Below are 40,711 nucleotides of genomic sequence, written 5' to 3' on the forward strand. Positions count from 1 at the left end.
ACATCGCCGAGACGTGCAACAGGCCGTCCTGGTGCACCCCGACGTCGACGAACGCGCCGAACGCGGCCACGTTGGTGACCACGCCCTCCAGGATCATGCCGGGGGTCAGGTCGCCGATCTTCTCCACGCCCTCGACGAAGGTGGCGGTGCGGAACTCCGGCCGTGGGTCCCGGCCGGGCTTCTCCAACTCGGCCAGGATGTCGGTGACGGTGGGCAGGCCGAAGGTGTCGTCGACGAAGTCGGTGGCCCGCAGCCCGCGCAGGATCGCGCTCTGCCCGATCAGCGAACGCAGGTCTTGCCCGGTGCGGGCCAGGATCCGCCGCACCACCGGGTACGCCTCCGGGTGCACGCTGGAGGAGTCGAGCGGGTCGTCGCCGCCGGGGATGCGCAGGAAGCCGGCGCACTGCTCGAACGCCTTCGGGCCGAGCCGGGACACCTTCCTCAGCTCCGCCCGGGAGCGGAACGGGCCGTTGGCGTCGCGATGCAGCACGATGTTCTCCGCCAGCCCGGCCCCGATTCCGGAGACCCGGGTCAGCAGCGGCGCGGAGGCGGTGTTCACGTCGACGCCGACGGCGTTCACGCAGTCCTCGACCACGGCGTCGAGGGAACGGGAGAGCTTCACCTCGGACAGGTCGTGCTGGTACTGGCCGACGCCGATCGAACGGGGGTCGATCTTCACCAGCTCGGCGAGCGGGTCCTGCAACCGGCGGGCGATGGAGACCGCGCCGCGCAACGACACGTCCAGCCCGGGCAGCTCCTGCGAGGCGTACGCCGACGCCGAGTAGACCGACGCGCCGGCCTCGGAGACGACCACCTTGGTCAGCTTCAGCTCCGGATGCCGCTTGATCAGGTCACCGGCCAGCTTGTCGGTCTCCCGGCTGGCGGTGCCGTTGCCGATGGCGACCAGCTCCACGCCGTGCGCCCCGGCGAGCTTCGCGAGGGTGTCGATCGAGGCGTCCCACTGCCGGCGCGGCTCGTGCGGGTAGATCGTGTCGGTCGCGACGACCTTGCCGGTGGCGTCGACCACCGCCACCTTGACCCCGGTGCGCAGGCCAGGGTCGAGGCCCATGGTCGGCCGGGTGCCGGCGGGCGCGGCGAGCAGCAGGTCGCGCAGGTTGGTGGCGAAGACCCGCACGGCCTCCTCCTCGGCAGCCTGCCACAGCCGCATCCGCAGGTCGGCCCCGAGGTGGATGAGGATCCGGGTACGCCAGGCCCAACGCACCGTGTCGGCGAGCCACCGGTCGGCGGGCCGCCCGGCGTCGCTGACGCCGAACCGGCCGGCGATCGCCGCCTCGTACCGGGTCGGGCCGGTGACCGGAGCATCGGAGTCGCCCTCGGCCTCCGGGTCCATCGTCAGGTCGAGCACGCCCTCCTTCTCGCCCCGGAACATCGCCAGGATCCGGTGCGAGGGCAGCTTCGCGTACGGCTCGGCGAAGTCGAAGTAGTCGGCGAACTTCGCGCCGGCGGACTCCTGGCCCTCGCGTACCCGCGAGACCAGTCGGCCCCGCGACCACATCTGCTCGCGCAGCGTGCCGATCAGGTCGGCGTCCTCAGCGAAGCGCTCGATGAGGATCGCCCGCGCGCCGTCCAGCGCGGCGGCGGCGTCGGCCACCCCCTTGTCCGCGTCGACGAACCCGGCGGCCCGCTCCCGGGGGTCCTTGCCCGGGTCGGCCAGCAGCGCGTCGGCGAGAGGCTCCAGCCCGGCCTCGCGGGCGATCTGCGCCCGGGTCCGCCGCTTCGGCTTGAACGGCAGGTAGATGTCCTCCAGCCGGGACTTCGAGTCGGCCGCCATGATCTGCGCTTCCAGGGCCTCGTCGAGCTTGCCCTGGCCGCGGATGGACTCCAGCACCGCGGCGCGGCGCTCGTCCAACTCGCGCAGGTAGCGCAGCCGCTCCTCCAGGGTGCGAAGCTGGGCGTCGTCGAGCAGGCCGGTGGCCTCCTTGCGGTAGCGGGCGATGAACGGCACGGTGGCGCCGCCGTCGAGCAGCTCCACGGCCGCCCGGACCTGACGCTCGGCGACGCCGAGCTCGTCGGCGATCCGCTGGTGCACAGACTGGGTCACGATCTTCATCCGCCTTCGAATGTGGGTTCCGCCCTGCATTGTGCCGGCAGCCCCCGACGCCGCGCGCCACCCCCGCCGATCGCCCCGACGCCGCGCCCCGACCCGGGCGGGGCGCGACCCGATGTGCCGCGCCGCCGGCTGCGCTAGCGTGCGATCATGGAACATCCCGCTGACCCGCGGGCGCGGCGGCTCTTCGGCGGCAGCGCGCGGGCCCTCGGCGACCTCGCCGCCAGCCCGTTTCGGGCCGACCGGGACCGGATCGTGGCCTCGCCCTTCTTCACCCGCCTGGGCGGCGTCACCCAGGTGATCAGCCCGGGCGGCTCCGGCCTGCTGGTGCACAACCGGCTCACCCACAGCCTCAAGGTGGCCCAGGTGGCCCGCGCGATCGCCGAGCGGCTCACCGCCGACAAACGCTGGCGGGATCTGCTGGACGTCCTCGGTGGCTGCGACCCGGACGTGGTGGAGGCCGCCGCCCTCGCCCACGATCTCGGGCACCCGCCGTTCGGGCACCTGGGGGAGCGGGTGCTCGACCGGCTGGCCCGCCAGCGACTCGGCCTGGCCGACGGGTTCGAGGGCAACGCCCAGTCGTACCGGATCGTCACCAGCACCGAGATCCGCGGCGCGGCGACCACCGGCCTGGACCTGACGGCGGCGGTCCGGGCGGCCATGCTGAAGTACCCGTGGACCCGGCTGGACCACCCGGACCCGCACCCCCGGCACCTCGTCCCGCCGCCCCGGGGGGCCGCCGCGCCCCCCGAGGATCCGGACAGCGGGTCGGCCAAGTTCGGCGCGTACCGCACGGAGCTGGCCGACCTGCGGCAGGCCCGGGAACCGTTCGCCGGGCGGATCGCCGACTGGCAGCAGACCGTGGAGGCGTCGGTGATGGACACCGCCGACGACATCGCGTACGCCATCCACGACGTGGAGGACTTCTACCGGGTCGGGGTGCTCCAGCAGGGCACGGTGGCGGCCGAGCTGATGGCCTGGCAGCGGGAGAACGATCACCTGCGGGCGATCACCGGGCCGGCGCTGGACGGAGCGGCCCGGCGGCCCGGGGCGGCCATCGAGCGGCTGCGCCGCCAGCTGCACCGCAAGGACGGCTGGGTCGCCGACGACGAGGCGTTCGCCGCCGCCGTCGAGCACGTCCGGCAGGAGTTGGTCGAGGGGCTGCTCGCGCTGCCGTTCGACGGCTCAATCGAGGCGGAGCAGTACGTGGCCCGGTTCTCCGCCCGGTGGACCACCCGGTTCGTCGACGCGATCACCGTGGCCGAGACGCCGTCGATGCGCTCCGGGCACGTGCTGCTCGCCCCGGCCCAGTGGCACGAGGTGCAGGTGCTCAAGTTCGTGCACCACCGGTTCGTGCTGGCCCGCCCGGACCTGGCCCTGCACCAGCGGGGCCAGGCGCGGCTGCTCGGGACCCTCGTCGAAGCGCTGTGGGAGTGGCTGCTCGACCCGGAGGAGGAGTCCCGGCTGCCGCGCCGGCTGCACGACCTGGTCGAGCTGGCCGAGGCGGAGCTGCACCCGCGTACCCCGGACCGGATCGGCCGGGCCCGGGGGCGGGCGATCATCGACTTCGTCGCGCAGCTCACCGACGGCCAGGCGGTCGCGATGCTGGACGCGCTCTCCGGCCGTTCCGGCGCGCTCTGGACGGACGCCTTCGTGCTCTGAGCGCCGGCCGGCGACCGCCCGTCCGCCCGCCCGAGCGGCCGGCTCGGCGTGTCTGTCGGTCCGTGGCGGCCAGCTACCGGCGGCGAAGCGGACAATATGCATTTTTCGTGCGTTTCTCAGCACTCTGCCCTTCGTTGAACCGGGTGCCGCGCGGCTCGGCGGCCCGTGACCGTCCGCAGTGGCTGCTGCGCGGTGCCAGGAAGGCCGGCGCCGCTCCAAGAAATAGGAGAACTTGGATGACTTGCTCGACTGTTGGTCGCCGTGTGCTGATCACCGGAGGGACCGGCTCGTTCGGCCAGACGATGGTGCGACGGCTGTTGGACCGCGACGTCGCGGAGGTACGCGTCCTTAGCCGGGACGAGGCCAAGCAGGACGCCATGCGCCGGACCCTCGGGGACGACCGGGTCTCCTACCACCTCGGTGACGTCCGGGATCTCGACAGCGTCCTGCACGCCACCCGGGGTGTCGACTTCGTCTTCCACGCCGCGGCGCTCAAGCAGGTCCCGTCCTGCGAGTTCTTCCCGCTGGAGGCCTTCCGGACCAACGTGGTGGGCAGCGCGAACGTGATCGAGGCAGCGGATCGGCACGGGGTCGGCTCCGTGGTGATGCTGAGCACCGACAAGGCGGTTCACCCGGTCAGCGCGATGGGGATGAGCAAGGGGATGATGGAGAAGCTCGCGCAGTCCCACGCTCGGGGCAGCTCGGGCGACGGGACGGTCGTCTCCTGTGTCCGGTACGGCAACGTCATGTACTCGCGGGGCTCGGTGATTCCGATCTTCATCGAACAGATAAAGGCCGGGGTCGTGCCGACCGTCACCGACCCCGACATGACGCGCTTCATGATGTCGCTCGCCGACTCCGTGGAGCTTGTCGAGCACGCGTTCCAGCACGCCAGGGCCGGCGACATCTTCGTGCGCAAAGCCGGTGCCTGCACGGTGGGGGACCTCGTCGTCGCCCTGTGCCAGCTCTTCGACGTGCCCCCGAAGTACGACGTGATCGGCGTACGGCACGGTGAGAAGCAGTTCGAGACGATGGCCAGCCGTGAGGAACTGGCCCGCGCCGAGGATTTCGGCGACTTCTACCGATTGCCGGTCGACGCCAGGCGACTCAACTACGCGTCCTACGTCAGCGAGGGCAGGATCGGGATGCCACCAGTGCCCGAGCTCAGTTCCGCCACCGCCCGGCGGCTGGACGTGCCGGAGATCATGGAGCTGCTGCTCACCCTCCCGCAGGTTCGGGCCGAACTGGCCATGTGCGACCCGGCGCTGGCGCGGTGATCGGGGCGTCCTGACCGGCGCGGCCGTCTGGCGGGAGGGCGTTACCCGCCTGCCCGCCTGCCCCCGGGTCCGCTCACCGATGTCGAACCAGGAACTCCTCGACGACCTGGAAGACGCGATCGGCGTCGGCGCCGAGGAGGGTGGACCCGCTCGGCAGCGAGATGCCGCTGGCGAAGAGTCGATCCGCTGCTCCGGTCACCACCGCCCGCCGGCCGAGGTGCGCCGGCTGCCGGTGCATCGGCTTGAACATGGGGCGGGTCTCGATGTCGTGCGCCGCCAGGTGCTCGCCGAGGTCGGCAGCCCGCCAACCGGCCGTCGCCGGTTCCACCACGAGCGAGGTCAGCCAGCAGTTCGAGCCGGCATCCCCGTCGCCGAGGATGCGCGTACCCGGCACCGAGGCGAAGAGCTTGGCGTAGCGCTCCCGCAGCGCACGCCGCCGTTCGATCATCCCGTCGAGGCGACGCAACTGGGCCCGGCCGAGGGCCGCGAGCACGTTGCTCAGCCGGTAGTTGTAGCCGATGTCCCGATGCTCGTAGTGCGCGACCGGCTCCCGTGCCTGGGTCGAGAGCCGGCGGACCCGGCTGATCAGCACGGAGTCCTCGGAGACCAGCATGCCACCGCTCGACGTTGTCATGATCTTGTTGCCGTTGAACGAGAAGATGCCGACGCGGCCGAAGCTCCCCGCGTGCCGCCCCTCGTACGTGGAACCGAGGGCCTGGGCCGAATCCTCGACCACCGGCACGCCCGCCGCCGCGCAGACCGGCAGCAGTCGGGCGTAGTCGGCGCAGACGCCGTTGATGTCCACCGCCATCACGGCGGCGACCCGCCGACCCCGGCGCCGGAGGTCGTCGAGCAGGTCGGGCAGCAGGTCCACGTCCACGTTCCCGGTCGCCGGATCGCAGTCGACGAAGACCGGTTCCGCCCCGGTGTACGTCACCGCATTGGCCGTCGCCACGAACGTAAGGGTCGGCACCACGACGACGGTTCCGGGCCTGGCGCCGACCGCGACCAGGGCGAGATGCAGCGCGGCCGTCCCACTGCTGACCCCCACCGCGTAGCCGCAACCCACCCGGTCGGCCACCTCGCGCTCGAACGCGTCCAGGTCGGGGCCGGCCGGTGCCACCCAGCCCGACCGCATGGCCGCGACGACGAGCGCCTCCTCGGTTGGACCGACGTCGGGCGGGGAGAGATGGATCCGCCGGGCGGGGGAAGGTCTGCCTCCGCAGTACTGATCCACCATGAGGGCCTCCGGGCGACAGGTCGGGTGGCAGGAATGTTGCGATCCGTGTTGCTTACACCCAGTTAACCGAGATCGCGGGTGGACGTTACGGAATCGGCACGTCGGCGGCACGATTCCGGGGGTGGCGGTGCGTCACCATGTCCGCCACCGCCTCTGCCGCCGCCGTGCGATCGAAGGCCCGCAGCGCGTGCTCTCTCGCGCTTCTGCCCCTGGGGGCGAGTTCGCCGGTCGTGAAGGCGCGATGAGCGATCGAGAGCGCCTCCCGGAGAGCGGCCGCGTCGCCACGCGGCACGATCCAGGCGAAGCTGTCGTTCACCGCCTCGGGCAGCCCCCCCGCGTCGCTGACGATGCTGGGACGGCCCATGGCGGATGCCTCGCGGACCACTCCGTTGCTGCCCTCCGACAGCGACGGCGTCACGTTGACATCAGCGGCCAGGAAGTAGGGGCGCAGGTCGGGCAGCCGGCCCAACCACACGATGCTCCGATCGTCGGCGAACCTGTCCATCAGGTGCCTGCGGTGTGCCTCGCCGGCCTCGGTGAAGCCCACCCCCACCATGAGCAGCCGCGACCGTGGATGCGCCGCGTGGAAGTCGCGCCACGCCTCCAGAAGGACGTCGTGGCCCTTGATGTTCTGGCCGGAGAACGCGATCCGCTTGGGCGTGTAGATGTTCGCCACCATGATCGCGACGAAGACGTCGTCCTCGATGCCGAGCTCCGCGCGGACCGAGGCGCGAGCCGAGGCCGCGGGGCCGGGCGCTCGGACTCTGGCGGGATCGAAGTGGTTCAGGTCCACCCCGTACTGGGCCACCGGCCGCCGTTCGGCCGGGCAGCCGAGGGCCTGGTACATCGTCGAGATGTGCTGCGTGCAACAGATGATGAGGTCGTCCAGCCGCCACAGCAGGCGCTCCACGGGACGGACCACCGGCGATTCCAGGTAGAGCGGCCCGGCGACCATGTGCACCCGGCGCAGCGGAAGCCGAAACGCCGCAATCCGGGCAGCCAGGGCCGCCGCGTACAGGTGGTAGTTCAGGACATCCAACCGCAGCCCGCAAAGGAGCCGGCGAAGTCTCCACAGCCCTCGCACCGCCTTGAGGGTGGGACGGAACCGGAAGTCGAACGGGGAGTCCAGCGTCTCGACACCACGTTTTCTGAACTGCTCCCGCAACGCGCCCGGCCCCGGGGGAAGGATCGCGATCACCTCGTGGTTGCGCCGACGCAGCTCGTCGACCTGGGGAAGCGTCCAGAAACAGCCCTCGGTCGTGCGCAGCAGGATGGCGATGCGAAGGTTGCCCACGAACCGTGTCCTTGTCGTCTCCTTTGCGAACGGCGGTGCCCGAGGCACGGGCGACGCCCATTCGCGATGGGTGCCGATAACGGCGACTAGGTCTGGTCCAACGAGGAAAAGCGGCGCGGGTTACGAACCGGGCCGGGGCAGGGCGGCGACGAGCGGCGCTCGCCTCAGGCGATCGACTGCCACCATCCGTCGACCGGGGGCGGGGCGTCGACGACCACCCGCTCGCCGGGGCGGGGCACGGCCAGCCGGACGTCGCGGGCCTTCGCCTCCGCCCAGAGCCGGTCCACCGGCTCGGACCAGTCGTGCAGGGCCAGGTTGAACGTCGCCCAGTGCACCGGCAGGAGCAGCCCGCCGCGCACGTCGAGGTGGGCGGTGACGGCCTCCTCCGGGAACATGTGGATGCTCGGCCACGCCCGGTCGTACGCGCCGATCTGCATCAGCGTCACGTCGAACGGGCCGTGCTCGGCGCCGATCTCGGCGTACCCGTCGAAGTAGCCGGAGTCGCCGGTGTAGAAGACCTTCCGGTGGACCCCGGCCACCACCCACGAACTCCACAGCGTGCCGTCACGGCGCAGCCCCCGGCCGGAGAAGTGCTGGGCGGCGGTCGCGGTGATCGTCAGCCCGCCCACCCGGTGACTCTCCGACCAGTCCAGCTCGATGATCCGCTGCTCCGGGACGCCCCACCGGTCCAGGTGCGCCCCGACTCCCAGGGGTACCAGGAACGGCGCGGACTGCCCGGCGGTCAGCGCCCGCACCGTGGCCATGTCGAGGTGGTCGTAGTGGTCATGGGAGATCACGATCGCGTCCACGGCGGGCAACTCGTGCAGGCCGACCGGAGGCTCGTGCAGCCGGTGTGGCCCGACCAGCGCCGACGGTGAGCACCGGTCGCTCCACACCGGGTCGACCAGCACCCGGTGACCCTCGATCTCGATCAGCGCGGAGGCGTGGCCGTACCAGACGACGCCGAGCTCGCGCTCGGTGGCGGCGGTGGCCGGAGAGTCGGCCGGGCGCAGCAGCGGGACGGCGACGGACGGTCGGCGCTTCTGCTTACCGAAGATCAGCTCGCGGACGAGGCTGCGGTCGGGTGCGCCGGCCATAGTCCGGGTGCTCGCCCGGTTGTGGAAGATGCCGTCGCGGAACTGCGGGGAGCGGGCCGCCCGCTCGGCGCGGGCCCCCGTGATCCGCCCGCCCAGGGCGGCCGGCACGTCCCGGACCGCCCAGGCCAGGCCGGCCAGGGCGGCGAACCCGACCGCGCCGCGCAGCCGCCGCGCCAACGCCCGCCGGGCGACCTGTTCCGCTGGTACCGCCATCGTCGTCTGTCCCTCCACCGGTGTCCCGCAGTACACCGTAGTCCGCCCTCGCACCCGCGCGCGCGGTGGCGGCCCGGCGTGGGGCAGCCTCCGTTGCTGGGCCGCCGGACGACGGCCCGGTTGGTGGGGCGGGCGCCGATCAGCCCGGTGACGGCGGTCAGTCGGCCTGCCCGGGCACCGATCCGTACAGCGAGGTACCGATCCGTACAGCGAGGTGTAGCCGAACACGCCGTGCCCTTGCCCTCGGCGGTGACCTGGGTGGTCTCGCACTGGCCGTAGAGCTGCCGGTCGCACATCCAGCACGATCCGCAGGCGTCCGTCGGCAACCCCGTGACGGCCATTGAACCGGCGGCACCCCTGTCCCGGCCGGCCGGCCGGCAGGCTGGCCGGGCGGAAGGGCGGAAGGGCGGGCGGAGGGAAGGGCTCCCGCGTGCCCTATGGAGCTGCCCGCGCAGACGGGGCAGCCGTGCTTGCGCCCTGCTGTCGCTGCCGTCTACTTCCGCTCGCACTCCTTCCGCTCGCGCAGCCGGTCACCCGGCCCCTGGCCGGATCGCCGGGCGGTGACCGGGCACGACCGGGCCGGCGCGGCATGCCGGCTCGCGGCGTGGGCGTGCGGCGGTGGCGTGGTGCCCCGGCGTACGCCGGTACTGGATGTGCCGTGGGCCTGTGGTGCCGGGCGCGTGGCGGTGGGCGTGCGGCCGGGGCAGGCGGCTGTGCTCGGCGGGGGCGTGCGGCCGTGCTCGGCGCGCGGGGGGTGTGGGCGTGCGGCTGTGCTGCGGGCTGGGCACGAGGTGGGGCCGGCGTCTCGCGGCGGGCGGGCGGCGATGCTGGGCGCACAGCCGGGGCAGCTCCATAGGCCGTCCGAGGTGAGCACCGACTGCGGCAGCTTCGCAAGGCCCCGCCGACGTCAGCACCGACTGCGGCAGCCCCGCAAGGCCCCGCGGTCAGCACCGACTGCGGCGGGCCGACCAGCAGCGCGACGTCCGCCCGATTCCGCCGCCGGCCAGTGTCAGGAGCCGGGGGTGCCGCCGCGCTTGGCGGTGGCCCTCAGGTAGTCGCGGTTGAGCCGGCCGATGGTGTTCAGCGGGATGCCCTTCGGGCAGACCGCGGTGCACTCGCCGGCGTTGGTGCAGCCGCCGAAGCCGGCCTCGTCATGCGCGTCGACCATGCCGATCACCCGGGTGTACCGCTCCGGCTGGCCCTGCGGCAGCAGCGAGAGCTGGGTGATCTTCGCGGCGGTGAACAGCATGCCCGAGCCGTTCGGGCAGGCCGCCACGCAGGCGCCGCAGCCGATGCACGCGGCCGAGGAGAAGGCCGCGTCCGCGTCGGCCTTCGCGACCGGCACGGAGTGCGCCTCGGGCGCACTGCCGGTCGGCGCGGTGATGTACCCGCCCGCGGCGATGATCTTGTCAAAGGCGGTGCGGTCGACCACCAGGTCCTTGATGACGGGAAAGGCCCGGGCCCGCCACGGCTCGATGTCGATCGTGTCGCCGTCGGAGAACTGTCGCATGTGCAACTGGCAGGCGGTGGTGCCGCGCTGCGGGCCGTGCGCGTCACCGTTGATCATGAGGCCGCACATGCCGCAGATGCCCTCGCGGCAGTCGTGGTCGAACGCCACCGGCTCCTCACCGGCGAGGATGAGCCGCTCGTTGAGCACGTCGAGCATCTCCAGGAACGACATGTCGGGGGAGACGCCGTCGACCTGATAGGTCACCATCCGCCCCTTGTCCTCGGGGCCGGACTGGCGCCAGATGCGCAGGGTCAGGTTCACTTGTAGCTCCGCTGCGTCGGGTGCACGTACTCGAATTTCAGGTCTTCCTTGTGCAGTACGACCGGCTCGTCGCCACCGGTGTACTCCCAGGCCGCCACGTAGGCGAACCGGTCGTCGTCGCGCTGCGCCTCGCCGTCGGGGGTCTGGTGCTCGGCCCGGAAGTGGCCGCCGCAGGACTCCTCGCGGTGCAGGGCGTCGACGCACATCAGCTCGGCCAGCTCGAAGAAGTCGGCCACCCGGCCGGCCTTCTCCAGCGACTGGTTGAGCCCCTCGCCGTCGCCGGGGACGCGAACCCGCCGCCAGAACTCCTCGCGCAGCGCCCGGATCTCGTCGATGGCCTTGCGCAGCCCGGCCTCGCTGCGCTCCATGCCGCAGTGCTCCCACATGATCTGACCCAGCTCACGGTGGAACGAGTCGACCGTCCGGTCGCCGTTGACGGCGAGGAGCCGCCGGATCCGGTCCTCGACGTCGCGTCGAGCCTCGACCGCCGCCGGATGGCTGGCGTCGACCCGCTCGAACGGGCCGGCCGCCAGGTAGTTCGCGATCGTGTTGGGCAGCACGAAATAGCCGTCGGCGAGGCCCTGCATCAGCGCGGACGCGCCGAGCCGGTTCGCGCCGTGGTCGGAGAAGTTCGCCTCGCCGATCACGAACAGGCCGGGAATCGTCGACTGGAGGTCGTAGTCGACCCAGAGTCCGCCCATCGTGTAGTGCACGGCGGGGTAGATCCGCATCGGGACCTCGTACGGGTCCTCGCCGGTGATCCGCTCGTACATCTCGAAGAGGTTGCCGTACTTGGCCTCGATGGCCTGGCGCCCGAGCCGGCCGATGGCGTCGGCGAAGTCGAGGTAGACGCCGAGCCCGCCGGGGCCCACGCCGCGCCCGGAGTCGCAGACGTTCTTCGCCGCCCGCGAGGCGATGTCCCGGGGCACCAGGTTGCCGAAGGACGGGTAGATTCGTTCGAGGTAGTAGTCCCGCTCGTCCTCGGGAATGTCCTTCGGGCGGCGGTCGTCGCCCTTGGCCTTCGGCACCCACACCCGGCCGTCGTTGCGCAGTGACTCGCTCATCAGCGTCAACTTCGACTGGTGGTCGCCGGAGACGGGGATGCAGGTCGGGTGGATCTGCGTGTAGCAGGGGTTGGCGAAGTACGCGCCCTTGCGGTGCGCCCGCCAGGTGGCGGTGACGTTGCAGCCCTTGGCGTTGGTCGAGAGGTAGAAGACGTTGCCGTAGCCGCCGGAGGCGAGCACCACGGCGTCGGCGAACTCGCTGGTGATCTCGCCGGTGACCAGGTCCCGGACGACGATGCCCCGGGCCCGACCGTCGACGACGATCAGCTCCAGCATCTCGTGCCGGGCGTTCATCTCCACGTTGGCCAGGCCGATCTGCCGCTCCAGGGCCTGGTACGCCCCGAGCAGGAGCTGTTGGCCCGTCTGGCCCCGGGCGTAGAAGGTGCGTTGCACCTGCGCCCCGCCGAAGGAGCGGGTGTCGAGCAGGCCGCCGTACTCGCGGGCGAACGGCACGCCCTGGGCGACGCACTGGTCGATGATGTTGACCGAGACCTCCGCCAGCCGGTGCACGTTCGACTCGCGGGAGCGGAAGTCGCCGCCCTTGACGGTGTCGTAGAACAGCCGGTGCACCGAGTCGCCGTCGTTGCGGTAGTTCTTGGCGGCGTTGATGCCGCCCTGCGCGGCGATGGAGTGGGCCCGGCGCGGGCTGTCCTGGTAGCAGTACGACCTGACCCGGTAGCCCTGCTCGGCGAGCGTGGCGGCGGCCGAGCCGCCAGCCAGGCCGGTGCCGACCACGATCACGGTCAGCTTGCGGCGGTTGGCCGGGTTGACCAGCTTGGCCTCGAAACGGCGCCGCGCCCAGCGAGTCTCGATCGGGCCCTGCGGGGCGTGGGCGTCGGCGATCGGGTCGCCCTCGGTGAACAGATCCATGGTCAGGCCACCAATCCGGTGAGTACGGCGAACGGCACCACGAGGTAGCCGGCGCAGAGCACGATGGCGAAGACGAGCGCGGCGGCGCGTGCCCGGCGCTCGCCCGCGGGGGTCTGCTGGCCGAGGCTGCGCAACGCGCTGAACGCGCCGTGGCGCAGGTGCAGGCCGAGCGCCACGATCGCCAGGGTGTAGAAGAGCGTGACGTACCAGCGGGCCGGCGCGAAGTCGGCGACCACGTTGCCGTACGGGTTGCCCGGGTCGCCCTGGGGGTTCAGGTGACCGGTGGTCAGGTCCAGGATGTGGTAGATGACGAAGAGCAGGATGATCACGCCGCCCCAGCGCATCGTGCGGGCCGCGTAGCTGCCGTTGACCTTCTTGCGGTGCGCGTACCGCACTGGGCGGGCGGCGCGGGCGCGCAGCGCGAGCAGGGTGGCCGCGCCGATGTGGCCCAGCACGGCCGCCAGCAGCACCGTGCGCTGGATCCACAGGAACCAGGTCGAGGGCAGCAGCGGGGTGCCGATGTCGCGCAGCCAGTGCGCGTAGTGGTCGAACGCGGTCTCGCCCGTGAAGATCTTGAGGTTGCCGAGCATGTGCGCGACGAGGAACAGCACCAGCAGGATGCCCGTCACCGCCATGACGGCCTTCAGGCCGACGTTGGAGCGGATGGGCGACCGGGATCTCGTGAGTACCACCCGACCGACGCTAGGAGACCTTGGACTAGTCGTCCAATGCATCGACCTCGCAGCCTTGATAGCCATAGGCTATGTAGATGCAGCTACATCAGCTTCGGTACTTCGTCGCTGTCGCAGAACTACGACATTTCACCCAAGCTGCCGACGCGGTCGGCATCACCCAGCCGTCGTTGAGTAAGCAAATTCACGCGCTGGAGGCCGGCCTCGGGGCCCCGCTGTTCGAGCGGGTGCGTGGCCGAATCGCCCTCACCGCCGCCGGTGAGGTGCTGCTCCCGCTGGCCCGGCGGATCCTCGCCGACGTCGACACCGCCGCGCGGGAGGTGCAGGAGCTGGTCGGGCTGCGGCGCGGCCGGGTCCGCCTCGGCGCCACCCCGAGCCTGGCCACCTCGCTCGCCCCGCCCGTGCTGCGCCGGTTCCGCGACGCCCACCCCGCCGTCGACCTGCGGGTGGAGGAGGGCGGCTCGCAGGATCTCGTCCGTGACCTGCTGCGCGGCGACCTCGACCTCGCGCTGATCATCATGCCCGCCCAGGGCGCGGACCCGGGGCTGCGCGCCGAGGAGATCCTGCGGGAGAGCCTGGTGGTGGCCTCGCTGGCCGAGGTGCCGGGCACCTCGGCCACCGGCGAGCTGCGCGTCACCGACCTGCGCGGCCAGCCCCTGGTCATGTTCCGAAAGGGGTACGACCTGCGCGACGCCACCCTCCAGGCGTGTCGGGAGGCCGGCTTCGAGCCCACTCTGTCGGTCGACGGCGGTGAGATGGACGCCGTGCTCAGCTTCGTCGAGGAGGGCCTCGGGGTGGCGTTGGTGCCCGGCATGGTGGTGGCCCGCCGCCCCGGGGTCCGGGTCACCCGGCTGGCCCCGCCCGGGGTGCGCCGGACCATCGCCGTGGCCCAGCGCCGCGACGTGGAGCCCACCCACGCCGGCCGTGAGCTGCGCCGGATCCTGATGGAGTATGTCCGGGAGGCCACCGAGCAGAACGTCCTGCCGCCGGGGGTGGAACCCCGCTGAGCGGCCGGGGTGCTGGCCAAGGGCCGAGGGCTCAGCGTCCCTCGGCCTCGTCCATCGCCCGGTAGATCCGCTGCTCCGACACCGGGTACGGGGTGCCAAGGGCCTGGGCGAACACGTTGACCCGCAACTCCTCGATCATCCAGCGGATCTGCCGCACCGCCGCCGACCGCCGCCGGCTCGGCGGCAGCGCGGCGAGCAGGTCGGCGTACTCCTTCTGCACGGCGGCGATCCGGTCCTGCTGCTGGCGGTCCCGCTGCGGGTTGCCCGGCAGCCGGTCCAGCCGCCGCTCGATCGCGGTCAGGTAGCGCAGCAGGTCGGGCAGGCGGGCGTACCCGGTCTCGGTGACGAACCCCTTGTGCACCAGACCCGACAGTTGCGCCCGGATGTCGGCCAGGGCGGCCACCACGGCCAGGTTCTGGGTCTTGCCGAGGCGCTGCTCGACGGCGTACGCGGCGGCGAGCACCTGCCGCACCCGGCCCATCACCTCGACGACGGTGTCCACCAGGTCGGCGCGGACCCGCTCCCGTAGGGCGGCGAAGCCCTCGGCGTCCCAGGCCGGACCGCCCGTGTCGGCGATCAGCTTGTCGATCGCCGCCCCGGCCGCGTCGGCGATCAGCTCCTGCACGCCGCCGTGCGGGTTGCGGCTCAGCGCCAGCTTCGCCTCGTTGGACAGCCGCCCCTGGAGGAACTTCGCCGGCGACGGCACGGTCAGCCGCAGCAGCCGACGGGTGCCCGCCCAGTGCGCGGCGGCCTGCTCGGCCTCGGAGTCGAAGACCTTCACCCCGACCGTGGTCCCCTCGTCGACCAGCGCCGGGTACGCGGTCACCGCGTACCCGGCGCGGACCTGTTCGATGGTGCGCGGCAGGGTGCCGATGCTCCACTCGGTCAGCCCGGTGCGGGCCACGTCCGGGGCGGCGGCGGCCACCACCTGGCGTACCTCCTGGCGGAGCTGGCGTTGCAACGCCGGCAGGTCCTTGCCCTCGGCGACCGGCTTGTTCTCCTCGTCGAGCACCCGGAAGCTGACCCGCAGGTGGGCGGGGAGCTTCCCCGGCTCCCAGGCGTCCCGGGGCACGGTCACCCCGGTCATCCGGCGTAGCTGCCGGGTCAGCGCGTCCAGCAGCGGCTCCTGCCCGGGGGTGATCGCCGCGAGCGCGGCCCGGGCGTAGTCGGGGACCGGGACGAAGTTGCGCCGGATCGGCTTGGGCAGCGACCGGATCAGCGCGATCACCAGTTCCTCGCGCAGCCCGGGGACCTGCCAGTCGAAGCTCTCCGCCGGCACCTGGTTGAGCAGCGGCAGCGGGATGTCGACGGTCACCCCGTCGGTCGGGGTGCCCGGGTCGAAGGTGTACGTCAGCGGCAGGGTGACACCGTCGGCCCGCCACTCGTCGGGGTAGTCGGCCTCGTCGACCCCGCCCCGGCCGGCGTTGACCAGCAGCTCCCGGGTGAAGGTGAGCAGGTCGGGCCGCTCCCTGCGGGTCTGCTTCCACCAGGCGTCGAAGTGCCGGCCGGAGACCACGTCGGCCGGGATCCGCTCGTCGTAGAAGGCGAAGATCGTCTCGTCGTCGACCAGGATGTCCCGCCGCCGGGCCCGGTTCTCCAGCTCCTCGATCTCGGTGAGCAGCTTCTGGTTGTCCCGCCAGAACTGGTGGTGGGTGGACCAGTCGCCCTCGACGAGGGCGTGCCGGATGAACAGCTCACGCGACAGCGCCGGGTCGATCTGTCCGAAGTTGACCTTCCGGCCGGTGACCAGCGGAACGCCGTACAGGGTGACCTTCTCGTAGGCCAGCACCGCCGCCTGCTTCTTCTCCCAGTGCGGCTCGCTGTAGCTGCGCTTGACCAGGTGCTGCGCGAGCGGCTCGACCCACTCCGGCTCGACCCGGCCGGCGACCCGCCCCCACAGCCGGGAGGTCTCCACCAGCTCCGCGGCCATCACCCAGCGCGGCGGCTTGCGGAACAGTGCCGAGCCGGGGAACAGGGCGAACTTCGCCCCCCGCGCCCCGAGGTACTCGTGCTTCTGCGGGTCCTTGAGCCCGATGTGGGACAGCAGGCCCGGCAGCAGCGACTGGTGCACCCTCGGGGTGTCGATCTCCTCCGGCAGGTCCGCGCCGGCCCCGCGCCGGCCGTCACCCTTTTCCGCCGTACGCAGGACCTGGCGCACCTGACTGACGATGTCCTGCCACTCGCGTACCCGCAGGTAGTTGAGGTACTCGGCCCGGCACATCCGGCGGAACGCGCTGGACGACAGCTCCCGCTGCTGCTCGCGCAGGTACCGCCACAGGTTCAGGTACGCGACGAAGTCCGACTCTTTGTCGGCGAACCTCGCGTGCGCCTGGTCGGCCTGGGCCTGCTTCTCCGCCGGCCGCTCGCGCGGGTCCTGGATGGACAACGCGGCGGCGATCACGATCACTTCGGTGGCGCAGCCGTTGCGCTCGCCCTCCAGGACCATCCGGGCCAACCGGGGGTCGACCGGGAGTTGGGCCAGCCGCCGGCCCAGCGGGGTGAGCCGCTTCGCCGGGTCGGTCTCCGTCGGATCCAGCGCGCCCAGCTCGTGCAGCAGGTTCACCCCGTCGGCGATGTTGCGCCGGTCCGGCGGGTCGATGAACGGGAACGCCGCCACGTCACCCAGCCCGATCGAGGTCATCTGGAGGATGACCGAGGCGAGGTTGGTGCGCAGGATCTCCGGGTCGGTGAACTCCGGACGGGCGGCGAAGTCCTGCTCGTCGTAGAGGCGTACGCAGATGCCGTCCGAGGTGCGCCCGCAGCGGCCCTTGCGCTGGTTGGCCGACGCCTGCGACACCGGCTCGATGGGCAGCCGCTGCACCTTGAGCCGACTGGAGTAGCGGGAGATCCGGGCGGTGCCCGGGTCCACCACGTACTTGATGCCGGGAACGGTCAGCGAGGTCTCCGCGACGTTGGTGGCGAGCACCACCCGCCGCGCGGTGTGCGGGGCGAACACCCGGTGCTGTTCGGCGGCCGACAGCCGGGCGTACAGCGGCAGGATCTCGGTGCCCAGCAGCGACCGCCGGGACCCGACCAGCTTGCCCAGCGCGTCGGCGGTGTCCCGGATCTCCCGCTCGCCGGAGAGGAAGACCAGGATGTCGCCCGGCCCCTCGGCGGCCAGTTCCTCGACCGCGTCGCCGATCGCCTGGATCTGGTCGCGGACGTTCTCGTCGTCGCCGTTCTCGTCGTCGGCATCGGTGACCTCGACCAGCGGCCGGTACCGCACCTCGACCGGGTACGTCCGCCCGGACACCTCGACCACCGGCGCGGGCCGGCCCTCGGCGTCCGCGAAGTGCTTCGCGAACCGGTCCGTCTCGATGGTCGCCGAGGTGATGACCACCTTGAGGTCGGGGCGGCGGGGCAGGAGCTGCCGCAGGTAGCCGAGGATGAAATCGATGTTCAGGCTGCGCTCGTGCGCCTCGTCGATGATCAGCGTGTCGTACTGGCGCAGCATCCGGTCCGTCTGCAGCTCGGCGAGCAGGATGCCGTCGGTCATCAGCTTGACCAGGCTGCGGTCGCTCACCTGGTCGGTGAAGCGGACCTTGTAGCCGACCACGTCGCCCAGCTCGGTGCCCAGCTCCTCGGCGATGCGGTCGGCGACCGTGCGGGCGGCGAGCCGCCGGGGCTGGGTGTGCCCGATCAGCCCGTGCACGCCGCGCCCCAGCTCCAGACAGATCTTGGGTAGCTGGGTGGTCTTGCCGGAGCCGGTCTCGCCGGCCACGATCACCACCTGGTGGTCGCGGATCGTGGCGGCCAGGTCGTCTCTGCGCTCGCTGACCGGCAGCCCGGCCGGGTACGTGATCACGGGCACCGCCGCCCGGCGGTCGGCGAGCCGTTGCTCGGCCCGGGCGACGTCGGCGGTGATCTCGGCGAGCGCGGCGTCGCGCCGCTGCGGGTCGCGCAACCGCCGCACGCCGTCGAGCCGCCGCTGGAGCCGGCGCTGGTCGCGGAACATCAGGGCGGGCAGGCGGCGGTGCAACTCGCGGGCGATGTCGGGCACGGCGGCTGCGGCGGGAGCGGCTGGATTCTGCATGTCGTCGCCAAGGATAGGCAGCCGTGAGCCGGACCGCCCCCTGGTTACCGGGGGCTGGGCGATCCCCTGCTCCCGGGGCCGGACCGGGTCGGCCCTGCCGGTCGGGGTCTAGAGTTGACCGCCGACCGACGCCGACCACGGGGGCCTGGAATGAGCATGCGAGACACCGACCGGGCGCTGGTGCAGGCCGCCACGGCGGTGGCGAAGCTGCGCTGCCGCAGCGAGAACCATACCGTCGCCGCCGCCGCGCGCACCGCCGACGGCCGGGTTTTCACCGGCGTGAACGTCTACCACTTCACCGGGGGACCGTGCGCCGAGGTGGTGGCGATCGGGGCCGCCGCCACCCAGGGCGAGACGGAGCTGGAGACCATCGTGGCGGTGGGCGATCGGGGCCGGGGCGTCATCGCGCCCTGCGGCCGGTGCCGGCAGGTGCTGCGCGACTACTTCCCGTCCGTCCGGGTCATCGTCGGCCCGGCGGATGCGCTGCGCGCCGTGCCGGTTGCCGAGCTGCTGCCCGAGACGTACGTGTGGGCCGACCACCAGCTGGGCCCGCAGTTCTAGCCGTACGGGATCCGCGGCGTCGGCGCCGCCAACAAGATCATCGACGACCCTGGAGAAGTGCGTCCCCACGACCTGAGGTCCCGTCCCCATTCGCGACCGCGCCACCTCCCTTGTCGCACGGGAGGTGGCGCGGTCGGACTCCAGGCGGTCGGATCTAGGTCGGGGCGGTGGATGGGCCGGGAGGTCGGGAGGCGGCGGGTGGATCAGGCGGCGGTGGACCAGATCGCGCGGAACGCGGCGGCCTCGCCGGCCAGCCACTGCTCGACCTGCTCGGGCTTGACGCCGTCGGGCATCCGGTGGGTCACGCCCCGCCGCACGTCGACCAGGACCGGCGCGGCGTGCGGCAGGACCGCGTCCATGTGCCGGGCCATCAGGTGCAGGGTGGCCAGGGCCGCCTCCTCGCTGGGCGGGGCCTCGTCGAAGTGCAGGCGGACGGCCTCGGCGCGGCCGTCGGCGGCGTATCGGATGCCGAAGTGTGGATTGATCTTCACCGGCAGGTCACCGAGCATGGCCAGGGCGTCGCGGGTCTGGGCCAGATCGACGCCGGTCGGCTCACCGAGGGAACGCAGCCAGGTTGTCGCGCCCGGCACGAGCGCCCGGTAGAGCGGCTGCCAGCGCGGCTTGACCGCGTCGGCCACCTGCGCCAGGTGCGTGCCACCGGTGTGGAAGGCGACGTCGGCCTTGAGTGCCTTGACGAACTGACCGTGCGGGTTGAAGCCGTGCCGGCTGGCCCGCTGCTTACGCAGGCCACCGACGAAGCTGGCCTTGGTGGGCCCGGTGCGGTCGACGTACCGGGTGAAGCCGAGGAGGGTGGCGTAGGGCGGGAGGGTGCTGGAGGTGGGCGCGGTCACGGAAGTCCTCCCAGGTCAGGACTTGGTTTAGTACATACATTCTAATCGACGGGTCTGACATCGCCCAGGGGAAAGAAGGGTGGGGCGACGTCGCTACCGCGCGAATCCTGCGATGCTGGCTACACGCCCACGCGTCGAGGACCTCGTCGTCGCGCACGGGGATTACACCCCGTCCAACGTTCTGCTGCCTGCCTCCGGAGAGCCCGTGATTATCGACGTCCCGGCGGAAGAGCGGTTGTACTACTACCGCCTGCTGGACGAGCTTCTCTAACTCCGGACGGCCAATGTTCGGAAACCGCAGAGTCGAATCGGGCGATCCCGCCCGGTGCCGTTCGTACCAACTCTGCGGACCGCTGGTCAGCGGTGTGATCGTCCGCAACCTTAGACCGAACACGACAGGCGAGATGTCGGTCGAGGGACGTCGGGTGGACCGGGTCGTCGGGCTCGACGACCTCCGCCGAACTCGTCGGCGAGGTCGCGCGGTACGAGGACAGCTACCGGCTCTGTTGCGTCCGTGGCCCGGCGGGCATCATCGTCGCGCTGGCCGGCCGCTCGGCTGAAGGGCCTCAGGGGCCGGCCAGGACGAGGGACCGCCGAGTGCACGTGGCAGTCACCTCGGTGCCAGCCGCGCCCCGACCGGCCACTGCGGCGAGAATCGGCTAGAGCTGGCCGACGTCGGTGACCCGGACGACGGCGGCGCCGACCTCGTCGGAGGCGGCCAGGTCGACCTCGGCGCTGATGCGCCAGTCGTAGTCGCCGTCCGGGTCGTCGAGGATCTGCCGGACCGTCCACCGGTCCCGGCCCTGCTCGATCATCAGCAGCGCGGGGCCGCGGGCGTCCGGCCCGGTCCCGATCGAGTCGTACGCCTCGAAGTACGGCCCGAGCGCGTCGGCCCACGCGTCGGCGTCCCAGCCGTCGGCGGCGTCGAGTTCGCCGAGCAGGTCCCAGCGGCGCAGGGCGGCCAGCTCGACCCGGCGGAACAGCGCGTTGCGCACCAGCACCCGGAACGCCCGGGCGTTGCGGGTGACCGCCGGCGGCCTGTCGTCCAGGGCGGCGTGCGCCTCGGCGGCCTCGGCGACGTCGGACGGGTTGCGCAGCCGCTCCCACTCGTCGATGAGGCTGGAGTCGACCTGGCGGACCAGCTCGTGCAACCACTCGATGAGGTCGATCAGCTCCTCGGTCTTGGCGTCCTCGGGCACGGTCTGCCGCAGCGTCTTGTACGCGTCGGCGAGGTAGCGCAGCACGAGGCCCTCGGAGCGGGTCAGGGAGTAGAACTGCACGTACTCGGTGAAGGTCATCGCCCGCTCGTACATGTCCCGGACGACGGACTTGGGGGAGAGCTGGTGGTCGGCCACCCAGGGGTGCCCCCGCCGGTACATCTCGTACGCGCCCTCCAGCAGCTCCGCGAGGGGCTTGGGCCAGGTCACCTCGTCGAGCAGTTCGAGGCGGGCCTCGTACTCGATGCCCTCGGCCTTCATCGTGGCGACCGCCTCGCCGCGGGCCTTGAACTGCTGCGCGGACAGCACCTGGCGGGGGTCGTCGAGGATCGACTCGATCACCGAGAGCACGTCGAGGGCGTACGACGGGCTCTCGACGTCGAGCAGCTCGATGGCGGCCAGGGCGAGCGGCGACAGCGGCTGGTTGAGCGCGAAGTCGAGCTGGAGGTCGACGGTTAGCCGGGCCCGGCGGCCGGTCTCGTCCGGCTCGGGCAGCTCCTCGACCACCCCGCCGGCCCGCAGCGCCCGGTAGATGGCGATGGCCCGGCGGATGTGCCGGCGCTGGGCGGCGCGTTCCTCGTGGTTGTCGGTGAGCAGGTGCCGCATCGCGGCGAACGCGTCGCCGGGACGGCCGATGACGTTGAGCAGCATCGAGTGGCTGACCTGGAAGCTGGAGGTCAGTGGCTCCGGCTCGGCCTCGACGAGACGGTCGAAGGTGGGCCTGCCCCAGCCGATCGAGCCCTCCGGCGGCTTCTTGCGGACCACCTTGCGCCGCTTCTTCGGGTCGTCGCCAGCCTTGGCGAGGGCCTTCTCGTTCTCGATGACGTGCTCGGGGGCCTGCACGACGACCCGACCGAGGGTGTCGAAGCCGGCCCGGCCGGCCCGGCCGGCGATCTGGTGGAACTCGCGGTTCTTGAGCAGCCGGGTACGCACGCCGTCGTACTTGCTCAGGCCGGTGAACAGCACGGTGCGGATGGGCACGTTGATGCCGACGCCGAGCGTGTCCGTGCCGCAGATGACCTTGAGTAGGCCGGCCTGGGCGAGGGTCTCCACGAGCCGGCGGTACTTGGGCAGCATGCCGGCGTGGTGCACCCCGATGCCGTGCCGGACCAGCCTCGACAGCGTCTTGCCGAAGCCGGAGGTGAACCGGAACCGCCCGATCGCCTCGGCGATCAGGTCCTTCTCGGCCCGGGTGCAGACGTTGACGCTCATCAGCGCCTGGGCGCGTTCGAGGGCGGCGGCCTGGGTGAAGTGCACGACGTACACCGGGGCCTGCTTGGTCTCCAGCAGCTCCTCCAGCGTCTCGTGCAGCGGCGTCATCGCGTACGAGAAGAGGAGCGGGACCGGCCGCTCGGCCGAGCGCACGACGGCGGTCGGCCGGCCGGTGCGCCGGGTCAGGTCGTCGACGAAGCGGGTGGTGTCGCCCAGGGTGGCCGACATCAGGATGAACTGCGCCTGCGGCAGCTCGATGATCGGCACCTGCCAGGCCCAGCCCCGGTCCGGCTCGGCGTAGAAGTGGAACTCATCCATGACCACCTGGCCGACGTCGGCCCGCGTGCCCTCGCGCAGCGCGAGATTGGCCAGGATCTCGGCGGTGCAGCAGATGATCGGGGCGTCGGCGTTGACGCTGGCGTCGCCGGTGAGCATGCCGACGTTGTCGGCGCCGAAGACCTCGCAGAGGGCGAAGAACTTCTCCGACACCAGGGCCTTGATCGGGGCGGTGTAGAAGGTCGTCCGGTCGTCGGCCAGGGCGGCGAAGTGGGCGGCGATCGCCACCAGGCTCTTGCCCGAGCCGGTCGGCGTGTTCATGATCACGTTCGCGCCGGAGACGATCTCGATGACCGCCTCCTCCTGGTGGGGGTAGAGGTCGAGGCCGCGCTCCTTCGCCCAGCCGGCGAACGCGTCGAAGAGGGTGTCGGGGTCGGCGCTTGTCGGCAGCGCGGCGGTGAGCGTCATAGCCCGTCCATCGTGCCTGCCGCAGGCCCTCTCGCGCCAACCGGGTCGACGCCGGTGTGGTCGGCGGTGGTTGGCAGGGGCCCCTTGTACAGCAGAATGCGATAACAGGGGCCCCTCCTTGCGCCTCAGGCGCGGCGGTGGACCAGGTCGAACACCGGGCGGCCGGCCGTGAGGGCGCGGCGCTCGAACTTGGTGACCGGCCGGTGGGCCGGGCGCGATGCGTACCCGCCGTGCACGTCCACCAGCCCCGGGTCGGCGGTCAGCGTCTCGCGCATCGACTCGGCGTACTCGGCCCAGTCGGTGGCGCAGTGCAGCGTCCCGCCGGTCGCCAGCCGGGAACGCAGCAGCGCCACGTGCGCCGGCTGGATGATCCGCCGTTTGTGGTGCCGCGACTTCGGCCACGGGTCGGGAAAGAAGACGTGCACCGCGTCCAGCGACCCGTCCGGCAGCGCCCGGACCAGGTCCAGCGCGTCGCCCCGGGCGACCCGAACGTTGCCCAGCCCGAGGCGCTCCACCAGGCCCAACAGGTTGGCGATTCCGGGCGTGTGCACTTCGACCGCCAGATAGTCTCGGCGTGGGTCGTCGGCGGCCATCGTGGCCGTGGCGTCTCCCATCCCCGACCCGATCTCCAGCACGATCGGGGCGCGGCGACCGAACAGCGCCGCCAGATCCACGGGCGCGGCGGGGTCTTCGCTGACCGTCAGGCCGTACGCCGACCAGAGCCGGTCGAGGGCGTCGACCTGGCGGCCGGTCATCCGGCCCCGGCGGGGGTGGAAGGTGCGGATCCGCGACGCGTGCGGCGGCACGGTCACGACGGGGTTCGGGTCGGTGGAGGTCACAGCGCTCCGAGCCTACGCGACGATCGCGCCGAGCGAACACGACGATCGTGCCGGATCGGATGTGAGGTACGGCCGGGGATGAGAGGATTCATCCCGTATGGCAGGCCGGGCGGCCGCTGCCCGGCGACGCACTACCGCGCCGGGAGGGGTCATGGGGGCAGCCACGCGGATCGGCGTCGCGCTGGCGGTCGCCGTCGCCGCGCTCGCCGGGCCGCTCGCGGCGGGCGCGCGGGCCGCCGGGGCTCCCGCAGGCGTCCCCGCCCGCGAGCCGCTGCCCGGCCCGCCCGGTGGGCAGCAGCCCGGCTGGCTCGTCTTCGTCGAGGTCACCCCCAGCACCGTGCAGCCCGGCCACCTCGTCGGCATCCGGGCGAGTTGCCACGACAACTCCGTGCCGGCCATCGTGGTCTCCGACGCCTTCGGTCGGGTCGCCGTGCACCCGCAGCGAGGCCTGCTCATCGGCGCTCCGATGGTCCGCGAGCGCATCTGGCCGGGCAACTACCGGGTCAAGCTCGAATGCCGGGGCGGGGAGACCGCGACCACGATGCTCCAGGTGGTGAAGAAGCAACCCCCGCCCACCACCCGCCAGCCGAGGCACCCGCCGACCCATCACCCCAGCCGGGGGCCGAACACCGGCTTCGGCGGCACCGGCCGGGGCGCCACGGACGGGCTGCTGCTGCCCGGCGGTGTGGCGCTGACCGTGGCCGGGGTGACGATCGGCGTGGCCACGGCCCGTCGACCCCGGTCCCGTCGCAGCGGGAACCGCCGCTGAGGCCGGCCGTGGCGTCCCCGCACAGCGTGCGAGCCGTGGGGTCCGCGCACAGCGTGCGAGCCGTGGCGTCCCCGCGTACCGCCCGGTCTCGGTCTGCCCCGGCGGACGGTCGTCGCCGGTCCTGGTCGGTGCCGGCGGCGGTGGTTCTGGTGCTGCTCGGCGTCTTCACCATCGGCGCGGGCCTCGGCCGCGCGGCGGGGCCGCTGGAATGGGTGGCCCGCCCGGCGGGCCGGCCCGCCGCCGTCGACGACGCGCCCCGCCCGGCCGTCGGCCGCCCGGTCAGCCTCCGGGTGCCCGCGATCCGGGTGTCCGCGTCGGTCGGCCCGGTCGGGCAGGCCGCCGACGGGTCGATCGCCGTGCCGCCGCTGAGCGCCGCCGACGAGACCGGCTGGTACGACCGCAGCGTGATCCCCGGCGAGCCGGGCAGGGCCGTCATCGTCGGGCACGTGGACACCCGCGACGGCCCGGCCGTCTTCTACGACCTGGACAAGCTGCGGGCCGGCGACCGAATCGAGGTGACCCGCGCCGACGGCAGCGTGGCGGTCTTCGCGGTGGACTCGGTGGAACACTTCGGCAAGGACGACCTGCCTGCCGACCGGGTGTACGGCGACGACGGGCCACCGGGGCTGCGGCTGATCACCTGCGGCGGCGCGTGGGTCGGCGGCCGGACCGGCTACGCCGACAACGTCATCGCGTTCGCCTCCCTGCTCAGCCCCCATCCCTGACCCCGCCCACCCCAGGGGATCAAGAGGTTCACCTCCTCGTCGAGATCAACCCCGACGCGCCTCCCGTGACCACCGCGCGACACACACCTCGTCGTCGGCGGTCAGTTCGTCGTGACGCTGAACTCGTTGCCGTCGGGATCGGCCAGCACGACGGCACCGTCCGCAGCGGTTTCCAGCCGGGTGGCCCCGAGTGCGATCAGCCGGTCGACCTCCGCGTGCTGGTCGCCACCGGGCGGGGCGAGGTCGAAGCGCTGCCGGTTCCGTGCCTCCTTCGGGGCCACGGGCGGGCCTCCCCACGCGACCTTCGTGCCGCCGTGCGGTGACTGGACCGCGGTCTCCTCGTTCTGGTCCCACACCAGCGGCCAGCCGAGCGCCTCGCTCCAGAAGAGACCGACCTCGCGGGTGCCGTCGCAGGCGAGTTCCCCGAGCAGGCCACACCCGGCGAGGAAGCCGTTGCCCGGTTCGATCACGCAGAACTCGTTGCCCTCGGGGTCGGCCAGCACGACATGCCCCTCCTCGGGGCGCTGCCCGATGTCGAGGTGGTCCGCGCCGAGGCCCAGCGCTGTCGTCACCAGGCGCTGCTGGTCGTCGTGGTCGGCGCTGGTCAGGTGCAGGTGCACGCGGTTCGGCCCGACCTTCTCCGCCTGGCTCGGGACGAACCGGAGGCTGAGCTGGGTGTCGTCGCCGGGCAGGAGCGCGCCAGCGGCGTCCTCGACGACCTCCCGGCCGAGCATCCCGGCCCAGAACCGCGCAAGGTGAACCGCGTCGTGGGCGTCGAAGGTCACCGTGAGAAGTGGCGAGGGCATCACCGCACCGTAGCCACGGGTCGGCGGGCCAGCAACCTGTTTTGGCTCACCGGCAGTGTTGGCGGATCGGGCCGACGGCCGACAGTGGCCGTGCGTGGGCGTCCCGGCTCGCCTCCCGCCGACCCTCCGCGGAAAGGGGCGCGCGCCGGCGTGACCAGAGGGTCGCGGGTCAGGGATTGGCCCGAGGGCGTGGCCGCCCGGGCGGCTCAGGGCCGTTGGTCACCAGGGGCCGGCACCTGCTGGACCACCTCGAACTCCAGCAGGGTCGCGCCGGAGGCGACCTGGCGTCGCTGCTCGCCACCGGCGTGCGCGGCCCGGGACGGCCCGGCCGCCCACGCCTGGTACGCCTCCTCCGACTCCCACCGGGTGTAGACGAAGTAACGCTTCTCGCCGCCGACCGGGCGCAGCAGCTCGAACCCGAGGAACCCGGGAGAGCCCTCCACCGCGCCGGCCCGGGCGGCGAACCGCCGCTCCAGCTCCTCGCCCGCGCCTTCGGGAACGTCGATCGCGTTGATCTTCACGACTGCCATGGCCCCACCCTACTCAGAACGTCTCCACGGCCGGGGTCAGGTCGGCGTCCACCACGACCGGGGCGTGGTCGGAGGGGGCCTTGCCCTTGCGGGCCTCCCGATCCACGTACGCGGCGCGGACCGCGCGGGCGAAGGGCGCGGACGCGTACACCAGGTCGATCCGCATGCCCTTGTTCTGGTGGAACATCCCGGCCCGGTAGTCCCAGTACGTGTACGGGTGTGGCCCCTTCATCGGGGTGGGCACCACGTCGCTCAGCTCCAGGTCGCGCAAGGCCGCGAGGGCGTCCCGCTCGGCCGGCGTGACGTGGGTGGACGTGGCGAACAGGGCCGGGTCCCACACGTCGGCGTCGGTCGGGGCGACGTTGAAGTCGCCGCAGACGGCCAGCGGCAGCCCGCCGGTCAGCTCCTGCTCCAGCGCGTCGCGCAGGGCGGCGAACCAGGCCAGCTTGTACGCGTAGTGCGGGTCGCCCGGGGCGCGGCCGTTGGGCACGTACACCGACCAGACCCGCAGCCCGGCGCACGTGGCCGAGATGGCCCGGGCCTCCGGCTCCGGGAAGCCCGGTTCGCCGGGAAAGCCGACCGTCACGTCGGCCAGCCCGGCCCGGGACAGGATGGCCACCCCGTTCCACCGGCCGTCGCTGTGGCTGGCGACGGTGTAGCCAAGCTCGCCGACCTCGGCCACCGGGAACGCCCCGTCGGGGCACTTCGTCTCCTGGAGGCAGACGACGTCGGGGCCGGTGGTGGCCAGCCAGTCGAGCAGGCGGGGCAGGCGGGCCTTCACCGAGTTCACGTTCCACGTCGCCAGGCGCATGCCCCTAGCCTGCCGCATCCCCGCCCCGGCCGCCGGGTCAGCTCCCCGGGGTGTCGCCCGGCCGGCCCTGCTCGGCCAGGAACCGCTCCAGCTCCGCGCCCAGCTCGTCGGCGGTCGGCAGCGGGCCGGCCTCGGCGGCCAGCAGGTTCTCGCCCCGCCCCCGGGCGAACGCGTCGTACTGCTCCTCCAGCGCCGCCACCAGGGCGGCGGCGTCCTCGGTCTGGGCGACCTGCCGGTCGATCTCCACCCGCACCACCTCGGCGGCCGAGCGCAGGCCGTCGCGGGGTAGCAGCAGGCCGGTGCTGCGCGACACCGAGGCGAGCAGCACCTCGGCGGCGGCCGGGTACTCGGCCTGGGCCACGTAGTGCGGCACGTGGGCGGCGAAGCCGAGCGCGTCGCGGCCCTGTTCGCCGAGGCGGTACTCCAGCAGGTGCCCCACAGTGCCGGGGACCTGGACGCGTTGCAGCCACGGCTCGTACCCGGAGATCAGCTCGCGGCGGGTGGCGTGCGCGGTCACCCCGGTCGGACGGGTGTGCGGCACCGCCATCGGGATCGAGTTGAGGCCGACCGTGAGCCGGACGTCGAGCCGGGCGGCCAGCCCCGCGACGGCGGCCACGAACCGCTCCCACTGTAGGTCCGGCTCGGGGCCGGTGAGCAGCAGGAACGGGGTCTCGTCGTCGTCGTTCAGCAGGTGCACCCTCAGCGTCGGGGCGTCGTACTCCTCCCAGTGGTCCTCGACGAAGGTCATCGAGGGACGCCGGGACCGGTAGTCGTAGAGCTGGTCGACGTCGAAACTGGCGACCGGGCGTGCGTCGAGGGAGGTGAGTAGCTGCTCCCGGGCAAGCCGGGTGGCGTTTCCGGCATCGACGAAGCCGGTGAGAGCCTGGATCAGGACCGGCTGTCCGAGTTCGGGTAGATCGTCGGAGAGCTCGTAGAGCTCGTGTGGGTCGAGCACCGGTGCGGACCTCCCTGGGATGGCGCGTACGGGGCCGTGTCGCGCACGGCTCCCGGTTCGGGGAAACGTACCCGCCATCCTCGTGCATTCCTGCGCCGGACGTTCCGGCGTGAGATCCATGATCACAATCAGGCAACGGCCCCGTTTCGTCGGGTGGCCCCCTGTGCTGGGCCGGACGGTGGTGCGGGGTCGGCCGATCGGTGGAGGGAGGGCATCCGGGTGGGAGCGCCCGATGTTCCGGGCGGTCACCGCCCTGCCGGGTGCCGGCCAGCCCGTACCGGAGGTTCGCCGGACTCGCCCCGTCCCTGCCGACTCGGGGCTACCGGTGCCCGGGTGTCCGGACTGGGGGCCTGCCGGTGTGGCGAGGGCCACCCGATGAGCCTGGGTTATCCGGATATGACCTGCATAGCCTCGTCGGATGCGTGACGACGGCACCCTCGACGACAAGCCCGATCCCGACGCGGTGGCCGACCGTTCGGACGCTACCTTATCGTCCGAACGGTCACCCACCACCATCGCCAGCGGCGCGCGCCTCGGAGGCCGCCGCAACTCCCTCGCCGACCTGATCCGTACCCGCTCCGGGTGGCTGCGTGACCTCCCGACCCCGAACGGATCGGCGGCACGGCCGGCGGCGGCCGGCGGCCCCGGCGAGCGGGTCGGCCCGGCGGGCCGGGGTCGGCGGGCCGGGGCGGTGGTGGCCGTGGGTGTGGTCTGCTGCCTCGCCCTGGCCGCCCTCGCCCAGGCGCGGCAGGAGGCGGCGGACACCGGACGGGCCGGTGCCCTCGCCGCCGACGCGGGGCTGGACCGGCGCGCGGCGGCCGAGGTGGCCGCCCGGTCGCTGGAACGCGCGCCCGCCCCGACGGTCTCCCCCTCCGCGCCCCCCGGCTCGCCCTCCGCCACCGCCTCGCCCTCCGCCACCGCCTCGCCCTCGGTCACCGCCACGCCCTCCGCCGCGCGGAAGCGAACCGCGCCGAAGCGACCCGCCGGTCCCGCCCCCGTGGCCGGCCTGACGAAGGCCCAGATGGCGAACGCGAAGGTGATCGTGCGGACCGGCCGCGAGCTGGGCTTCCCCCGGCGAGGGCTGGTCATCGCGGTGGCCACCGCGATGCAGGAAAGTAACCTCTACAACCTCGCCAGCGGGGTGCTGCCCGAGTCGCAGGAGTACCCGCACCAGGGCGTCGGCTGGGATCACGACTCGGTCGGGCTGTTCCAGCAGCGGGCCAGCAGCGGCTGGGGCGAGGTGGGGCAACTGATGGATCCCGAGTTCGCCACCCGGCAGTTCCTTACCGCCCTGGCGGAGATCCCGGGCTGGGAAGAGCTGCCGCTGACGGTCGCGGCCCAGTCCGTGCAGATCTCCGCGTACCCGGACCTCTACGCGCAGCACGAGTGGCGGGCCGCGGAGGTGGTCGACGCGTTCCTGTCCGCCGGAATGTGACCCCCGGATCTCGCTCGCGGGCGTCCGCCGGGCCCCGCACCGGACACAATGGACGGTTGGCGTTTGTCGCGGCAGGGTACACATGATGAAGAACGACCGACAGGAGGACGACATGTCAGCACTGATGCAGCGGATCACCCGGTTCCTCCGGACGCCGCAGGGGCAGCAGCTCGTGGACCGGGGCCGCCGTGAGCTGGCCAAGCCGGAGACGCGGAGCAAGCTGAAGCAGTTCGCCTCCCGCCTGTCCGGCCGGCGCTGACCGCGCCGACGCCGCCGTACCCGCCCGTCACCGACCCCCGGGAGCTTCCGTGACCGATTCCGCCCCCGTCGACGGCCAGCCAGCCGCTTCCACGCCGGTCCCGCCAGCGGTGCCGAAGCCGCCGGCGGTGCCGGTCGCGCCGGAGGTGCCGGGGGCGCCGCTCCCGCCGGCCGCCGTCGAGGACGCCCCGGAGGGGCCGCCGGCCCGGCTCTGGGACCGCATGCGGGAGGACCCGCAGTACGCCCCGGAGCACCTGGCCCTGGAGGCGGTGCGCCGGCTCGGGCCCGAGGCGGCCCGGTGGGTGGCCCGCGCGCGGGCGGAGCGGCCCGACGCTCAGGTGGAGGAGCTGGCCGAGCAGGCGGTGCGCCGATTCGTCAACCGGGCCCGGCTCTCCGGGGCGGTCTCCGGCGCGGCCGGGCTCCCCGGCGCGGTGATCGACGTCGGGGTGCTGGCCTGGACCCAGGCGCGGATGGTCCTGCACGTCGCGGCGGCCCACGGGATCGACCCGACGCACCCGGACCGGGCCACCGACCTGTTGGTGTTGCAGAAGGTGCACAAGGTGGCCGAGACCGCCCGGCTGGCGCTGGGCGTGGCCGCCGGCCGGGAACGTGCCGGGGCTCTGTTCGGCTCCGGCGGGCAGGCCGCGCTGGGCAAGGTGATGATCCGGCTGGGCGTACGGCTGGCCCAGATGGCCGGGGTGCGGGCGGCGAAGCGAATCTTCGCCAAGGTGATTCCCGGCGCCGCGATCATCCTCGGCACCTGGGCGAACTCGTCGGCGACCAAGGACCTCGCCGAGCGGTCGCGCCAGCTCTACCGCAGCATGGGCCCGGCCGGGGGTGTCCCCCGGCCCCGCTGAGCCCGCGTCACCGCCGCGCCCTTGCCCAGACGGGGGCGCGGCCGTGAGCCCAGGTGGGGCGCTCCCGCCCGGGAAGGCGCGGCCGTGAGAAGAGATCGGCGACGCTCCCGCCCGGGAAGGGCGCGGACGGCGCTTTCGGGCGCGTCAGCGGACGGCGCTTCCGGGCGCGTCAGTCGAAGCCGGCGGCGCGCCAGGTCACGTCGGCCAGCCGGCCCTGACCGGCGACGTTGGGGTGGAACCAGTCCAGTGCATTGACCAGGTCGAGGGTGAACCGGACGCGGTGCACCGCCCCGCCGTCGTACCGGCACCGCGAGCCGTACGCCCGGCAGGCCGACTTCAACTGCGCGTTGTACGCGTCGATGCGGTCCCGGACCTTCGCTCGCCGCGCGACGTCGTCCGGCGCGGTCGACGTCGCGTCGGCCAGCAGCGCCGGGCACACCCCCTGCCGCCACGCCCGCACCGCCCGGGAGTCGGTGTGCCCGACCTCCCAGAGCCGGTGCAGGTCGGGGATGCTGACCACCAGCACCCGCGCCTTGGGGCGGCCCGTGCGCAGCACCCTTAGGCCCTCGTCCACCTGCTTGCGGAACGTCGCCGCCGGCGTCATGGCGTCGACGTCGTCGCGGCACGCGTCGTTCGCGCCGATCAGCACCGTCACGTAGTCGGCGCGGTCGCGGACCGCCGCCTCGGCCTGCCCGGCCAGCGCTGCGGCCCGCGCGCCCGGCTTGGCGTGGTTGTGGGCCGCGCCGCGCAGCTTCGGGTTCCGGTCGACCAGTCGCTGGTAGTGGCTGTCCACCCGTAGCCCGTCACCGGTGGACCACGAGTTGCGCTCGCACGAGCTGAGCATCAGGCAGGAGGCGAAGCCGGTGCTGATCGAGTCGCCGAGGGCGGCCATCACGGCCGGCGTGCCGGGAGCCGGCGACCCGCCGGACGGCCGGGGGCTGGCCTCGCCGCCGCTCTCGCAGGCGAGCGCGACCAGGGCCAGCAGACAGGCCACGGCGGCGACCCAGCGTCGAGGCATCTTTCCCCAGTCCTGCGGCGGAGTGCGACAGCCAGCTAACCCTACGTGCGGGGCCGGCGCGGGCGGTGGCCTGCTGTCGGCTTTCCGGCGCTCGACGGCCCAGACGTCCCCGGGTGTGGTATACGGCTCGACCGCGACCCGATGCCCGGTTAACCGGGCCGATTGGGGGTAGCCCGCAGGGATGACGAGATCACAGCCCCGCCGCGCCCGCGGCACCGTGGGCCACGCGTACAGCGCGCTGAACCTTCGCCTCGCGCTCGCCGGCTTCGGGCTCGTGACCATGGCGCTGTTCGCCGTGCTGGCGGTGTGGGCCGACGTGGTGTGGCTCGGCGTCGTCTGCGCGTTCTTCGCCGTCGTCGCCGCGGTCGACCTGGTCGTCATCCAGCGCCGCCGTGCCGCGCGCCGCCGGGAGTCCCCGGGCGCGCGGCACTCGCTGTTCGAGTGACAGGAGTACGAGATGTCCATCGCCACCACCAACCCCGCCACCGGACAGGTGCTCAAGTCGTACGACCCAATGTCGGACGCGCAGGTCGACGCCGCCATCGAGCGGGCCGACCTGGCGTTTCGGGACCTGCGCCGAACCACCGTCGCCCAGCGGGGCCGGTGGCTGACCGCCGCCGCCGACCTGCTCGACGCCGAACGCGACGAGACCGCCCGGGGAATGACCACCGAGATGGGCAAGACGTACGCCGCCGCGAAAGCCGAGGTCGTCAAGTGCGCCTCGGCGTGCCGGTTCTACGCCGCCCACGCCGAGCGGATGCTTGCCGACGAACCCGCCGACGCCCGGTCGGTCAAGGCCAGCCGGGCCTTCGTCCGGTACCAGCCGATCGGGACCGTGCTGGCGGTGATGCCGTGGAACTTCCCGCTCTGGCAGGTCATGCGGTTCGCCGCGCCGGCCCTGATGGCCGGCAACACCGTCCTGCTCAAGCACGCCTCGAACGTGCCGCAGACCGCCCTGTACCTGGAGGACCTGTTCCGCCGCGCCGGATTCGGTGCGGGTGTCTTCACGACCCTGCTCGTCGGCTCGGACGCCGTCGACCGCATCCTCAGCGACCCCCGGGTACGCGCCGCGACCCTGACCGGCAGCGAGGGCGCGGGCAGGTCCATCGCCCAGATCGCCGGCCGGGAGTTGAAGAAGACCGTGCTGGAGTTGGGCGGCAGCGACCCGTTCGTGGTGATGCCCTCGGCGGACCTGGACCGGGCCGCCGAGGTCGCCACCACCGCCCGCTGCCAGAACAACGGCCAGTCCTGCATCGCCGCCAAGCGGTTCGTCGTGCACACCGACGTCTTCGACGCGTTCGCCGAGCGCTTCGCGGCGAACATGGCCGCGCTGCGGGTAGGCGACCCCATGGACCAGGCCACCGACGTCGGCCCGCTGGCCAGCGAGAAGGGCCGGGACGAGATCGACGCCCAGGTCCGGGACGCGGTCGGCAGGGGTGCCACCGTGCTCTGCGGCGGCGAGAAGCCGGCCGGCGCGGGCTGGTTCTACCCGCCCACCGTGGTCACCGACCTGCGGCCGGAGATGCGGATGTGGTCCGAGGAGGTGTTCGGGCCGGTCGCGGGGCTTTACCGGGTGTCGTCGTACGCCGAGGCGATCGAGGTGGCCAACGGGACCGCCTTCGGCCTCGGCGCGAACGCCTGGACCACCGACCCCGAGGAGCAGGAGCGCTTCGCCACCCACCTCGAGGCCGGCAACGTCTTCGTCAACGGCATGACCACCTCGTTCCCCGAGTTGCCGTTCGGGGGTGTGAAGAACTCCGGGTACGGCCGCGAGTTGTCGGCGCTGGGCATGCGCGAGTTCTGCAACACCAAGACCGTCTGGGTGGGCCGGGGCGAGACGACGGCCGGCGCCGGGGCGCACGCAGAGTAGGCGGGCGCTGGGTCGGCGCTGGTTAACAAGGGTCCCCTGCTCTACCGAATGCGTTAACAGGGGGCCCTTCCTTGCGGGGCAGGCGTGGGTTGGTCGGACTCCGGCGTGGGTAGGAGGTGCGCCCATGACGGTGTTCGGCTTCCACGCGTCCCACGAGCAGATCCACCCGGCCAGGCTGCTGGAGGCGGTGACCCACGCCGAACGGGCCGGCTTCGACGCCGCCATGTCCTCGGACCACTTCTCCCCGTGGAGCGCCCGGCAGGGCCAGTCCGGTTTCGCCTGGTCCTGGCTCGGGGCGGCCCTCCAGGCCACCAACCTGCCCTTCGGCGTGGTCAACGCGCCCGGCCAGCGGTACCACCCGGCGATCATCGCCCAGGCCATCGGCACGCTCGGCGCGATGTACCCGGGCCGGTTCTGGGCCGCGCTGGGCACCGGCGAGGCCAGCAACGAGCACATCACCGGCGACGCGTGGCCCCGCAAGGACGTCCGCGCCGCCCGGCTGCGCGAGTGCGTCGACGTGATCCGGGCGCTGCTGGCCGGCGAGGAGGTCAGCCACGACGGCCTCGTCACGGTCGACCGGGCGAGGCTGTGGACCCGCCCCGAGCAGCCGCCGGCGCTGATCGGGGCGGCCGTCAGCGTGACAACCGCCCGCTGGTGCGCGCAGTGGGCCGACGGCCTGATCACCGTCAACGCCCCCACCGGCCACCTGCGCGACATGATCGACGCCTACCGCGACGCCGGGGGCCGGGGCCCGCTGCACCTACAGGTGCACGTGAGCTGGGCGCCCGAGCAGGCCGAGGCCGAGGCGATCGCGTACGACCAGTGGCGCAGCAACGTCTTCGCCCCGCCGGTCTGCTGGGACCTGGAGACGGTTGAGCACTTCGACGCCGTCTCCGCCGACGTGCCGATGCGGCGGGTCACCTCGACGGTCAACGTCTCGGCCGACCTGGGCCGGCACGTCGGTTGGCTGCAGGAGTACCTGGAGCTGGGCTTCGACCAGATCGCCCTGCACCACGTCGGGCAGGAGCAGCGGGCCTTCATCGACGCCTTCGGGGCGCAGGTGTTACCGAGACTGCGGGCCGCGTGATCGGCGCGCTCCGGGTGGGGTCCTAGGCTCGTATTCCATGGAGTCCCTGTTCGAGGTCGTCGTCTTCCTCGCCATCGCGACGCTCGGCGCGGCGCTGGCGCGCAGGCTCGGGCTGCTCGCGCCGATCCTGCTCGTGGTGGTCGGCCTCGCGCTCTCCTTCGTGCCGGGCTTCCCCCAGGTCCAGCTCGACCCGGACCTGGTGCTGGTGGGCATCCTGCCGCCGCTGCTGTACGTGGCGGCCGTGGAGACGTCGGTGCCGGCGTTCAAGCTCAACCTGCGGCCGATCCTGCTGCTCGCCGTCGGGCTGGTGATCTTCACCGCGTTCGCCGTGGGCCTCGTGGTGCACCTGCTGCTGCCGGCGGTGCCGTTCGCCGTCTGCCTGGCCCTCGGCGCGGTGGTCGCCCCGCCGGACGCGGTCGCGGCCACCGCCGTGGCCCGCCGGATCGGGCTGCCCCGCCGGGTGGTGACGATCCTGGAGGGCGAGAGCCTGGTCAACGACGCCACCGCGCTGGTCCTGCTGCGGGTGGCCACCATGGCGACGATCGGCACCTCGGTCGGGGTCGTCGACGTGGCCTGGGAGGTGCTGATCGCCACCGGCGGCGGCATCCTGGTCGGCGTGGCCGGGGTGGTGGCCTTCGGGTTCCTGCACAAGCGGATCACCGATCCGCTGCTGGACAACGCGGTGTCGCTGATCGTGCCGTTCGCGGTCGTCTTCGCCGCCGAGGAGATCCACGCCTCCGGGGTGGTGGCCGTGGTGGTGACCGGGCTCGGGATCGGGCACAAGATGCCGATGTTGATGTCGGCGGCCTCCCGGCTTCAGATCGGGGCGTTCTGGCGGCTGGCTCGCTTCCTGCTGGAGGGGCTGGTCTTTCTGCTGGTCGGCCTCCAGTTGCGCGAGGTGGTACGCGACCTTGACGAGCCGCTGGGCTTCCTCGCGGCCATCACCGGGGCGGTGCTGGTCACCGTCTTCCTGACCCGGTTCGTCTGGATCTTCCCGGCCACCTACCTGGCCCGCCTGGTGCCCAGGGTGCGGCAGCGGGACTCGGCCCCGCCGGCGAAGTTCCCCATCGTCATCGGCTGGGCCGGGATGCGGGGGGTGGTCACCCTGGCCGCCGCGCTGGCCCTGCCGCTGACCCTCGCGCAGGACCGGCCCTACCCCCGGCAGCTGTTCATCTGGCTGGCCTTCGCGGTGATCGTGGTGACGCTGGTCGGTCAGGGCGCGACCCTGCCGGCGGTGGCGCGCCGGCTGAGGCTGCCGGCGGACGACCCGGTACAGGACGCGCTCTCCGCCGCGGGCGTCCAGCAGCAGGCCAGCCGGGCCGCCCGGAAGCGGCTCGACGAGTTGGCCGAGTCCGCGCCGACGGCGGTCGTGGAGCGGCTGCGCCGGGTGTCGACGGAGCGGACCAACCTGGCGTGGGAGCGGCTCGGCGGCACCGAGCGGGAAACGCCGTCGCAGGCGTACGGTCGGCTGCGGCAGGAGATGATCGACGCGGAGCGGGAGGTGTTCCGGGCCGCCCGTGACTCCGGCCGGATACCGGAGGAGGTGCTGGTGCAGGCGTACCGCGACCTGGACCTGGAGGAGTCGCTGCTGCGGCGGGAGGGGGACTCGTGAGCTGCGAGCACCTGACGGGGGCGGGCACGCCAGACTCTCGGTACCAGACCGGAGTGCCCGGATTGCGTGCCCGTCGGCAACGACGACTGGGTGCACCTGCGGTCCTGCCTGACCTGCGGGCACGTGGGCTGCTGCGACTCGTCGCCGTACCAGCACGCGTCGAAGCACTTCGCGGACGTTGGTCACCCGGTGATGCGTTCGATCCAACCGGGGGAGGCGTGGCGCTGGTGCTTCGTCGACGAGGAGATCGGCTGACCCGTCACGACCGTGGCCCGGGGGCTGGACGATCGTGGCCGACAGCGGGTGGCCTCCCCGCACGGGGAGGCCACCCGTATCAGTGGGTCAGGACAGGGTGCAGGCGGAGCCGTTGACCGTGACCAGGCCCGGTGCCGGGTTCGCGCCGCCGGCCGTGGTCGCGTTGAAGCCGAAGCTCGCGCTGCCGCCCGGGGCGATCCGGGCGTTGTACGACTCGTTCTTCGCCGTCACCGTGGCCCCGGACTGGGTCACCTTCGCCATCCACGCCTCCCGCACCTTCTGGTCACCGGTGAAGGCGAACCGGGCGGTCCAGCCGTTCACCGCGACGGTGCCGGTGTTGCGGATGGTCACCTGGGCGGTGAACCCGTTGCCGCCGTGCCAGGTGCCGTAGTTGTCGTACGACACCGAGCAGGTGGGCGCCGGCACGGCCGCCGCGTCGTCCTGGTCGGCGAGGAACGAGGCCAGCCAGGTCAGCGCCGAGTTCCAGTTGATCGCGACCTCGTTCGTCGAGTACGAGTTGATGTCGTCGATGTAGCAGAACATCGGCTTGCAACCGGCAAGTTTGTTCGCCGAGAACGGGTCCTGGAGGCCGGCGTTCGCGCCACCGGCGAGCGAGCCGGCGGGCGGGTTCGGCAGGGTCGGGTCGAACTGGTTGCCGAACATCCGGCTGTGCTGGTTGTGCGCCGCGTGCTCGCCCCAGCCGGTGACGTACGAGATGTTGAGCGCGTTGCGGCCGAACAGGTAGTCCGCCGCCTGCACGGCTCCGTCGCGGTACTTCGCGTTCCGGGTCAGGTCGAAGGCGGTGGCCAGCACGACCGCGTTGTTGGCGATGTTGCCGTTGGCCCCCCAGAAGTAGCTGTCTTTGTCGTCGGGCATCGGCAGCCCGTACGGCTGGCTGGCGATGATCTCCAGGTAGCGGTCGGCGGCGGCGGCCACCGAGGCACGCACCCGGTTGCGGTCGGCGGTCGGCAGGCCATTGGGGACGGTGGCCAGGCCGAGCCGGCCCAGCGCGGCGACGCCCTGCCAGCTGAAGCCCCGGTCGCCGAAGACCGCGCCGGTGTGGTGCTTCGAGGCGGTCAGGTCGGTCAGGTACGCGGCCTCGCCGGTGGTCAGGAACAGTTCGGCCGCGGCCCAGTAGAACTCGTCGCTGACGTCGGCGTCGTCGTACGCGCCGCCGCCGGTGCCGTCGGTGGGGCTGGCGTAGATCGCCGGGTGGGCCTTGGCCGCCGCGTACGCGGTTTTCGCGGCGGTGCCGCAGCGGGTGGCGAACGCCGCGTCGTACGGGGCGAACAGCCGGGCGCACTGGGCGGCGACGGCGGCCAGGTTGAGAGTGGCCGCCGTGGACGGCGGGTGCAGCTCGCGCGGCTGCGGGTCGGCGGCTGGGTCGAGCGGCAGGCCGGTCCAGTTCCTGTCGTGGATCTTGTGGTGGACCATCCCGGCCAGCGGCTTGCCGGCCGGCACCTGCATGCGCAGCAGGAACTCCAGCTCCCAGCGGGCCTCGTCGAGGACGTCCGGCACGGCGTTGCCGCGCTCGGGCACCCGCAGGGTGCTGTCGCCCAGCGCCGCGCCGCCGTCGGCGGTGGCCGCCGTCTTGGTCCGCTCGAAGGTGTTCAGTAGCTGGTAGGTGGCGATGCCGCCGTTGACCACGTACTTGCCGTGGTCGCCCGCGTCGTACCAGCCGCCGCGCACGTCGAGGGAGTAGTCGCAGACACCCGGCTGGCAGGGCACGCTGGTGTCGCCCTGGTTGGGGGCGACGCCGAGGTGGCCGGCGGCGCGGGCGTACTTCTCGCCGACCAGGTCGCCGTCGATGGCGATGCCGCTGCGCTGGATGTAGAAGAACTGGAGGGCGTCGCTGCGCAGCCGGTCGTAGAGCGTGCCGGAGATGTCGAACGGGTGGCTGGTCTCGCCGTCGGCGACGAGCGTGTAACCGGTGCCCGGGGTCCGGTAGGCGGAGAAGTCGATGGTCTGCACGTTCTGCCCGGAGGCCGCGTCGACCCCGCGCGGGGTGCTCTGCCCGCTGGCGACCACCGCGCCGGCGGCGGAGCGGAGCTGCCAGGCGAACGGGGTGGTGGCCTCGGTGACCACGGTGGCGTTCTTGGGGCCGCCGGGCAGGTAGCCGACCTGGTTCACCCGCACCCGGGGCCCGGTGTCCGGCTCGTACGGCTCCGGCGGCTCGCCGCCGCGCAGCGAGACGTTGTCCAGGCAGATGGTCTGCTCGGCGGCAGCCCCGCCGACCTGGAAGACGAGCTGGGCGCTCGGGTTGCTCTCGGCGGCGGTGAACGTCTTGGTGAAGCGCTGACTGGTGCCGGTGGCGGCGGCGTCCACATTGGCGTACTGCGTGTAGGGGGCGGCACCGAGCTGGAGCACGGCCTTGACGTTCGCCCCGGGGGTGGCGGAGACGTCGAAGGACAGCTCGTACTCGGCGCCGGCGGTCAGCGGCACGGCGTCCTGGCCGAACCCGGCGTCCCAGGGATTGGCCAGCCCGCCGGGGACGGTGGCGCAGAGCCGGCCGTCGGTGACCCCGAGCGGGCCGGTGCCGTAGGAGAACCAGGGGGCGACGCCCTCGCCGAAGTCGCCGTTCTTGATCTGATCGGGAGCGTCCGGGGGGACCTCGGCGTGGGCCACGCCGGCGGTGGTGCCGGTGAGGGCCAGGGCGGTCGCCGCAGCGAGGGCCGCGAGGCGGCCTCGACGGCGTCGGGATGGCGTCACGGGGGTTCCTTCCAGGGGGACAGACTGAACCGATTCTGGGAGCGCTCCCAATATCGCTCCGATATTTCCAGCGGGTGTCTGCCATGTCAATTGAGGAGGCTGGATAAGATTACCGGCCTGGCCCGACGCGTGAGATTCGCCGCGCCACGCGGCGTCGTCGCGATCTCCTAGAGACAACTGCGCCCTCCAACTGGCAGGCTGCGTGCCATGACCCTGAAGCTGCGTTCCGTGGGGGCGAGCGACCGCGGGCTGATCCGCAGCGGAAACCAGGACGCCCTGCACTCCGGCACCTGGCTCGTCGCCGTCGCCGACGGCATGGGCGGGATGGCCGCCGGTGACCTGGCCAGTCGCATCGCGATCGACGCGGTCGGTCCCCTGGACCTGGCCACACCCGAGGACGCCCTGGTCGCCGCCCTGCAGAGCGGTATCGAGCTGGCGACCGCGCGGATCGCCCAGGCGGTGCGCGAGGACCCGGAGCGGCAGGGCATGGGCACCACCCTGACCGCCCTGCTCTTCGCCCGCACCGGAAGCTGCCTCGCCCTGGCCCACGTCGGCGACTCCCGCGCCTACCTGTACCGGGAGGGGGTGCTCAAGCAGATCACCCGCGACGACACCTTCGTGCAGATGCTCGTCGACCAGGGCCTGATCACCGCCGACCAGGCCGCGAGCCATCCCCGCCGGGCCGTGGTGACCCAGGCGTTGCAGGGGGAGGAGGTCTCCCCGGCGTACGCGACGATGGTGCCCCGGGCCGGCGACCGCTGGCTGCTGTGCAGCGACGGCCTGTCCAACGTGGTCCGCCCGGACACCCTCGCCGAGGTGCTGGGCGGCAACCCGGACCGGGAGGCGTGCGCCCGGCGGCTGATCGACCTGGCGCTGCGCGCCGGCGGCCCCGACAACATCACCGTCGTCATCGCCGACGTGGTCGCCGAGGACTGACTGTGAGCATGGCGGGGTCCGGCCCCGCCGCGCCCGGGCCGACCGAGCGCCGGTCAGCGGCGGCGGGGGGCCGCCCGGCGGGTCGGCTCGGCCGTGGTCGGGTCCTCCGGCCAGGGATGGCGGGGGTAGCGTCCGCGCAGCTCCGCGCGGACCTGCGGGTACCCGGTGCGCCAGAACGACGCCAAATCGGCGGTGACCGCCACCGGCCGCCCGGCGGGGGAGAGCAGGTGCAGCAGCACCGGTACCCGCCCGCCGGCGACCCGGGGCGCGTCGGCCCAGCCGAACGTCTCCTGGAGCTTCACGGCGAGCACCGGGGCGGCCGGGTCGGCGTAGTCCACCCGCACCCGGGAGCCGCTGGGCACGACG

General features: G+C 72.7%; 33 protein-coding genes. 15 read left to right on the forward strand and 18 right to left on the reverse strand.

The annotated features are described in order from the left end of the window. On the reverse strand, positions 1-2,101 hold a 2,101-nt coding region (locus MCAG_RS24585; protein ID WP_304412200.1), incomplete at its 3' end, for a Tex family protein. 117 nt (positions 2,102-2,218) lie between these two features. Here MCAG_RS24585 and MCAG_RS24590 point away from each other — a divergent pair. Both MCAG_RS24590 and MCAG_RS24595 read left to right on the forward strand, forming a co-directional pair. Further along, the gene (locus tag MCAG_RS24590; protein WP_007075662.1) at positions 2,219-3,730 is read left to right on the forward strand and encodes a deoxyguanosinetriphosphate triphosphohydrolase family protein; all 1,512 of its coding nucleotides are present in this window, start codon (positions 2,219-2,221) and stop codon (positions 3,728-3,730) included. A 263-nt stretch (positions 3,731-3,993) separates the two neighbouring features. After that, positions 3,994-5,007, forward strand: coding sequence for a polysaccharide biosynthesis protein (locus MCAG_RS24595; protein ID WP_304412201.1), 1,014 nt, complete (start codon positions 3,994-3,996; stop codon positions 5,005-5,007). Positions 5,008-5,080: 73 nt separating this feature from the next. Here MCAG_RS24595 and MCAG_RS24600 read toward each other — a convergent pair whose 3' ends face one another. The 6 genes from MCAG_RS24600 to MCAG_RS24625 form a co-directional block, all read right to left on the reverse strand. Further along, on the reverse strand, positions 5,081-6,247 hold the full coding sequence (locus MCAG_RS24600) for a DegT/DnrJ/EryC1/StrS aminotransferase family protein (RefSeq protein ID WP_050778053.1): 1,167 nt from the start codon (positions 6,245-6,247) through the stop codon (positions 5,081-5,083). A gap of 85 nt (positions 6,248-6,332) precedes the next feature. Continuing rightward, positions 6,333-7,541, reverse strand: a complete 1,209-nt coding sequence (locus tag MCAG_RS24605) for a glycosyltransferase family 4 protein (protein ID WP_157548209.1) — start codon at positions 7,539-7,541, stop codon at positions 6,333-6,335. 164 nt (positions 7,542-7,705) lie between these two features. Then, positions 7,706-8,851: an MBL fold metallo-hydrolase gene (locus tag MCAG_RS24610; RefSeq protein WP_036375092.1), complete on the reverse strand. Its 1,146-nt coding sequence runs from the start codon at positions 8,849-8,851 to the stop codon at positions 7,706-7,708. A gap of 1,009 nt (positions 8,852-9,860) precedes the next feature. Continuing rightward, entirely contained in the window at positions 9,861-10,622 is a 762-nt protein-coding gene (locus MCAG_RS24615; protein ID WP_007075668.1) for a succinate dehydrogenase/fumarate reductase iron-sulfur subunit, read from the reverse strand. Continuing rightward, complete coding sequence (locus tag MCAG_RS24620; RefSeq protein ID WP_007075669.1) at positions 10,619-12,556, reverse strand: fumarate reductase/succinate dehydrogenase flavoprotein subunit; 1,938 nt, start codon at positions 12,554-12,556, stop codon at positions 10,619-10,621. Before MCAG_RS24620 ends, MCAG_RS24615 begins: the two co-directional genes overlap by 4 nt. 2 nt (positions 12,557-12,558) lie before the next feature. After that, positions 12,559-13,248 (reverse strand): succinate dehydrogenase cytochrome b subunit, encoded by a 690-nt coding sequence (locus MCAG_RS24625; RefSeq protein ID WP_007075670.1) that lies wholly within the window; start codon positions 13,246-13,248, stop codon positions 12,559-12,561. Between the two features lie 77 nt (positions 13,249-13,325). On the opposite strand from MCAG_RS24625, the gene MCAG_RS24630 reads away from it, so the two are divergent. Then, a complete protein-coding gene (locus MCAG_RS24630) occupies positions 13,326-14,255 on the forward strand; it encodes a LysR family transcriptional regulator (RefSeq protein WP_007075671.1) in 930 nt (309 codons plus the stop codon). Between the two features lie 31 nt (positions 14,256-14,286). Here MCAG_RS24630 and hrpA read toward each other — a convergent pair whose 3' ends face one another. Continuing rightward, positions 14,287-18,288 (reverse strand): ATP-dependent RNA helicase HrpA, encoded by a 4,002-nt coding sequence (hrpA, locus tag MCAG_RS24635; RefSeq protein ID WP_007075672.1) that lies wholly within the window; start codon positions 18,286-18,288, stop codon positions 14,287-14,289. A 156-nt stretch (positions 18,289-18,444) separates the two neighbouring features. Here hrpA and MCAG_RS24640 point away from each other — a divergent pair, with 156 nt between their 5' ends. Continuing rightward, positions 18,445-18,849, forward strand: coding sequence for a cytidine deaminase (locus MCAG_RS24640; RefSeq protein WP_232290270.1), 405 nt, complete (start codon positions 18,445-18,447; stop codon positions 18,847-18,849). 203 nt (positions 18,850-19,052) lie between these two features. Here the strand turns inward: MCAG_RS24640 and MCAG_RS24645 are convergent, their stop codons facing one another. The 3 genes from MCAG_RS24645 to trmB form a co-directional block, all read right to left on the reverse strand. Continuing rightward, positions 19,053-19,700 (reverse strand): hypothetical protein, encoded by a 648-nt coding sequence (locus tag MCAG_RS24645; protein WP_007075674.1) that lies wholly within the window; start codon positions 19,698-19,700, stop codon positions 19,053-19,055. Positions 19,701-20,359: 659 nt separating this feature from the next. Next, a complete protein-coding gene (locus tag MCAG_RS24650) occupies positions 20,360-22,873 on the reverse strand; it encodes an RNA helicase (RefSeq protein WP_036375095.1) in 2,514 nt (837 codons plus the stop codon). A gap of 125 nt (positions 22,874-22,998) precedes the next feature. After that, positions 22,999-23,712: a tRNA (guanosine(46)-N7)-methyltransferase TrmB gene (trmB, locus tag MCAG_RS24655; RefSeq protein WP_007075677.1), complete on the reverse strand. Its 714-nt coding sequence runs from the start codon at positions 23,710-23,712 to the stop codon at positions 22,999-23,001. Between the two features lie 151 nt (positions 23,713-23,863). Between trmB and MCAG_RS24660 the strand changes: the two genes are divergently transcribed. Together MCAG_RS24660 and MCAG_RS24665 are read left to right on the forward strand one after the other, a co-directional pair. Next, positions 23,864-24,481 carry a hypothetical protein gene (locus tag MCAG_RS24660; RefSeq protein ID WP_036375097.1) on the forward strand — a complete coding sequence of 206 codons (618 nt, stop codon included), beginning with the start codon at positions 23,864-23,866 and terminating at the stop codon, positions 24,479-24,481. Positions 24,482-24,543: 62 nt separating this feature from the next. Then, on the forward strand, positions 24,544-25,206 hold the full coding sequence (locus MCAG_RS24665) for a class F sortase (RefSeq protein WP_007075679.1): 663 nt from the start codon (positions 24,544-24,546) through the stop codon (positions 25,204-25,206). 101 nt (positions 25,207-25,307) lie between these two features. Here MCAG_RS24665 and MCAG_RS24670 read toward each other — a convergent pair whose 3' ends face one another. The 4 genes from MCAG_RS24670 to MCAG_RS24685 form a co-directional block, all read right to left on the reverse strand. Then, complete coding sequence (locus MCAG_RS24670; protein WP_157548211.1) at positions 25,308-26,012, reverse strand: VOC family protein; 705 nt, start codon at positions 26,010-26,012, stop codon at positions 25,308-25,310. A gap of 206 nt (positions 26,013-26,218) precedes the next feature. Continuing rightward, positions 26,219-26,542, reverse strand: a complete 324-nt coding sequence (locus MCAG_RS24675; RefSeq protein ID WP_007075681.1) for an antibiotic biosynthesis monooxygenase — start codon at positions 26,540-26,542, stop codon at positions 26,219-26,221. A 13-nt stretch (positions 26,543-26,555) separates the two neighbouring features. Then, complete coding sequence (locus MCAG_RS24680; RefSeq protein WP_036375100.1) at positions 26,556-27,353, reverse strand: exodeoxyribonuclease III; 798 nt, start codon at positions 27,351-27,353, stop codon at positions 26,556-26,558. 37 nt (positions 27,354-27,390) lie between these two features. After that, the gene (locus MCAG_RS24685) at positions 27,391-28,308 is read right to left on the reverse strand and encodes a proteasome assembly chaperone family protein (protein ID WP_007075683.1); all 918 of its coding nucleotides are present in this window, start codon (positions 28,306-28,308) and stop codon (positions 27,391-27,393) included. A gap of 418 nt (positions 28,309-28,726) precedes the next feature. On the opposite strand from MCAG_RS24685, the gene MCAG_RS32840 reads away from it, so the two are divergent. The 3 genes from MCAG_RS32840 to MCAG_RS24695 all read left to right on the forward strand — a co-directional run bounded on the left by MCAG_RS32840 (position 28,727) and on the right by MCAG_RS24695 (position 30,858). Further along, positions 28,727-29,743, forward strand: a complete 1,017-nt coding sequence (locus tag MCAG_RS32840) for a hypothetical protein (RefSeq protein WP_007075684.1) — start codon at positions 28,727-28,729, stop codon at positions 29,741-29,743. An 85-nt stretch (positions 29,744-29,828) separates the two neighbouring features. Continuing rightward, complete coding sequence (locus MCAG_RS33920; protein ID WP_198141800.1) at positions 29,829-30,002, forward strand: hypothetical protein; 174 nt, start codon at positions 29,829-29,831, stop codon at positions 30,000-30,002. 49 nt (positions 30,003-30,051) lie between these two features. Next, the gene (locus MCAG_RS24695; RefSeq protein ID WP_007075685.1) at positions 30,052-30,858 is read left to right on the forward strand and encodes an EcsC family protein; all 807 of its coding nucleotides are present in this window, start codon (positions 30,052-30,054) and stop codon (positions 30,856-30,858) included. Positions 30,859-31,027: 169 nt separating this feature from the next. Here MCAG_RS24695 and MCAG_RS24700 read toward each other — a convergent pair whose 3' ends face one another. Then, the gene (locus MCAG_RS24700) at positions 31,028-31,876 is read right to left on the reverse strand and encodes a GDSL-type esterase/lipase family protein (RefSeq protein WP_007075686.1); all 849 of its coding nucleotides are present in this window, start codon (positions 31,874-31,876) and stop codon (positions 31,028-31,030) included. Positions 31,877-32,057: 181 nt separating this feature from the next. On the opposite strand from MCAG_RS24700, the gene MCAG_RS24705 reads away from it, so the two are divergent. From MCAG_RS24705 to MCAG_RS24725, 5 genes are all read left to right on the forward strand, one after another. Next, positions 32,058-32,321: a DUF6343 family protein gene (locus MCAG_RS24705; protein WP_036375103.1), complete on the forward strand. Its 264-nt coding sequence runs from the start codon at positions 32,058-32,060 to the stop codon at positions 32,319-32,321. Positions 32,322-32,333: 12 nt separating this feature from the next. Next, positions 32,334-33,746: an NADP-dependent succinic semialdehyde dehydrogenase gene (locus tag MCAG_RS24710; protein ID WP_007075687.1), complete on the forward strand. Its 1,413-nt coding sequence runs from the start codon at positions 32,334-32,336 to the stop codon at positions 33,744-33,746. A gap of 124 nt (positions 33,747-33,870) precedes the next feature. Next, positions 33,871-34,833, forward strand: coding sequence for a TIGR03885 family FMN-dependent LLM class oxidoreductase (locus MCAG_RS24715; protein ID WP_007075688.1), 963 nt, complete (start codon positions 33,871-33,873; stop codon positions 34,831-34,833). 37 nt (positions 34,834-34,870) lie between these two features. Continuing rightward, positions 34,871-36,445 (forward strand): Na+/H+ antiporter, encoded by a 1,575-nt coding sequence (locus MCAG_RS24720; protein ID WP_007075689.1) that lies wholly within the window; start codon positions 34,871-34,873, stop codon positions 36,443-36,445. 66 nt (positions 36,446-36,511) lie between these two features. Continuing rightward, entirely contained in the window at positions 36,512-36,700 is a 189-nt protein-coding gene (locus MCAG_RS24725; protein ID WP_083802341.1) for a UBP-type zinc finger domain-containing protein, read from the forward strand. A gap of 87 nt (positions 36,701-36,787) precedes the next feature. Here the strand turns inward: MCAG_RS24725 and MCAG_RS24730 are convergent, their stop codons facing one another. Then, positions 36,788-39,409, reverse strand: a complete 2,622-nt coding sequence (locus tag MCAG_RS24730) for a glycoside hydrolase family 9 protein (RefSeq protein WP_007075690.1) — start codon at positions 39,407-39,409, stop codon at positions 36,788-36,790. 207 nt (positions 39,410-39,616) lie between these two features. On the opposite strand from MCAG_RS24730, the gene MCAG_RS24735 reads away from it, so the two are divergent. Next, on the forward strand, positions 39,617-40,345 hold the full coding sequence (locus MCAG_RS24735) for a PP2C family serine/threonine-protein phosphatase (protein WP_007075691.1): 729 nt from the start codon (positions 39,617-39,619) through the stop codon (positions 40,343-40,345). A 53-nt stretch (positions 40,346-40,398) separates the two neighbouring features. On the opposite strand, the gene MCAG_RS24740 is transcribed toward MCAG_RS24735, so the two are convergent. After that, positions 40,399-40,711: ATP-dependent helicase C-terminal domain-containing protein (locus MCAG_RS24740; RefSeq protein WP_304412202.1), on the reverse strand; the 313-nt coding region annotated here is incomplete at its 5' end.

The sequence above is a fragment of the Micromonospora sp. ATCC 39149 genome, assembly GCF_000158815.1.
Classification (GTDB): Bacteria; Actinomycetota; Actinomycetes; order Mycobacteriales; family Micromonosporaceae; genus Micromonospora.

Coding starts and splice junctions, on each gene's coding strand:
- MCAG_RS24590 (WP_007075662.1), top strand. CDS start 2,219: ATGGAACATCCCGCTGACCCGCGGGCGCGGCGGCTCTTCGGCGGCAGC.
- MCAG_RS24600 (WP_050778053.1), bottom strand. CDS start 6,247: ATGGTGGATCAGTACTGCGGAGGCAGACCTTCCCCCGCCCGGCGGATC.
- MCAG_RS24610 (WP_036375092.1), bottom strand. CDS start 8,851: ATGGCGGTACCAGCGGAACAGGTCGCCCGGCGGGCGTTGGCGCGGCGG.
- MCAG_RS24620 (WP_007075669.1), bottom strand. CDS start 12,556: ATGGATCTGTTCACCGAGGGCGACCCGATCGCCGACGCCCACGCCCCG.
- MCAG_RS24630 (WP_007075671.1), top strand. CDS start 13,326: ATGCAGCTACATCAGCTTCGGTACTTCGTCGCTGTCGCAGAACTACGA.
- hrpA (WP_007075672.1), bottom strand. CDS start 18,288: ATGCAGAATCCAGCCGCTCCCGCCGCAGCCGCCGTGCCCGACATCGCC.
- MCAG_RS24640 (WP_232290270.1), top strand. CDS start 18,445: ATGCGAGACACCGACCGGGCGCTGGTGCAGGCCGCCACGGCGGTGGCG.
- MCAG_RS24650 (WP_036375095.1), bottom strand. CDS start 22,873: ATGACGCTCACCGCCGCGCTGCCGACAAGCGCCGACCCCGACACCCTC.
- MCAG_RS24660 (WP_036375097.1), top strand. CDS start 23,864: ATGGGGGCAGCCACGCGGATCGGCGTCGCGCTGGCGGTCGCCGTCGCC.
- MCAG_RS24670 (WP_157548211.1), bottom strand. CDS start 26,012: ATGCCCTCGCCACTTCTCACGGTGACCTTCGACGCCCACGACGCGGTT.
- MCAG_RS24675 (WP_007075681.1), bottom strand. CDS start 26,542: ATGGCAGTCGTGAAGATCAACGCGATCGACGTTCCCGAAGGCGCGGGC.
- MCAG_RS24680 (WP_036375100.1), bottom strand. CDS start 27,353: ATGCGCCTGGCGACGTGGAACGTGAACTCGGTGAAGGCCCGCCTGCCC.
- MCAG_RS32840 (WP_007075684.1), top strand. CDS start 28,727: ATGCGTGACGACGGCACCCTCGACGACAAGCCCGATCCCGACGCGGTG.
- MCAG_RS33920 (WP_198141800.1), top strand. CDS start 29,829: ATGAAGAACGACCGACAGGAGGACGACATGTCAGCACTGATGCAGCGG.
- MCAG_RS24700 (WP_007075686.1), bottom strand. CDS start 31,876: ATGCCTCGACGCTGGGTCGCCGCCGTGGCCTGTCTGCTGGCCCTGGTC.
- MCAG_RS24705 (WP_036375103.1), top strand. CDS start 32,058: ATGACGAGATCACAGCCCCGCCGCGCCCGCGGCACCGTGGGCCACGCG.
- MCAG_RS24710 (WP_007075687.1), top strand. CDS start 32,334: ATGTCCATCGCCACCACCAACCCCGCCACCGGACAGGTGCTCAAGTCG.
- MCAG_RS24715 (WP_007075688.1), top strand. CDS start 33,871: ATGACGGTGTTCGGCTTCCACGCGTCCCACGAGCAGATCCACCCGGCC.
- MCAG_RS24720 (WP_007075689.1), top strand. CDS start 34,871: ATGGAGTCCCTGTTCGAGGTCGTCGTCTTCCTCGCCATCGCGACGCTC.
- MCAG_RS24735 (WP_007075691.1), top strand. CDS start 39,617: ATGACCCTGAAGCTGCGTTCCGTGGGGGCGAGCGACCGCGGGCTGATC.